Annotated in this window: 53 protein-coding genes (1 of these 53 running past the window's edge); 15 read left to right on the forward strand and 38 right to left on the reverse strand. The window is 71.0% G+C overall.

Going from position 1 to position 57,671, the window contains the following annotated elements; translation table 11 throughout:
* Positions 1-67: 67 nt before the first annotated feature.
* From NCG93_RS10000 to coaBC, 4 genes are all read right to left on the reverse strand, one after another.
* Positions 68-2,221 (reverse strand): DEAD/DEAH box helicase, encoded by a 2,154-nt coding sequence (locus NCG93_RS10000; RefSeq protein WP_194413925.1) that lies wholly within the window; start codon positions 2,219-2,221, stop codon positions 68-70.
* 262 nt (positions 2,222-2,483) lie between these two features.
* Positions 2,484-3,128 carry a hypothetical protein gene (locus NCG93_RS10005; protein WP_194413926.1) on the reverse strand — a complete coding sequence of 215 codons (645 nt, stop codon included), beginning with the start codon at positions 3,126-3,128 and terminating at the stop codon, positions 2,484-2,486.
* 109 nt (positions 3,129-3,237) lie between these two features.
* Positions 3,238-4,134 carry a glycerophosphodiester phosphodiesterase gene (locus NCG93_RS10010; RefSeq protein WP_194413927.1) on the reverse strand — a complete coding sequence of 299 codons (897 nt, stop codon included), beginning with the start codon at positions 4,132-4,134 and terminating at the stop codon, positions 3,238-3,240.
* Between the two features lie 79 nt (positions 4,135-4,213).
* Positions 4,214-5,449 (reverse strand): bifunctional phosphopantothenoylcysteine decarboxylase/phosphopantothenate--cysteine ligase CoaBC, encoded by a 1,236-nt coding sequence (gene coaBC / locus NCG93_RS10015; protein ID WP_194413928.1) that lies wholly within the window; start codon positions 5,447-5,449, stop codon positions 4,214-4,216.
* A gap of 69 nt (positions 5,450-5,518) precedes the next feature.
* Here coaBC and NCG93_RS10020 point away from each other — a divergent pair, with 69 nt between their 5' ends.
* Positions 5,519-6,235 carry an NRDE family protein gene (locus NCG93_RS10020; RefSeq protein ID WP_194413929.1) on the forward strand — a complete coding sequence of 239 codons (717 nt, stop codon included), beginning with the start codon at positions 5,519-5,521 and terminating at the stop codon, positions 6,233-6,235.
* A 240-nt stretch (positions 6,236-6,475) separates the two neighbouring features.
* Here NCG93_RS10020 and NCG93_RS10025 read toward each other — a convergent pair whose 3' ends face one another.
* From NCG93_RS10025 to NCG93_RS10075, 11 genes are all read right to left on the reverse strand, one after another.
* Positions 6,476-7,339 carry an aldehyde dehydrogenase family protein gene (locus tag NCG93_RS10025; protein WP_194413930.1) on the reverse strand — a complete coding sequence of 288 codons (864 nt, stop codon included), beginning with the start codon at positions 7,337-7,339 and terminating at the stop codon, positions 6,476-6,478.
* A complete protein-coding gene (locus NCG93_RS10030; protein WP_241741830.1) occupies positions 7,336-8,859 on the reverse strand; it encodes an aldehyde dehydrogenase family protein in 1,524 nt (507 codons plus the stop codon). The genes NCG93_RS10025 and NCG93_RS10030 overlap by 4 nt, the downstream gene beginning before the upstream one ends.
* A 37-nt stretch (positions 8,860-8,896) precedes the next feature.
* The gene (deoC, locus tag NCG93_RS10035) at positions 8,897-9,904 is read right to left on the reverse strand and encodes a deoxyribose-phosphate aldolase (RefSeq protein ID WP_194413931.1); all 1,008 of its coding nucleotides are present in this window, start codon (positions 9,902-9,904) and stop codon (positions 8,897-8,899) included.
* A 57-nt stretch (positions 9,905-9,961) separates the two neighbouring features.
* On the reverse strand, positions 9,962-10,903 hold the full coding sequence (locus NCG93_RS10040; RefSeq protein ID WP_194413932.1) for a sugar-binding transcriptional regulator: 942 nt from the start codon (positions 10,901-10,903) through the stop codon (positions 9,962-9,964).
* Between the two features lie 116 nt (positions 10,904-11,019).
* Positions 11,020-11,400: a hypothetical protein gene (locus tag NCG93_RS10045; protein ID WP_194413933.1), complete on the reverse strand. Its 381-nt coding sequence runs from the start codon at positions 11,398-11,400 to the stop codon at positions 11,020-11,022.
* A gap of 64 nt (positions 11,401-11,464) precedes the next feature.
* Positions 11,465-12,250: a hypothetical protein gene (locus tag NCG93_RS10050; protein WP_194413934.1), complete on the reverse strand. Its 786-nt coding sequence runs from the start codon at positions 12,248-12,250 to the stop codon at positions 11,465-11,467.
* Complete coding sequence (locus NCG93_RS10055; protein WP_194413935.1) at positions 12,247-13,218, reverse strand: bifunctional riboflavin kinase/FAD synthetase; 972 nt, start codon at positions 13,216-13,218, stop codon at positions 12,247-12,249. Before NCG93_RS10055 ends, NCG93_RS10050 begins: the two co-directional genes overlap by 4 nt.
* A complete protein-coding gene (locus NCG93_RS10060; RefSeq protein WP_194413936.1) occupies positions 13,215-13,658 on the reverse strand; it encodes a hypothetical protein in 444 nt (147 codons plus the stop codon). Before NCG93_RS10060 ends, NCG93_RS10055 begins: the two co-directional genes overlap by 4 nt.
* A gap of 119 nt (positions 13,659-13,777) precedes the next feature.
* On the reverse strand, positions 13,778-14,146 hold the full coding sequence (locus tag NCG93_RS10065; protein ID WP_194413937.1) for a hypothetical protein: 369 nt from the start codon (positions 14,144-14,146) through the stop codon (positions 13,778-13,780).
* Complete coding sequence (gene truB, locus NCG93_RS10070; protein WP_194413938.1) at positions 14,143-15,105, reverse strand: tRNA pseudouridine(55) synthase TruB; 963 nt, start codon at positions 15,103-15,105, stop codon at positions 14,143-14,145. The genes NCG93_RS10065 and truB overlap by 4 nt, the downstream gene beginning before the upstream one ends.
* Positions 15,105-15,785, reverse strand: coding sequence for a nucleoside/nucleotide kinase family protein (locus tag NCG93_RS10075; RefSeq protein ID WP_194413939.1), 681 nt, complete (start codon positions 15,783-15,785; stop codon positions 15,105-15,107). Before NCG93_RS10075 ends, truB begins: the two co-directional genes overlap by 1 nt.
* A 122-nt stretch (positions 15,786-15,907) precedes the next feature.
* On the opposite strand from NCG93_RS10075, the gene NCG93_RS10080 reads away from it, so the two are divergent.
* A complete protein-coding gene (locus tag NCG93_RS10080) occupies positions 15,908-16,813 on the forward strand; it encodes an HhH-GPD family protein (RefSeq protein WP_194414904.1) in 906 nt (301 codons plus the stop codon).
* A 72-nt stretch (positions 16,814-16,885) separates the two neighbouring features.
* Here the strand turns inward: NCG93_RS10080 and rbfA are convergent, their stop codons facing one another.
* From rbfA to NCG93_RS10105, 5 genes are all read right to left on the reverse strand, one after another.
* Complete coding sequence (gene rbfA / locus NCG93_RS10085; RefSeq protein ID WP_194413940.1) at positions 16,886-17,320, reverse strand: 30S ribosome-binding factor RbfA; 435 nt, start codon at positions 17,318-17,320, stop codon at positions 16,886-16,888.
* Between the two features lie 64 nt (positions 17,321-17,384).
* Entirely contained in the window at positions 17,385-20,219 is a 2,835-nt protein-coding gene (gene infB, locus NCG93_RS10090) for a translation initiation factor IF-2 (protein ID WP_252787504.1), read from the reverse strand.
* A 91-nt stretch (positions 20,220-20,310) separates the two neighbouring features.
* Positions 20,311-20,565, reverse strand: coding sequence for a YlxR family protein (locus tag NCG93_RS10095; RefSeq protein ID WP_194413941.1), 255 nt, complete (start codon positions 20,563-20,565; stop codon positions 20,311-20,313).
* 73 nt (positions 20,566-20,638) lie between these two features.
* The gene (nusA, locus tag NCG93_RS10100) at positions 20,639-21,628 is read right to left on the reverse strand and encodes a transcription termination factor NusA (RefSeq protein ID WP_194413942.1); all 990 of its coding nucleotides are present in this window, start codon (positions 21,626-21,628) and stop codon (positions 20,639-20,641) included.
* 112 nt (positions 21,629-21,740) lie between these two features.
* A complete protein-coding gene (locus NCG93_RS10105) occupies positions 21,741-23,639 on the reverse strand; it encodes a lipase family protein (RefSeq protein WP_241741832.1) in 1,899 nt (632 codons plus the stop codon).
* Positions 23,640-23,807: 168 nt separating this feature from the next.
* Here NCG93_RS10105 and NCG93_RS10110 point away from each other — a divergent pair, with 168 nt between their 5' ends.
* Entirely contained in the window at positions 23,808-24,626 is an 819-nt protein-coding gene (locus NCG93_RS10110) for a DUF1206 domain-containing protein (RefSeq protein WP_252787505.1), read from the forward strand.
* Positions 24,627-24,747: 121 nt separating this feature from the next.
* A complete protein-coding gene (locus tag NCG93_RS10115) occupies positions 24,748-25,269 on the forward strand; it encodes a pyridoxamine 5'-phosphate oxidase family protein (RefSeq protein ID WP_194413944.1) in 522 nt (173 codons plus the stop codon).
* A gap of 96 nt (positions 25,270-25,365) precedes the next feature.
* Here the strand turns inward: NCG93_RS10115 and NCG93_RS10120 are convergent, their stop codons facing one another.
* The 4 genes from NCG93_RS10120 to NCG93_RS10135 all read right to left on the reverse strand — a co-directional run bounded on the left by NCG93_RS10120 (position 25,366) and on the right by NCG93_RS10135 (position 29,686).
* Entirely contained in the window at positions 25,366-26,409 is a 1,044-nt protein-coding gene (locus tag NCG93_RS10120) for an LOG family protein (RefSeq protein ID WP_194413945.1), read from the reverse strand.
* A gap of 110 nt (positions 26,410-26,519) precedes the next feature.
* Positions 26,520-28,319 (reverse strand): proline--tRNA ligase, encoded by a 1,800-nt coding sequence (locus NCG93_RS10125; RefSeq protein WP_194413946.1) that lies wholly within the window; start codon positions 28,317-28,319, stop codon positions 26,520-26,522.
* 79 nt (positions 28,320-28,398) lie between these two features.
* Positions 28,399-28,938 carry a pyridoxamine 5'-phosphate oxidase family protein gene (locus tag NCG93_RS10130; RefSeq protein WP_194413947.1) on the reverse strand — a complete coding sequence of 180 codons (540 nt, stop codon included), beginning with the start codon at positions 28,936-28,938 and terminating at the stop codon, positions 28,399-28,401.
* Positions 28,939-29,086: 148 nt separating this feature from the next.
* Positions 29,087-29,686: a TetR/AcrR family transcriptional regulator gene (locus NCG93_RS10135; RefSeq protein WP_194413948.1), complete on the reverse strand. Its 600-nt coding sequence runs from the start codon at positions 29,684-29,686 to the stop codon at positions 29,087-29,089.
* Positions 29,687-29,799: 113 nt separating this feature from the next.
* On the opposite strand from NCG93_RS10135, the gene NCG93_RS10140 reads away from it, so the two are divergent.
* Complete coding sequence (locus NCG93_RS10140; RefSeq protein WP_194413949.1) at positions 29,800-30,069, forward strand: putative antibiotic biosynthesis monooxygenase; 270 nt, start codon at positions 29,800-29,802, stop codon at positions 30,067-30,069.
* 10 nt (positions 30,070-30,079) lie between these two features.
* Here NCG93_RS10140 and NCG93_RS10145 read toward each other — a convergent pair whose 3' ends face one another.
* Both NCG93_RS10145 and NCG93_RS10150 read right to left on the reverse strand, forming a co-directional pair.
* Positions 30,080-31,282, reverse strand: a complete 1,203-nt coding sequence (locus NCG93_RS10145) for a benzoate/H(+) symporter BenE family transporter (protein ID WP_194413950.1) — start codon at positions 31,280-31,282, stop codon at positions 30,080-30,082.
* Complete coding sequence (locus NCG93_RS10150) at positions 31,279-32,025, reverse strand: metallophosphoesterase family protein (RefSeq protein WP_194413951.1); 747 nt, start codon at positions 32,023-32,025, stop codon at positions 31,279-31,281. The genes NCG93_RS10145 and NCG93_RS10150 overlap by 4 nt, the downstream gene beginning before the upstream one ends.
* Before the next feature lie 118 nt (positions 32,026-32,143).
* Here NCG93_RS10150 and NCG93_RS10155 point away from each other — a divergent pair, with 118 nt between their 5' ends.
* Positions 32,144-32,602, forward strand: a complete 459-nt coding sequence (locus tag NCG93_RS10155; RefSeq protein WP_252787506.1) for an NUDIX hydrolase — start codon at positions 32,144-32,146, stop codon at positions 32,600-32,602.
* A 15-nt stretch (positions 32,603-32,617) separates the two neighbouring features.
* On the opposite strand, the gene NCG93_RS10160 is transcribed toward NCG93_RS10155, so the two are convergent.
* Together NCG93_RS10160 and ispG are read right to left on the reverse strand one after the other, a co-directional pair.
* A complete protein-coding gene (locus NCG93_RS10160; RefSeq protein ID WP_194413953.1) occupies positions 32,618-33,499 on the reverse strand; it encodes a phosphotransferase in 882 nt (293 codons plus the stop codon).
* The gene (ispG, locus tag NCG93_RS10165) at positions 33,499-34,650 is read right to left on the reverse strand and encodes a flavodoxin-dependent (E)-4-hydroxy-3-methylbut-2-enyl-diphosphate synthase (protein ID WP_194413954.1); all 1,152 of its coding nucleotides are present in this window, start codon (positions 34,648-34,650) and stop codon (positions 33,499-33,501) included. The genes NCG93_RS10160 and ispG overlap by 1 nt, the downstream gene beginning before the upstream one ends.
* Before the next feature lie 137 nt (positions 34,651-34,787).
* Between ispG and NCG93_RS10170 the strand changes: the two genes are divergently transcribed.
* Both NCG93_RS10170 and NCG93_RS10175 read left to right on the forward strand, forming a co-directional pair.
* A complete protein-coding gene (locus NCG93_RS10170) occupies positions 34,788-36,023 on the forward strand; it encodes a low temperature requirement protein A (RefSeq protein ID WP_194413955.1) in 1,236 nt (411 codons plus the stop codon).
* A 175-nt stretch (positions 36,024-36,198) separates the two neighbouring features.
* On the forward strand, positions 36,199-38,145 hold the full coding sequence (locus NCG93_RS10175; protein WP_194413956.1) for an anthranilate synthase family protein: 1,947 nt from the start codon (positions 36,199-36,201) through the stop codon (positions 38,143-38,145).
* Positions 38,146-38,296: 151 nt separating this feature from the next.
* Here the strand turns inward: NCG93_RS10175 and NCG93_RS10180 are convergent, their stop codons facing one another.
* The 3 genes from NCG93_RS10180 to NCG93_RS10190 all read right to left on the reverse strand — a co-directional run bounded on the left by NCG93_RS10180 (position 38,297) and on the right by NCG93_RS10190 (position 41,301).
* A complete protein-coding gene (locus NCG93_RS10180; protein WP_194414907.1) occupies positions 38,297-39,526 on the reverse strand; it encodes an RNA polymerase sigma factor in 1,230 nt (409 codons plus the stop codon).
* A complete protein-coding gene (locus NCG93_RS10185; RefSeq protein WP_194413957.1) occupies positions 39,526-39,891 on the reverse strand; it encodes a YciI family protein in 366 nt (121 codons plus the stop codon). The genes NCG93_RS10180 and NCG93_RS10185 overlap by 1 nt, the downstream gene beginning before the upstream one ends.
* Before the next feature lie 114 nt (positions 39,892-40,005).
* Positions 40,006-41,301, reverse strand: a complete 1,296-nt coding sequence (locus tag NCG93_RS10190) for a M50 family metallopeptidase (protein WP_194413958.1) — start codon at positions 41,299-41,301, stop codon at positions 40,006-40,008.
* Between the two features lie 93 nt (positions 41,302-41,394).
* Between NCG93_RS10190 and NCG93_RS10195 the strand changes: the two genes are divergently transcribed.
* The 3 genes from NCG93_RS10195 (at position 41,395) to NCG93_RS10205 (ending at position 44,672) form a co-directional block, all read left to right on the forward strand.
* Positions 41,395-41,958, forward strand: coding sequence for a hypothetical protein (locus NCG93_RS10195; protein WP_194413959.1), 564 nt, complete (start codon positions 41,395-41,397; stop codon positions 41,956-41,958).
* Positions 41,959-42,093: 135 nt separating this feature from the next.
* Positions 42,094-42,819 (forward strand): YcnI family protein, encoded by a 726-nt coding sequence (locus tag NCG93_RS10200; protein ID WP_194413960.1) that lies wholly within the window; start codon positions 42,094-42,096, stop codon positions 42,817-42,819.
* A 185-nt stretch (positions 42,820-43,004) separates the two neighbouring features.
* A complete protein-coding gene (locus NCG93_RS10205) occupies positions 43,005-44,672 on the forward strand; it encodes a Mur ligase family protein (protein WP_194413961.1) in 1,668 nt (555 codons plus the stop codon).
* 98 nt (positions 44,673-44,770) lie between these two features.
* Here NCG93_RS10205 and dxr read toward each other — a convergent pair whose 3' ends face one another.
* Positions 44,771-45,856 (reverse strand): 1-deoxy-D-xylulose-5-phosphate reductoisomerase, encoded by a 1,086-nt coding sequence (dxr, locus tag NCG93_RS10210; RefSeq protein ID WP_194413962.1) that lies wholly within the window; start codon positions 45,854-45,856, stop codon positions 44,771-44,773.
* Positions 45,857-45,893: 37 nt separating this feature from the next.
* On the reverse strand, positions 45,894-46,859 hold the full coding sequence (locus NCG93_RS10215) for an FKBP-type peptidyl-prolyl cis-trans isomerase (protein WP_194413963.1): 966 nt from the start codon (positions 46,857-46,859) through the stop codon (positions 45,894-45,896).
* Between the two features lie 95 nt (positions 46,860-46,954).
* Between NCG93_RS10215 and NCG93_RS10220 the strand changes: the two genes are divergently transcribed.
* Positions 46,955-47,782, forward strand: coding sequence for a lysophospholipid acyltransferase family protein (locus NCG93_RS10220; protein ID WP_372495971.1), 828 nt, complete (start codon positions 46,955-46,957; stop codon positions 47,780-47,782).
* 24 nt (positions 47,783-47,806) lie between these two features.
* On the opposite strand, the gene NCG93_RS10225 is transcribed toward NCG93_RS10220, so the two are convergent.
* Entirely contained in the window at positions 47,807-48,283 is a 477-nt protein-coding gene (locus NCG93_RS10225; protein ID WP_194413965.1) for an OsmC family protein, read from the reverse strand.
* A gap of 52 nt (positions 48,284-48,335) precedes the next feature.
* On the opposite strand from NCG93_RS10225, the gene NCG93_RS10230 reads away from it, so the two are divergent.
* From NCG93_RS10230 to NCG93_RS10240, 3 genes are all read left to right on the forward strand, one after another.
* Positions 48,336-49,325 (forward strand): asparaginase, encoded by a 990-nt coding sequence (locus tag NCG93_RS10230; protein ID WP_194413966.1) that lies wholly within the window; start codon positions 48,336-48,338, stop codon positions 49,323-49,325.
* 56 nt (positions 49,326-49,381) lie between these two features.
* Positions 49,382-50,497, forward strand: coding sequence for an alanine dehydrogenase (gene ald / locus NCG93_RS10235; RefSeq protein WP_194413967.1), 1,116 nt, complete (start codon positions 49,382-49,384; stop codon positions 50,495-50,497).
* Positions 50,498-50,589: 92 nt separating this feature from the next.
* Positions 50,590-50,970, forward strand: coding sequence for a DUF5655 domain-containing protein (locus NCG93_RS10240; protein WP_194413968.1), 381 nt, complete (start codon positions 50,590-50,592; stop codon positions 50,968-50,970).
* Positions 50,971-51,068: 98 nt separating this feature from the next.
* On the opposite strand, the gene NCG93_RS10245 is transcribed toward NCG93_RS10240, so the two are convergent.
* From NCG93_RS10245 to NCG93_RS10260, 4 genes are all read right to left on the reverse strand, one after another.
* Positions 51,069-52,634 carry an APC family permease gene (locus tag NCG93_RS10245; RefSeq protein ID WP_194413969.1) on the reverse strand — a complete coding sequence of 522 codons (1,566 nt, stop codon included), beginning with the start codon at positions 52,632-52,634 and terminating at the stop codon, positions 51,069-51,071.
* A 9-nt stretch (positions 52,635-52,643) separates the two neighbouring features.
* A complete protein-coding gene (locus tag NCG93_RS10250) occupies positions 52,644-55,214 on the reverse strand; it encodes an FtsK/SpoIIIE domain-containing protein (protein ID WP_194413970.1) in 2,571 nt (856 codons plus the stop codon).
* Positions 55,215-55,579: 365 nt separating this feature from the next.
* Entirely contained in the window at positions 55,580-56,422 is an 843-nt protein-coding gene (locus NCG93_RS10255) for a PP2C family protein-serine/threonine phosphatase (RefSeq protein WP_194413971.1), read from the reverse strand.
* A 63-nt stretch (positions 56,423-56,485) separates the two neighbouring features.
* Positions 56,486-57,671, reverse strand: the 3' portion of a protein-coding gene (locus NCG93_RS10260) for an ABC transporter ATP-binding protein (protein WP_194413972.1). The gene runs 866 nt beyond the window's last position; 1,186 of the gene's 2,052 nt are visible here — the last part of the coding sequence; its start codon lies beyond the right edge, outside the window; the stop codon is at positions 56,486-56,488.

Consider the following 57,671-nt stretch of genomic DNA (forward strand, 5'->3'; position numbering starts at 1 on the left):
ATCGCTCGGGTCCGCACCGACGACGAAGGGCGGCGCGAACCCGCGCCGCCCTTCCCCGGTATGCGGACTACGCCCCGCCGAGCGCCTGCCGCAGCACGTGCATGAGCGCCGACAGCTGAACCGAGTCGCTCGACTGCGGGTCGACGGCCTCACCGTCGAGCGCCCGCGCCGCGAGCCCCTGCTTCGAGTCGATCAGCTCGGCGATCTTCGTGTCGATCGTGTGCGCCGCGATGATGCGCCACGCCGTGACCGGCTCGTCCTGACCGATGCGGTGCACGCGGTCGATGGCCTGCGTCTGCTCGGCCGCGGTCCAGGAGAGCTCGGCGAGCACGACGTTCGACGATGCCTGCATGTTCACGCCGACGCCTGCAGCGGTGAGCGAGCAGACCGCGATGCCGACGTCGGGATCGTTGTTGAACGCGTCGATCGCGCCCTGGCGCGCGACAGACGTCTGATCGCCGCGCAGCGACACGGTCTTGAGCCCTGCCGCGGCGAAGTGCGCCTCGGCGGCATCCATGACGTCGATGTGCTTGGCGAAGAACACGACCTTGCCGACGGAGCGCTGCAGCTGCACCGCGTAGTCGGCTGCGAGCACGGCCTTGGCCTGACCGATCTTGCGCACCATCGTGAAGACGTTCTCGGATCCCGTGCCGGCGGCCTTGGACTCCTCGAGCTCGTTCTGCGCCACCAGGCGCACGATGTCGTCGTCGATGTGGCCGGGACCGTGGCCGCGGTCGCCGCGGGCCTCGATGATGCGGCGGTAGCGGGCGGCGAGCCGCTCGCCGAGCTCGCGCTCGGCCTGACGGATCGAGCGGCCGAATTCGTCGTCGAGCTGCACGGGCAGGTCGGCGATCAGCTTGTCGGGCAGATCGGCGGCGACATCCTTCTTCTTGCGCCGCACGATCCCCATCGAGATGACGGCGTCGCGCGCCTCGGGGTAGAACGCCTTGTCGGCCGGCGTCAGGCCGGTCTCGTCGAGCTTCTCCATGAGCTCCGAACCCGGCTTCTCGCCGTTGGTCCAGCCCAGGAAGCGCCAGATCGCGTCGAAGTCCTCGACGTCGTTGATGAGCGGCGTGCCGGTGAGGGCCAGCAGGAGCGGATCGCGCACCTGCTCGCGGATGCGCGTCGCCAGGGCGAGCACGTTCTGCGATCGCTGCGACGTGAGGTTCTTGATGAAGTGCGCCTCGTCGACGACCATGCCCTTGAGCCCGATCGAGCTGAGCCACGAGAGGTGGCGGTCGAGGATCTCGTAGTTGACGATGAACACGTCGGCGAACGCGTCGATGTCTTCGCCGTCGCCCTGGATCACCGTCGCGCGACGGTGCGGCGTCCAGCGCTCGACCTCGCGGGCCCAGTTCATCTTCACGACGTTGGGAACGACGGCCAGCAGCGGGTACGCGTTGGCGACGGATGCCGCGAGCACCGACTCCGCGGTCTTGCCGAGGCCCGGCTCATCGGCGAGGAGGAAGGTGCGGTGTCCCGCACGCACGGACTCGAGGAACCGTGACTGGTGGGGCATCACCTCGAGACCCCGGGGCGACAGGCGGTCGAACTCGGGCACGGGCGGAAGCTCCATGGTGGCGCTGCCGCCGCCGGCGCCGGTCTCGAACGCCTTGTACAGCGGGCCCATGAGCTCCCAGCTGTCCAGACGGCGACGAGGCGTCTCTTTGGACGGACGCGCCGACAGGTCGGGCGCGAGGAAGGGGTTCGCCTCGCGGCGCGCCACCACCTGCTGCGGCACCACCTGGCGCTCGACGAGCGCGGCAGGAACGACGGGCGTCGCGACCGGCGCGACGTCGGTGATAATCAGCTCGTCCGGTGCGAGCTCGGCGCCCGACTCGAGCAGCCAGTCCCGCCGCATGCGACGCGCGACCGGCGAGGCGGCCTGATCGACCTCGAGCAGCTGGATGAGCGACGTGTCGCGGGCGGCCGTCTTCGCGAGGATGGTGGCGACGCCGTCGAGCCGCTTCAGCAGCTCTGCGCGCGCGGCATCCGTCAGCTCAGTGTCGCCCTTCACCCGGGCGCGCTCCTCGCGCACCAGGAACGCGATGACCTGGAACTTGACGCGGTTGGTCGGCCCGAGCTTCCCGCGCTGGGCCTTTGCCTCGACCTCGCGCACCTTGCGGGCGAGGATCGGGATGATGGGCGCCTCGTCGTCGCGACGTGCGGACGAGGTCTTGCGGCGACGCTGCGCCGTCTGGGCGGGTGCCGTGGTCGGCATGCTCCTCCTGAGCGTGAGTGCCGGTTCGGGACCGGCGAGGATCGGATGACACCGATGGTTCTGCGTGCTCCCGCGGGCGGCGCGAACGCCGTCGCGAACGCGGGATCGGGGACATTGCGCCGACGGTCGCGGGCACTCGCTTCTGCGAGCTGCGACATCGTCAGCGGTTCTTCCCTCCGGCCATTCTATGCGACGAGCGCCCTGTCGAGGGAAGCGGGCCCGCCGAAGGGATGCAGATTCGAGACACAGACGCCCGCGGGGGTTACCCGAAGAGCGTTGCGACCACGTCCTCGGTATAGCCGTCGGGCGCGAAGTTGATCCAGGCCGTCGTCACCACCGCGCCGTCGCCGACGTAGTGCGTCTCGCCGCGGGTGTACTCCTTGTCGTCGAGCGTGACGCCCTTCTGCTCGATCCGGCACACGGTGCCGTCGCCGAGCGCCTCGCAGCCGAAGCCGGCCGCCGGGAGGGCCGTGAGGATCGCGGCGGCCTGATCGTCGTCGATCACCGTGACGTTCGTCGCGAGGCCGTACTCGCTCGGCTGGCCCCACGAGCAGCGCAGCGTCGGAGCGCCGCCATGGATGATCTCGAGCAGGTCGGCGTTCTCGGTCGACAGCATCGTGACGCCGGGGTCGTTCAGCGGCGGGTTGGCCGACTGGAGACTCGCGAGCATGGCGTCGGAGTAGATCTCCTCGCACGCCGTGGGGAGCTCGAAGTCGGCCTGCGGCTTCTGGGTCTCGATCGGCGAGACGGAAGGGGACGGGGTCGTGTCCTTCATCGTGATCGACGGGCTGCTCGAGGGCGTCGCCGCCGGCTCCGGACGGCATCCGCTGACGACGACCACGAGCGCGATCAGCGCGACGCACCCGACCGCGACCCGCTTCGCCCGGCTCTGCTGGACCGTTCCCACGTCACCCGTCCTCTCGCGCCGCCACGGGACGCCGCGATATGAACCCTAACGAGAGGGATGACGGGATGCCGCGGGCCACGCCGCGGCTGCCGCGTCACGCCGGAGCAGCTCAAGGCCCGGCGTAGGCGCTCTGCCATTCCGAAAGCGTGTGAGGATCGTCGGTCACGATCCCGTCGACGCCGAGCGCGGTGACGGCATCCCACTGCGTGTCGCTGTTGAGCGTGTACACAACCACACGGGCGCCGGCCGCATGCAGCTCGTCCACAATCCCCGGGCGCGCCAGCACCGCCTTGCGGCTGACCACCACGCCGCGGGCGCCCGACTCGGCGACAGCGCTGACGACGTCCGACGGCAGTTGCTTGAGGATGAGCAGGCGCGAGAGCACGTCCGACTCGGCCGCGGCGAGCGCCAGGGTGCGCGCGTCGAAGCTCGCGAACACCACCCGGGATTCCAGCGCGCGTGCGGCGACCTCGGCCACCGCCGCGTCGACGGCCGCGGCATCCCATCCGCCCTTCAGCTCGACGATCGCGCGCCCATCGGCCGCGAGCAGCGCATCGAGGAACTCGGTGAACGTCGGCACCGGGGTTCCGGCATAGGCGGGATCGAACCACGATCCGGCATCGAGGGCGCGCACATCGGCGAGGGCCAGCGAGGCGAGTCGCCCGTGGCCGTCGGTGGTGCGGTCGACGGTCTTGTCGTGCATCAGCACCGGGTGCCGGTCCGCGGTCAGCGCGACGTCGACCTCGACGTAGTCGAATCCCGCGTCGAGGGCGGCGGTGATGGCGGGGAGCGTGTTCTCGGGCGCCGTGGCCGCCCCGCCGCGATGGCTTGCGATGAATGCGGCGTCGCCAGGCGTTCTCTCGTCACCCATCAGCTCACGCGAACTGACGCGCGCGGGTGTCGCGCCGAGGACGGCGATGACGATGCTCGCGATGGCGAGCACGCACATGACGGACAGGGCGTGGATCCGGTCGCGCGAGCGATCGGATGCCGCGGAGTAGGGCATCGGGCATGTCCTCCGAGGTCGTGCACCACGTCATCGTCGACGTGGTGCGGACCACTCTACATGCGCCGTTACTGTTTCGTTACTTAGGATTCGCGCTGGTTCGCCTCACGGCGACGACCGCGTCCCAGAGCGCCTCGGCGACGTCGGCCTTGCTCCCGCGGCGCGCCGCGACGACCTCGCCGTCAGCGTCGATGACGGTGACAGCGTTGTCGGCGGTCTCGAATCCCTTGGCCCATCCGACCTCGTTCACCGCCAGGAGGTCGGTGCCCTTGCGCGCGGCTTTGCGGCGCCCTCGGTCGAGCAGCGTCTCGCCCTCGCCCGGCGTCTCGGCCGCGAAGCCGACGATCGTCTGGCCGCGGCGGCGACGGCGCACGAGGCCGGCCAGGATGTCGTCGTTCTCGATCAGGTCGAGCGTGATCCCGCCGGCCGGCGCCGCCTCCTTGGAGCGCTTGAGCGGCGACACCTCTGCCACCCGGTAGTCGGCGACGGCAGCCGCCATGACGATGACGTCGGCCCCATCGGCCTGTGCCTCGACGGCGGCGGCGAGCTCCGTCGCGGTTCCCGCGCGCACGACCCGCACCGAAGGGAGAGCGGATGCCGCATCCAGCACGCCGTCGTCGACATGCGCCGCGACGAGCACCACGTCGGCGCCGCGGTCGGCGGCCACCAGCGCCACCGCCACCCCCTGGCGGCCGCTCGAGCGGTTGCCGATGAACCGCACGGGGTCGATGGGTTCACGCGTGCCGCCGGCGCTCACCACGACCCGGAGTCCGTCGAGGTCGCCGGTTCTCCCCCCGGCCGCCGCGAGTGCAGTGGAGAGGATCGCCTCGGGCTCCGACATCCGTCCGGGTCCGCTGTCGCCACCGGTCAGCTCGCCGCTCTCGGGACCGACCACGATGACGCCGCGCTCGCGCAGGGTCGCCATGTTGTGGGCGGTCGCGGGGTGCCGCCACATCTCGGTGTGCATCGCGGGGGCTACGACGACCGGTGCCGTGGTGGCGAGTAGGGTCGTTCCGAGGAGGTCGTCCGCGAGTCCTGCGGTCATCTTCGCCAGGGTGTTCGCCGTCGCGGGCGCCACGATCACGAGGTCGGCCGCCTGGCCGAGCGCGACGTGTCGGACCCGCGCGACATCATCGTGGACGGAGGTCGTCACGGGGTGGCGGCTGATCGACTCCCACGTCGGCAGCCCGACGAAGCGGAGGGCGTCGTCCGTGGGGACGACATGCACCTCGTGCCCCGCCTTGACCAGCAGGCGCACGAGCTGCACCGTCTTGTAGGCGGCGATGCCACCGGTGACCCCGACCACGACGAACACCCTCCGATCTTGGCACGCCCGCTCGACTCCCCGGCCCCACGGCCGGATGACACCCCCGAGGAGACCCTCATGTGCACCGTCGTGATCCGCGTTCCGGCGTCTGCCGACGAACCCACGCGCGTGCTCGCGATCCGCGACGAGGACCCGGAGCGGCCGTGGAATCCGCTCGGCCGGTGGTGGCCCGAACCGCACGACGGCGTCGTCGGTGTCCGCGACGTGCGCGCCGGCGGCGCATGGCTGGCGGCCGACCCTGCAGCCGGCCGGCTCGCCGTGCTCCTCAACCGCGCTGACGAGTCGACGCGACCCGAGTCCGAGCTGGTGTCCCGGGGCGGCATCGTGCTCGACTCCGTCGCAGGGCGCTCACCGGAGGGTGAGCCGCCGACGCACGGCTTCAACCTCGTCGAGGTCGAGGGCGCGCACGCACGCGTGCTCACGTGGGACGGCGCGGCACTGCGCACGGTCGAACTCCCGCCCGGCACGCACATGATCGCCCACGACGACGTCGACGACGGCGGAACGCCGCGCATCGCCCGGTGGCTCGGCGCGTTCCGCGCGGCCGAGCCCGCGAGTGAAGGACGCTGGTGGATGCCGTGGGCCGACGTGCTCGAGCGGTCGGCCGAGCTCGCCCCCACCGACGACGGTGCGATCATCCGCGACAACCGCCCCCATGGCTACCCGACGCTGTCCCTCCTGGCCTGCGTGGCATCGGTGTCGGCCCACGATGTGGACGTCCACTACGGCGAGCTCGCACATCCCGGCGAGTGGGGCGGGCTCGAGCTGGAGTAGCGCACGGGGCGGGCCGAGGTCTGCGCCGCGTCCGAGGCGTTTCGTCTCGGTCGCTGGCGCTCGCTCAACGACCGGTTCCCCACGCCCCGGTGGTCCCGTTCCCGGTCGTTGAGCGAGCGAGGAACGAGCGAGACGAAACGCCCTGCCCGGTCGTTGAGCGAGCGAGGAACGAGCGAGACGAAACGCCCCGAGCTCCGCACGCGGCGGCTCGAGGCGCTTCGTCCGGCTCTCCGCCTCGTGCTAGACGAGGCTCTTGGGGTGCCACACCGTCTTCGTCTCGGTGAACGCGGTGATGCGCGAGAGGCTGGGGGCCGCGGCATCCGTCCCGTTCTCGGGAGGAAGCACGCGCGTCAGCGTGTCGGCCGCCGCGATCTGCAGGTCGATCCAGTCGAGCTCGCCGGCGCCGACGAGGTCGAGCGCATGCACATCGGGGTGGGATGCCAGCCACGGTGCGATCTCGGCGGGTGAGCCGGTCAGCACGTTGACCACTCCCCCGGGCACGTCGCTGGTCGCCAGCACCTCGGCGAGCGAGATCGCCGAAAGCGGATAACGCTGCGACGCGACGACGACGACGGCGTTGCCGGTCACGAGCGCCGGCGCGATCGCCGAGACGAGACCCACGAGCGCCGTGTCCTGCGGGGCGACGACCCCGACGACTCCCGTCGGCTCGGGCACCGAGATGTTGAAGTACGGCCCGGCCACGGGATTGCCGTTGCCGGCGACCTGCGCGAACTTGTCGCACCAGCCGGCGTACCAGACCCAGCGGTCGATCGACTCGTCGACCTCGGCGGCGGCCACGGATGCCGAGACACCCGTCTGCTGCACGATCTCGTCCACGAACTGCGCGCGACGGCCTTCGAGGATCTCGGCAACCCGGTAGAGGACCTGGCCGCGGTTGTAGGCCGTCGCCCCCGACCACCCCTTGACGGCGCCGCGGGCCGAGACGACGGCATCCCGCGCGTCCTTGCGAGACGCGAGTGCCGCATTCGCGAGGAACTCGCCCTTCGGGGTCGCGACCTCGTAGGTGCGGCCCGACTCGCTGCGCGGGAAAGCGCCGCCGATGTAGAGCTTGTACGTCTTCGGCACGGTCAGTCGCTTGCTCATGCGGAGACCTCCTTCTTCGAGCGGGCGGGTTCGCGTTTCGTCTCGCTCGTTCCTCGCTCGCTCAACGACCGGGGGGATACGGATGCCGCACCCTTGAGGTAGGCGGTCAGGCCGTGGCGGCCGCCTTCGCGACCGTAGCCCGACTCCTTGTAACCGCCGAACGGCGACGACGGGTCGAACCGGTTGAACGTGTTCGCCCACACCACGCCGGCCCGCAGGCGGTCGGCGACGGCGAGGATGCGCGAGCCCTTGTCGGTCCAGATGCCGGCGGAGAGACCGTACGGCGTGTTGTTCGCCTTCTCGATCGCCTCCGCGGGGGTGCGGAATGTCAGCACCGACAGCACCGGGCCGAAGATCTCGTCACGGGCGATGCGATGACTCGCCTGCACGTTGGTGAAGATCGTCGGGGCGAACCAGAACCCGTTCTCGGGGATGACACACGGCGCGCTCCAGCGCTCGGCGCCCTCGTCCTCGCCGACCTTGCTGAGCTCGCGGATGCGATCCAGCTGCTCGCGCGAGTTGATCGCACCGATGTCGGTGTTCTTGTCGAGCGGGTCGCCGAGGCGCAGCGTCGACAGGCGGGACTTCAGGCGGTCCACGACCTCGTCGTGGACCGACTCCTGCACCAGCAGACGGCTGCCGGCGCAGCAGACGTGACCCTGGTTGAAGAAGATGCCGTTGACGATGCCCTCGATCGCCTGATCGATCGGCGCGTCTTCGAACACGATGTTCGCGGCCTTGCCGCCGAGCTCGAGCGTCAGCTTCTTGTCGGTGCCCGCGACCGCCTTCGCGATCTCGCGCCCGACCGCGGTCGAACCCGTGAATGCGACCTTGTTCACATCGGGATGCCGCACCAGCGCCGCGCCGGTCGCACCCGCACCCGTCACGATGTTGACGACGCCCGGCGGCAGGTCCGCCTGCTGCAGGATCTCCGCGAAGATGAGCGCCGACAGCGGAGTCGTCTCGGCGGGCTTCAGGACGACGGTGTTGCCCGCGGCGAGCGCGGGAGCGATCTTCCACGCCAGCATGAGCAGCGGGAAGTTCCACGGGATGATCTGACCGGCGACACCGAGGGCGCGCGGGTCGGCACCCAGGCCGGCGTAGTCGAGCTTGTCGGCCCACCCGGCGTAGTAGAAGAACCACGCGGCGACGAGTGGCACGTCGACGTCGCGGCTCTCCTTGATCGGCTTGCCGTTGTCGAGGCTCTCGGCGACGGCGAGCTCCCGCGCGCGCTCCTGGACGAGCCGCGCGATCCGGAACAGGTACTTGCCGCGGTCGCGGCCGCTCATCTTCGACCACGTCCGGTCGTAGGCGCGCCGCGCCGCGGCGACGGCGGCGTCGACATCGTCGTCGCTCGCCGAGGCGATCGTGGCGATGTGCTGCTCGTCCGCGGGCGAGATCGTCGCGAAGGGCTCGCCGGATCCGGCGCGGAAGTCGCCGTCGATGAACAGCCCGTACTCGGGCTTGAGGGACAGGATGGCGCGCGACTCGGGGGCGGGCGCGTATTCGAGGAAACTCATGCGGGCATCTCTTTCGGTTGCTGAGCCTGTCGAAGCATCAGTCGATGGTCACGTAGTCGGCACCGGAGTAGTGGCCGGTCTTCAGCTTCTGGCGCTGCAGCAGCACGTCGTTGAGCAGGCTCGACGCGCCGTAGCGGAACAGATGCGGCTGCAGCCACTCCTCGCCGACGGTCTCGGCGACCGTGACGAGGTATTTGATGGCGTCCTTCGACGTGCGGATGCCGCCGGCCGGCTTCACGCCGACCTTCTCGCCGGTCGCACGGTGCCAGTCACGCACGACCTCCAGCATGAGGAGCGTGACCGGCAGCGTCGCCGCGGGCTGCACCTTGCCTGTCGAGGTCTTGATGAAGTCGCCGCCAGCGAGGATCGCGAGCCAGGACGCGCGCTTGATGTTGTCGTAGGTGTTGAGCTCGCCCGTCTCGAGGATCACCTTGAGCGACGCGTAGCTGCCGTCCTCGCGACGGCACGCCTGCTTCACCCGCGCGATCTGGTCGAAGACGAGACCGTAGCGCCCTGCGAGGAAGGCACCGCGGTCGATCACCATGTCGATCTCGTCGGCTCCGTGCGCCACCGCGTCGGCGGTGTCGGCCAGCTTGACATCGAGAGACGCCCGGCCGCTCGGGAACGCGGTGGCGACAGCGGCCACACTCACTCCGCCATCATCGGGGTCGCCGTGGGCCGAGCCGAGCGCCTCGACGGCGTACGGGACCATGTCGCCGTACACGCAGACGGCGGCCACGCGCGGGCACGTCGGGTCCGAGGCATCCGGGTTCAATGCCTTCGCCACGAGCGAGCGCACCTTGCCGGGCGTGTCGGCGCCTTCGAGCGTCGTGAGGTCGATGAGCTCGATGATCTTGTCGAGGGCCCACGCCTTGGACGTGGTCTTGATCGATCGCGTGCCCAGCGCTGCTGCTCGCTGCTCGAGACCGACGGCGTCCACGCCGGGGAGACCGTGCAGATATCGCCGCAGCGTGGTGTCGTCGGGCTGCCCGCCGAGCAGCTCGACGGCCCGCTCGGGGAGCGTCACGATGGAGGTGCCTGACATGTCCTGACCTGGCTTTCGTATGTGGGTGGGATGGTGAGACGGATGCCGCGGGCGATGTCACCCGTCGAGCAGATGATTTGCCGTGGATTCGTCGGTGACGAGCACCGAGCACAGTCCTGAGGCGACCACCGCTGCGGCGATCTCTCGTTTGGACTCGCCTGCGATGACGGCGATCGCGACGTCGGCGGCGCGGAGCTCGTCGAGGGAGATGCCCACCGTGCGGGCGTCCAGGTCGTGATCGACGATGCGTCCGTCCGCGCCGATGTAGCGCCCCAGCACGTCGCCGACGGCGCCGGCGGCTACCAGGCGGTCGATGTCGGCCGGAGTCAGATAGCCACTGTCGACGTGGACCGAGCGGTGATCGGCGGCGCCGGCGCTGAAGAGGTACGCGGCCGCGGAGCGCGCCGTCTCGAGGACGCGTGCGACCATGCGGTCCGCCTCGATGGCCTCCCTGGTCGCACGGTGCTCCAGGATCGCAGGGCTGGGCAACAGAGCCGCAGCGCCACCGCCCTTCTGGGCGATGCTCACGGCGGTGGCCGCCGCCGTGCCGGGCCGTTGACTCATGCTGACGCCGCCGTTGATCTGTACGACGTCGGTGCCGGATGACCAGCCGTCGCGAAGGTGGTGGGCGATGTCGGACAGTGTGCGCCCCCAGCTGACGCCGAGCACACGCGGGCTGGGCCGGAGGGCGGTGAGATAGTCGGCCGCCGCCTGCGCCACGCGCTGCTGGAGCTCGTCCTCGTTGCGCACGCCGGCGCGTGAGACGACGACCGCGGCGACGTCGCGCTCGTCGTGGAGCCGGCGCTCGAACTGCGGACGGCGCGCTCGCGAGTGCAGGATCTCGATGCGGACGAAGCCCTCCTCCTTGGCCTGCGTGAGGAGGCGGCCCACCTTCCACCGCGTGATCTGCAGGGTCCGGCCGATCTCCTCCTGCGTGAGGTTCTCCTCGTAGTAGAGCTCGGCGGCTCGGATCGAGAGAAGTTCGTCGACGGCGTCCACGATCCTCCCTTCGTCGTCCACTCCAGGCTGACACACGTGTGCGACCGTCGCCAACATCTGAACGAATCTTGCTCAGATGAGCAGGGCCGAATGGTCGCTCGTGGGATCCGCTGGCCTCAGCCACCCGGTTCGCCGGGACCCGATGCCGCGGTGGTCGCCTTCGTCTGCCGCAGCATCACGACCACCCCGATGCCGACGACGACGACGAAGGCGATGGACAGCGTCGTGAACGCGAACCAGTTGCCGTCGAGCACCAGGACGATCGCCGCCGACACCACCGCGATCGCCGCGGCGATCAGCTTCGAGGCGAACTTCATCCCGATGCCCGGGGTGAGTCGGCCGGCGGGTGAACCGCCGCGCGCGAGGATCAGATCGGCGAACGCGTCGAGCGTCGCCAGCAACGAGGCCGAGAACGCGACCGCGCATCCGAGCGCGCCCCAGAGATTCGGACCGTCGGAAGCCGCTGCGTCGGCGGCCATGAGGACCAGCGCGTGCACGCCTCGATCGTAGGCCGCGCACGCGCGCCGGTCTACGGCAGCAGAGCGAGGCGGCCGGCGCGCACTACCGCGGCGGGGGCTCGTACGCCGGAGGCGGCTCGTACACGGGAGGAGGCTCGAACGACGCCGACCGCAGGAGATCGTCGACCAGCTCGTCGGGCGTGACGCCGCGCCGTCCCGCCTCGGCGCGCAGCAACGCGAGCGACGCCGGAGACACCGTGGCATCGTGCGGCTCGCCGCGCGGGTCAGCCGGGCGTTCGCGCAGGAGCAGCGACAGCACGGGGAGGACGATCGCACCCAGCGCGGCGAGGATCGAGACGATGCCGAGTACGCGGGAGTAGAGCTCCCCACCGTACTCGTCGGTCCAGATCGGAGCGACGACCATCACGAAGACGATCGCGAACAGCGCGAGCGTCACGATGAGTCCGACACGGATCGTCGTGCGGCGCCGGTCCGCCAGCAGAAGGAGCAGTGAGGCGAACGAGAAGGCGACGGATGCCGCCACCGCCGTCCACAGCGCATCCCAGAACCCCTCCGCCTCCCAGGTCGGTTGGCCCCACAGCGCGACGAGCGCCAGCACGGCACCGACGACCGACACGCCGGCGCCGACGTACCCGAACGCCTGCAGCCGCCGCCCCACGAGCGAGGCGCAGCACAGCACGGCCACACTGAAGGCCCCGACGACGGACGTGGTGCTGAGCACCCTCCACGCGGTGGGACCGAGCTCGGCGCCGAGCAGCACCACGATCCCGCTGATGGCGGCGGCGCTGAACGAGATGACGATGACGGCGACGATGATGCGGCGAGCGAGCGACACGGGTGTGCGCGTGCGGCCCGCCGTATCCGTCATGTCAGCTCCCCACGCACCTTTGCGACGTCGGCGGTCATCGTCTGGATGAGCGGCTCGACCCCCTCGAACGCGACCATACCGCGAATCCGCGACACGAACTCGATCTCCACGATGTGGCCGTACAGGTCGAGATCCGTCTCGTCGAGCACGTAGGCCTCGACCTGGCGCACATCGATGTCGTCGAACGTCGGATTCGTGCCGATACTGATCGCGGCCGGATAGCGCACACTGCTGCGCGGCGCGGACGCCCCGGTGTGCGGCATCCCCTCGTCGACCAGCCAACCGGCGTACACACCTTCGGCGGGGACGAACCCTTCGAGGTCGGGCGCCAGGTTCGCCGTTGGGAATCCGAGCTGGCGTCCGCGCTTGAGCCCGTGCACGACCTCGCCGCGGACGGCGTGAGGGCGCCCGAGCAGGCGCGTCGCGCCGGCGACGTCCCCGGCGTCCAGGAGCTCCCGCACCCACGTCGACGACACGCGGCGCCCGGCGTCGATCGCGCGGACGTCGTCCACGACATCGACCTCGAAGCCGAACTCGGCACCCAGCTCGCGCAGCAGCTCCGGGTTGCCCGCACCTCCACGGCCGAAACGGAAGTCGGCGCCGACCATCACGATCCGCACGCCCAGCGCGCCGACGAGCACATGCTCGACGAACTCGCGGGCACCCAGGTCGGCCAGCTCGCGGTCGAACCTGAGCATCAGCGTCGCGTCGACCCCCGCATCGGCGAGCAGGCGCAGCTTCTGGTCGACGCCGACCAGGCTGTCGGGGCACAGCTCGGGGCGCAGCAGCGCGAGCGGGTTGCGGTCGAACGTGACGGCGACGACGCGCGCACCGGAGGCCTCGGCATCCACTCGTGCCCGGTCGATGACCGCACGGTGTCCCGAGTGCACGCCGTCGAACTTGCCGATCGCGACCACCGACGGGCCGAAGCCCGCAGGCACCTCACGCGGGTCGCGGAAGACGATCACGACGCCACCGCCACAGGGCTCGTCGCGGTCGTCTGCGCGGCGGGGCGATGAGTCGCCAGCCACCAGAGACCCAGGAACGGCAGCACCAGCGGCACGAACAGGTAGCCCATCCCGTACCAGGACCACACCGTCGGGTGGGCGAACAGCTCGGGCATCACGAAGCTCAGCGTGCCCACGATCAGCACGCCGACGAGCTCGAAGGCGATCGCCACCCACGCCACCACGTACCACCCGCGGCGCCCGGCGAACACCAGGGCGAGGGTCGCCACGATGTACACCAGCGCCGAAAGCGCCGAGAGCGTGTAGGCGAGCGGCGCCTCGTCGAAACGCTCGACGATCTGCACGAAGGAGCGACCGGTGGCACCGAGCGCCATGATCGCGTACACGATCACAAGCACGCGGCCGATGCCGGTCATGCGGGGGCGGGCGGAAGTCGACATAACCAGACGAGTTTAGTTCGTGCCGCGGGGGCCGGTTCCGCCACGACGCCCCACGGCGGCATTCCGCATCGGCGATCCCGACACGGACCCGGACCCGGGCCCGCGTCGCCTTGCGCGCATCAGGTGAGCTGAACGGTCCAGATCACCTGCATGCGCCAGATCATCACCGCGATCGACAAGGCCGCGATCCCCATGATCACCGTGCTCCAGCGGCTGCGTTCCAGCAGGGCCCACGCGACTGCTCCGACGGGCAGCAGCACGGCGGACACGAGGTAGACCCAGAACTCCAGGAGGCTCCCCGACGGCGGGTTGCCGGCGAAGGGCGCGACGATCGCGATGACGACCTGCGCGAGCAGCAGCAGCTCGACCAGCGCGAGTGCGCCGACCGTCCAGTCGCTCGGCCGACGCCCGGCAAGTCCGGCGATGAGGCAGAACAGCCCCGCCGCGACGGCGACGACGACCTGGACGATCGTGAACCACAGGATCACCGCGCGGCATCCTCGGGCATATTCATCGTGCTCTTGACGTCGTCCCCCCGCCGGTCGACGATCCCGACGAGCCGACCGTCGGGGTCGATCGCCGCCGCCGGCGCCGTGGAGATGCGACCGGCGGCTCCGAGCAGCCGCTTGCCGTGGCGCAGGTCCCGCGCTTCGTCGGCGGTCACCTCCACGCGGCCCAGCACAGCACTGGCCGCCGTTGCGGGGTCCACCATCGTCGCGGCGGCGAGGTCCTCGACGCCGGGCGCACCGGCGACATCGAAGGGGCCGATGCGGGTGCGCCGCAGCGCCGTGAGGTGTCCCCCGACACCGAGGGCTGCGCCGAGGTCACGGGCGAGAGAGCGGATGTAGGTGCCGCTCGAGCAGTCGACCACGACATCGAGATCGATGACGCCCGGCGGAACGGGTCCGGCGGACCCCGCCGCACCCGCGGCGATGTCGCTCACGCCGGGATCCGCCATCGCGGAGCCGGAAGGGCGCCGTTCCGCGAGCACCTCGAACCGCGACACCGTGACCTCGCGGGCCTTCAGCTGCACGTCCTCCCCCGCCCGCGCCAGGTCGTACGCGCGGCGCCCGTCGACCTTGATCGCGGAGTAGGTGCTGGGCACCTGCGAGATGCGTCCGGTCAGCACCGCGATGCCGGCAGCGATCGCGTCGGACTCGAGGAACGAGGCATCGGTCGCCCCTGTCTCCTGGCCGTCGGCGTCGTCGGTGTCGGTCGCGACGCCGAGTCGGATCGTCGCCTCGTAGGTCTTGTCGAGCCCGACGATGAAGGTGAGCAGGCGGGTCGCGCCCTCGACGCCGAGGACGAGCAGCCCGGTGGCCATCGGGTCGAGCGTGCCGGCGTGGCCGATCTTGCGTGTGCCCCGCGCGCGGCGGGCGCGGGCCACGACGTCGTGCGAGGTGATGCCGCCGGGCTTGTCGACGAGCAGGATTCCGGACGCCGCCATCAGCTGCGCCCCACGATGCGGGGGTGTGCGAGATCGGAGTTGTCGACGATGACGGATGCCGCCTCCCGAGGACGAGCCTCGCGCAGGTAGATCTCCTGCCCCTTCCGGTACCGCGCATTCGCCTCGGCCTCGGGATCGGGGTCGGACCCGTCTCGGAGCGCCAAGCGGGCGTACGACGTCTCGAAAGGCACGTCGAGCCAGACGGACCAGTCCCAGAGGTCCTGCAGCTCGGGCCGGTGCAGGAAGATCCCATCGACGACGAGGACCGCGTCCAGCGGTGCGGTCACCCACTGCGACTCGACGGGCGCATCACGGGCGACGTCGAAGGCCGCGAGCTGGAAGCCCGTGGTACCGCCGGTCTGCGCCCCATCGCGGAAGGGGTCGAGCAGCACGCGCCGGAAGGTCGCGTAGTCGTACGAGTCGCGGTAGAAGCCTTCGGGGCTTCGGCGCCCGCGCAGGTAGCGCTGCGCACGCGGGCGGTGGAAGCCGTCGATGCTCGCGCGGAAGACGGCATCCCCGGTCTCGGCGAAGACCTCTGCGAGGCCGTCGGCGAACACCGTCTTGCCGGCCCCGTCGAGCCCGTCGACCGCGACGACGACGCGCCCGGCGCGGTAGCGCCGACGCACCCTCTCGCGCAGCTCGCGCCACAGCGTCGTGGTCGGCGTGACGGGAAGGCGCATGCATCCAGCCTAGGTGCCGCGACCGCTCGCCCCGCGCCGCGGAGATCTCCCCTTTCGCGCTTCCGTGACGCGCGAAAGAGGAGACTTCCGCACGTACGCTGGAGCGCATGCCCGAGCTCGCGATGCCCTCCGATCTCGCGGAGCCGCCAGGACTGGCGAGCTCGCGCGATCTCGTCGGTCCGCTCGTGGAGTGGTACCGAGCTAACGCGCGGGACCTGCCGTGGCGGCGGCCCGGGTTCGGGGCCTGGGGCGTGCTGGTCAGCGAGTTCATGCTGCAGCAGACGCCCGTCGCGCGGGTGATCCCCCACCTCGAGGCATGGCTCGAGCGGTGGCCGACCCCGGCGGACCTGGCGGCCGCGCCGCCCGCCGACGCGGTCCGTCAGTGGGCGAACCTCGGCTATCCGCGGCGGGCGCTGTGGCTGCATCGCGCCGCCGTGGAGATCCGCGACCGCCACGGCGGGATCGTGCCGAGCGACGTCGACGCGCTCCTGGCACTGACCGGCATCGGCGACTACACCGCGCGCGCGGTGGCCGTCTTCGCCTACGGCGACCGGCATCCCGTCGTCGACACGAACACGCGACGAGTGCTGGCACGCGCGATCGACGGCAGGGCGCAGCCGGGCCCGCCCTCGCGGAGGGACCTCGAGGCGATGGCGGCGATCCTCCCCCACGACCGCGAGATGGCCGCCGTGGTGAACGCCGCGGCGATGGAGCTGGGCGCCACCGTGTGCATCGCACGCGTGCCGCGCTGCGACGCATGCCCGCTGCGCGGCCGCTGCGCCTGGCGGGCGGCCGGGTATCCCGACACCGGTGACGACCGCCGCAAGCAGGCGCGCTACGAGGGCAGCGACCGGCAGGCGCGGGGCGCGGTGCTGAAGACGCTGCGGGATGCCGCGACCCACGCCCTGCCCCTGGCCGAGGTCGTCGCCGATTGGCCCGACGCCCTCCAGCGCGACCGCGCCATCGACTCGCTGATCGCCGACGGGCTGGTCGAAGTCTCGGACGGACTCCTGCACCTGCCGCTCTGAGGCGGTCCGCCCCTCAGACGACGAACGCCGCGACTGGCGGACCGGTCGCGGCGTGTCGATGGGATCGAGGACTCAGTCCTCGTCGTCGAGCTCGCGCGGTTTGACGTAGGGGTCGGCGTCGCCGGCGTAGGTCGCCGACGAGGCGAGACCCGCCACGGCGGCATCGCGCTCCTGCGCTTCGCGCAGCAGATCGGCGATGTGCCCCGCGTTCTCGGGGATGGCGTCGGGGATGAACTCGAGCGACGGGGTGAGGCGCACGTTGAGGTGCTTGCCCACCTCCGAGCGCAGCATCCCGGTCGCCGACTTCAGCGCCGCAGCGGATCCTTCACGCTCCTCGGGCGAACCCAGCACCGTGTAGAACACCGACGCGTGCTGGAGGTCGCCGGTCACGCGCACATCCGTGATGGTGACGAATCCGAGCCGCGGGTCGCGGAGGCCCTTCTCGAGCCTCTCCGCGAGGATCACGCGGATTCGATCGCCCAGCCGGGCCTGACGTTCGCTGGCCATGGTTGCTCCTTGAGGAAGTGATTCCGGATGCCTCGAGCGAGGCATCCGGAATCAGGACGCGGACTCAGCCGCGCGGCTTCTCGATCATCTCGGTGGTCTCGATCTCGTCGCCCACCTGGATGTCGTTGTACTTGCCGAGGCCGATACCGGCTTCGAAGTCCGTGCGGACCTCGGTGACGTCGTCCTTGAACCGGCGCAGCGACTCGATGGCCAGGCCATCGGCCAGGACCACGCCGTCGCGGATGACGCGCGCCTTGGCGTTGCGCGTGATCGTGCCCGAGCGGACGATGACACCGGCGATGTTGCCGAACTTCGAGGAGCGGAACACCTCGCGGATCTCGGCGACACCCGACTGGACCTCTTCGTACTCCGGCTTGAGCAGGCCCTTGAGCGACTGCTCGACGTCGTCGATCGCGTTGTAGATGACCGAGTAGAACCGGACATCCACACCCTCACGGGCGGCGCGCTCGCGCGCCTTCGTGTCGGGACGGACGTTGAAGCCGATGACGATCGCGTTGTCGATCGTCGCGAGGTTGATGTCGGACTCGGTGATCGCACCCACACCGCGGTGGATGATCCGCAGCTGGACGGAGTCGTCCACCTCGATCTTGAGCAGCGATTCCTCGAGCGCCTCGACGGCACCCGACACGTCGCCCTTGATGATGAGGTTGAGCGACTCGACCTTGCCCTCTTCGAGAGCGCGGGTGAAGTCCTCGAGCGAGATGCGCTTGCGAGCCTTCGCCAGCTGGGCGTTGCGCTCGGCCGCCTCACGCTTCTCAGCGATCTGGCGGGCCGTGCGGTCCTCCTCGGTCACGATGAACGTGTCGCCGGCGCGCGGCACCGAGTTCAGACCCTGCACCTGCACGGGACGCGACGGGAAGGCCTCCTCGACCGGGTCGCCGTTCTCGTCGGCCATCGCACGCACGCGGCCGTAGGCGGTGCCGGCGACGATCGCGTCGCCGACGCGCAGCGTTCCGGACTGGATGAGCACCGTGGCGACCGAACCGCGACCCTTGTCGAGCTTCGCTTCGATCGCGACACCGCGCGCGTCCTTGTTCGGGTTGGCCGTGAGGTCCAGTCCGGCGTCAGCCGTGAGCAGGACCGCGTCGAGCAGCTCCTGGATGCCGGTGTTCTGGCGAGCAGAGACATCCACGAACATGACGTCGCCGCCGTACTCCTCGGCCACCAGCCCGTACTCGGTGAGCTGCTGGCGCACCTTGGCCGGGTTGGCGTCGGGCTTGTCGACCTTGTTCACCGCGACCACGATCGGCACGTTGGCCGCCTGGGCGTGGTTGAGCGCCTCCACCGTCTGCGGCATGATGCCGTCGTCGGCGGCGACCACCAGGATCGCGAGGTCGGTCACCTGCGCACCGCGGGCACGCATGGCGGTGAACGCCTCGTGACCCGGGGTGTCGATGAAGGTGATCGCACGCTCGATGCCGTCGTGCTCGGTCCAGACCTGGTACGCACCGATGTGCTGCGTGATGCCGCCGGCCTCGCCCGCGACCACGTTGGTCTGGCGGATGGCGTCGAGCAGTCGCGTCTTACCGTGGTCGACGTGACCCATGACGGTCACGACGGGAGGCCGGATCTCGAGGTCTTCCTCGTTCTCCGCCTCCAGCTCGGCCTCGAGGTCGAGACCGAAGCCCTCGAGGAGCTCCTTGTCCTCGTCCTCGGGCGAGACCATCTGGATCTTGTAACCGAGCTCGGCGCCGAGCACCTCGAAGGTGGCCTCGTCGAGCGACTCGGTCGCGGTCGCCATCTCACCCAGGTTGAACAGGATGGTGACGAGCGTGCCGGGCTGCACGGTGTAGCCGCGCAGTGCCTCGAGCTTGTCGGCGAAGTCGGCGATCGATGCGCCACGGCGCAGGCGGATGATCTCGCCGTTGCCCTTCGAGACGTTGACGCCGCCGACGACCGGCGCCGACCGCATCTCGAATTCCTGCCGCTTCGCCCGACGCGACTTGCGCTGCTTCGACTTGCCGCCACCCTTGCCGAAGGCGCCGGCGGTGCCACCGCCGGGGCCGCGGCCACGACCGCCGCCACCGCCGGGACGACCGGCGAAGCCGCCCGCGGGCGCTCCACCGGGAGCACCACCGGGACGCTGGAAGCCACCGCCGCCGGCGCCACCGGGACGACCGGGGCCGCCGGGACGCTGCTGGAACGGGGCACCGGGACGACCGCCGCCACCGGGGCGACCCGCACCACCCGGACGCGGGGCGCCGGGCCGAGGAGCACCCGGGCGCGGAGCCTGGGGGCGCGGGATGTTGCCGGGGCTCGGGCGCTGGCCCATGCCCTGGGCCGACGCGAACGGGTTGTTACCCGGACGCGGGCCGGCAGGACGCTGGCCCATGCCCTGCGACGACGCGAAGGGGTTGTTGCCGGGACGGGGCGTGCCGCCGGGACGCGGAGCCTGTGATCCCGGGGCCGCCGGGGCCGCAGGAGCAGCCGGCGTTGCGGCGGCGGGGCCGGGCTTGGGGCCACGGGGAGCGGCGGGCGCCGCGGGAGCCTGTGCCTCCGGCGCCGCGGGAGCGGGCGACGGCGCGGCAGCCTTGGCAGCGGGAGCGGCCGCGGCGGGCGCGGCAGCGGGTGCCGCGGGGGCGGCCGCAGGGCGCGCCGGACCGGGCTTGACCGCGGGACCGGGCTTCACGGCGGATGCACCGGGCTTGGCGCCGGCGGCGGGCGACGCCGCTGCGGGCTTCGCCGCGGGGGCCGCGTCAGCCGTCTTGCTCATGCCGTCGGCTTCGAGTGCAGCGCGGAGCTTCCGCGCTACGGGGGGTTCGATGGTGGACGAGGGGCTCTTGACGTATTCGCCGAGCGCCTTCAGCTTCTCGAGCGCGACCTTGCTGTCGACGCCGAGCTCGGAAGCGATCTCGTGCACGCGTGGTTTGGCAGCCACAAATTCTCCTGTCTGGGTCCACCCAGACAGGGCAGACCGTTAATCGCGGACGGGTCTCATTTCGAGCCGTTCACTTTGTTTCCATAGCCGTTCAGCCTTTTGTTCGCTGTAGGTACTGGTCGATGGTCTGCGTGTCAAGCGGGCCTGACACACGCAATGCTCGTACGAAGGCACGGCGCCGGAGTGCGGCATCCATGCACTCCGGTGTCTCGTGCACCCACGCGCCTCGTCCGGGCATCGATGCGCGCTCGTCGAGGACGAGGACGGAATCGATGGACACCACCCTGAGGAGAGTGGACCGGGGAGCACGCGTGCGGCATCCGACGCACGTTCGTACAGGTTCCATTCTACACCCCGGGGCCTGATGCCCCGGACCCCCTTCGCCTGCCACCGGGGCGATATGCCCCAGATTCCTCGTCTCAGCTCTCCTCGAGGATGCTGTCGGGCTGGATGTCGATCTTCGCGCCGGTGAGCTTGGCGGCCAGGCGGGCGTTCTGGCCCTCCTTGCCGATCGCCAGCGACAGCTGGTAGTCCGGCACGAGGGCGCGCACGGCCTTGTTCGAGGCATCCAGGATGAAGCTGGAGGTCACCTTCGCGGGCGACAGCGCGTTCGCGACGAACTTCGCCAGTTCGGGGTCGTAATCGACGATGTCGATCTTCTCCCCGCCGAGCTCCTCGGTGACGGCGCGCACGCGCCGGCCGAGCTCGCCGATGCAGGCGCCCTTGGCGTTGATGGACGGGTCGTTCGCCTTGACGGCGATCTTTGTGCGGTGGCCGGCTTCGCGCGCCAGTGAGACGATCTCGACGAGCCCTGCGGGGATCTCGGGAACCTCGAGCGCGAACAGCTTGCGCACGAGACCGGGGTGCGTGCGTGACACCGTGATCTGCGGTCCCTTGGTGCCCTTGGCCACCGACGTCACGTACACGCGCAGGCGGGCGCCGTGGGCGTAGTCCTCGCTGGGGACCTGCTCCTCGGGGGGCAGGATGGCCTCGACCGAGCCGAGATCCACGTGCACCATGCGGGGGTTCGGGCCCTGCTGCACGATGCCGGCGACGATGTCGCCCTCCTTGCCGCGGAACTCCCCCAGCACGGCGTCGTCGGCGATGTCGCGCAGACGCTGGCTGATGACCTGCTTCGCGGCGAACGCGGCGATGCGGCCGAAGTCCTCCGGCGTCGACTCCTCTTCGCCGATGACCGCGCCTTCGTCGTCGAGGACGGGGATGAACACGGCAACGTGACCGGTCTTGCGGTCCAGTTCCGAGCGCGCGCCGTCCGGCAGCTCGCCGGTGGGCGAGGTGTGCTTGGCGTAGGCGGTCAGGATCGCCTGTTCGATGATGCGCACGAGCTCGTCGAAGGGGATCTCCTTCTCGCGCTCGACAGTTCGCAGCAGTCCGAGATCGATGTCCACAATGGCCTCCGTATTCAGCTCTCACCGGCGCGTCGACGCACGCCGGAACCCTCCAACATTACCGGATGCCGCGGCCCGCGGTTCCGGACCCGGCGAGGGCCCGCGACCAGTGTCAGTCGGGGCAGTCGTCGACGTGGGTGTCGGCGTGACGGAACCGCGCGTCGGTCCACGAGATGAGCACCGGGATGAAGTGCGATCCCGGCAGCAGGGTGCGCAGGTGGTCGTAGCCGCGGTACTCCAGGACGCGCACCTGGTTGCCCTCGGCGCACAGTCGCTGCACGAACTCGTGCTGGAGGTGCGCCGGAATGACCTCGTCCTCGTCGCCCCAGGCGATCAGGATGGGCTGGTCCCACGGACCGGTCGGCGTGTTGTCCTCGAGACGTCGGCCGAGCGCGCCGGCCGTGAGGTCGCCGACGAACAGCGGGCGGTCCTCCGAGACGCCCAGCGCCGTCGCCACCGACACCATCACGCCCGGCTCCGTCGGGCAGCGCTGCGTCATCTCACGGACGATCGCCTCGGACCCCGGCGCGATGTAATCGGTGAGATCGATGTCGTCGTACGTGTCGGCATACGGCACGAGCACCCATGAGATGAGGATCGACAGCAGCGCGTTCGCATCGCCGCTGGTCAGCTCTTCCGCGAGCTCCAGCGGCTGGCCCGCCGGCGCCAGCAGCGCCGTGCCGCGCACGTCGATGTCCGGCGCGTAGTCACCGGCGATCTGCGATGTCCACAGGGCAGCGTGACCGCCCTGCGAGTGGCCCCACACCACGGTGCGGCGCGACAGGTTGAGCCCGTCGATCTCGCCGGCGGCCAGGATGGCGTCGAGGGAGGACCGCGCCTCGCCGCGGCCGATCAGATACGGGAACACCCCCGGCGCCCCCTGACCCGCGTAGTCCGACGCCACGACGACCCACCCGCGCGCGACGGCCTCATCGAGGCCGGGGATCGCCCACTTGGTGGCGGAGGCGTCGCGCAGGCTGGGCGCGCACCCGCGCGCCACGCCGGTCGTCCCGTGGTTCCACGACACCACCGGCCGCGGACCGGGGGGCGCCTCGTGCGGCACGATCACGAGCGCGCTCGCCACCGCCGGCTGCCCGTTGGCGTCGCGGGTCGTGTAGAGGATGCGTCGCACGTCGGCACCGGGCGGCTTCTGCCCCGAGAAGTCGTCGATGCGGATCAGGCGGCCGTGCTCGTACGGCACGACGGCCGGCGGATCGTAGAACGCGTCGACGACCTGGGCGCCGTCCTCGAACCACGAGTTCGCCCACCAGCCGCCGGCGGCGAGCGCGATCAGCAGTGCCGACAGTGCATAGCGCCCGGCGGCCAGCCACGCCGCGCGCACACGGCCACGGCGGCCCGCGGCGGCCGAGGCGGAGGGCGAGACGGATGCCGCGGCATCCGTCTCGGCACGGTCAGGCGCCGGCTCGCCCGTCGCGGGGACCGAGCCCCGGCCTTCGACGAGCGCTCGCACCGCGCGGACGAGCATCGACGCGCCGAAGACCACCGTTCGCACCCCGAAGACGACGGCGACCACGAGCACCGTCACATCCGGCCATGCGTACGACAGGATGGCGAACGCGATCTGCGCGCCGCCCCAGACGCCGGCCAGCACGCGCTGGCTGACGCTGCCGCGCCGCAGCGCATCGTAGATCGACGCCAGGCCGCCGAGCACGAGCAGCACCGCGATGATCCCGGGCAGCAGCTCCAGAGTGCGACCGAGACCCAGGAGGATCGCCAGGCCGAGCGCGATCCAGACGGCCCCGAATCCGATGCGGGACCACAGGGCGGTCTCCGGAGCGGAGAGCATCCGTGCGACGCCGGAGAAGATGGCGCTGAGTCCGACGTAGACCGTCAGCAGCACCAGGGAGGTGAGGGGCCGGGTGACGATCAGGAGCCCGACCAGGAGTGAGAGCGCGCCGACCACGACGAGCACCACTGGCGGTGCCCCGCGCACGAGGCGCGGCACCACGCTCCAGCCGTACACGGGGGTTCGACGGCCCTCGCGGATCATCCGCCCCATCATAGGTGCGGGTGCCGGTGGGCGCCTCCGCACGCGGACGGCGAGCCGCATGCCTCGACGGGTCCGCACCGCCCCGCGGGCCGCTCGCCGCATGCGTATGCCCCGCGCAGTCCGCGTCAAGCCCCTCCGGCCGGTGAGCGTACGGTCTAGCGTGAGGACGTGAAAGCGAACGCCAAGCACCTGGCCCGCGAAGCGGAGTCGAGTGCGGTCTTCGAGGCGATGGCTCGTGCGGGATACGTCGCCAACGGCGTCATCCACATCCTCATCGGGATCATCGTCATCGTGCTGGCATCGGGCGGCCGGGGCGAGGGCGACCAGGCGGGCGCGATGAAGGCCGTGGCCGGTGCGCCGGCGGGCTTCGTCGTGCTGTGGCTCATCGCGATCGGCCTGTGGGCGCTGGGCGTGTGGCGTGCCGCGGAAGGACTCCTCGCGCGCGACCGGTCCGGCGACGCCAAGGGCGCCGCGCGCAAGTGGGGCCGGCGGCTGGCGGAGTGGGGGCAGGCCGTCGTCTTCCTCGCATTGGGCGCAATCTCGGCGGCTGTCGCGATGGGCGCACGCCCGAACGCCGAGGAGACGGCTGAGGACGCCAGCCGGGGCCTGCTGCACACGCCCGGCGGCGGCATCCTGCTCGGGCTCATCGGTCTCGGGATCGGGATCGGCGGCGTATCGTTCGTCGTGATGGGGATCATGCGGAGCTTCCGCACACGCATGCGGATCCCGGACGGCAAGCGCGGGCGGACGCTGACCACACTCGGCGTCGTCGGCTTCGTCGCGAAGGGCGTGGCGCTGACGATCGTCGGGGTGCTGCTCCTCGTCTCCGCGGTCGGCACCGACGCCGAGACGGCGGGCGGGCTGGACGGCGCGGTCGACGCGATGCTCGCCGTACCGCTCGGACCGGCGCTCGCCTATGTGGTCGGCGTCGGCTTCCTCGCGTACGGGGTCTTCACCATCGCCCGCGCGCGCTTCGCGCGCATGTGAGACGGCACTCCCGCGACCTGGGCCACGCGGGACCTGCGGGGCTGTTCCGAGCGCGCTGGGGCGCGGCATCCGTCCTGTCAATGCCCTGGAGCAGATCCGCGAGATCGCCGAGTCTGGGGGCATGACACATACAGAAGAGGATCTGGTCACCGGCCCCGAGGCGATCGCCCGGGTCAAGGAACTGGTCGAGGACATCGACTTCACGATGCTCACCACCCGGGATGCCGCGGGCAATCTCGTGAGCCGCCCGATGAGCACGCGGCAGATGGACGACGCGGGCGACATCTGGTTCTTCACCCTCGCCGGGACGGGCAAGGTCGCGGAGGCCCAGGCCGACCCGCAGCACGACGTGGGCCTGTCGTACCTCGATTCGAAGGGGCACCGCTACGTCTCGGTCGCGGGGCGCGCCGAGGTCGTGCGCGACGAGGCGAAGATGAAGGAGCTCTACTCCCCCAGCCTCGACATCTGGTTCGAGGACGGACTCGACACCCCCGGCATCGTGCTGCTGCGCGTCACCCCGGTCGAGTGCGAGTTCTGGGAGCCCCGCCACGGCAAGCTCGTCGCCGCAGCCGGAATGCTGAAGGCGCTCGTGACGAAGGACACGCCCGACGACACCATGTCGCACGGCAAGGTCACCTGCTGACCACGGCGGCGGATGCCGCGCCGCCGGACATACGGCGGCGCGGCGGGGACAGCTCAGAACGACGCACCCCTCCCGCACTGCCCACAGCGGGCCCTCTCAGGCGGCCGGCGCGGACTCGAGCGCGTTGACGGCCCCGATCAGCCGGTACAGCTCGCCCACGCGGAACTGGTTCAGCCGCAGCACCAGTCGCGGCAGCTCCACGCGATCGTCGTCCTCACGCTCGATCGTGAGCGCGCCGCGGCGTTCGATGCGTCCCTCGACGAGAAGGGCGCCGAACTCGGCGTTCAACGCCGACACCTCGGCATCCGTCGGCTCGTTCTTCAGCCGCAGCACCAGGCGTTTGCCGACCCACCGCAGCGAATCGTAGTTCCGGTAGAAGCCGGTCAACGCGGCCACGGCGGACTCGATCGAGTCGGTCACCACGACGCGATCGAAATCGCCCGGTGAGATGACTCCCGAGGGCAGCAGATGGTCGTCGACGAACCGGCGGAGTCCCGACCAGAACGTCCCGCCCGGGGCATCCAGGAGCACGATCGGCGTCGGATCGGCCTTGCCCGTCTGCTGGAGGGTGAGCAGTTCGAACATCTCGTCCAGCGTCCCGAAGCCGCCGGGAACGCACACGAAGCCCTTGGACTCCTTCACCAGCATGAGCTTGCGCGTGAAGAAGTACTTCATGGTGACATTCCGCGCGTTCTCGCCGACGAGCGCGTTGGGCTTCTCTTCGAACGGGAGCCGGATCGAGACGCCGAGCGAGTTGCGCACGCCTGCACCCTCGGCCGCCGCCTGCATGATGCCGGGACCGGCACCCGTGACGACCATCCAGCCGTGTTCGGCGAGCGCCGCCGCCACGTCCGACGCCTGCCGGTACAGGGCGTCCTCGGGGAGCGTGCGCGCAGAGCCGAAGATCGTGACCTTCGGCACGTCCTCGTAGGGCGCGAACAGCTGGAACGCCGCGCGCATCTCGGTGAGCGCCGAGCTCGCGATCTTCAGATCGAGTCGGTCGGCGCCGTCGATCCCCAGACCGATCCCGGTCGCGAGGATCCGTGCGATCAGATCGGTGTTCTCGCTGATCCCGGCGTCGGCGAGGATCCGGCGGATGTCCTCGGTCACTTCGGGCGGCACCGCGGCGCTCTGGTTCATGCCTCCACGTTGCCACGTCCGGCCCGGATCCGGGCCGACCCGAGCGGAGCCCGGCTCAGCCGACTCCCGCAGAACGCCCGGCTCGGCCCGACCTCCGCGCGCTCCGACGTTCAGCGCACCGTCAGGCGCGCCACCGCATCCGCGCGGGACACGGTCTCGCGCTCGCCGGTGCGGCGGTCCCAGAGCTCGACCTGGCCCTCGGCGGCGCCACGGCCGACGATGACGATCTTCGGCACTCCGACGAGCTCGGCATCGCCGAACTTGACGCCGGGCGAGACCTTGGGGCGGTCGTCGTAGAGCACGTCGAGGCCGGATGCCTCGAGCTCATCCGACAGCTGCGCCGCGACGTCGAACATGACGGCCTCGCGGCCGGCTGCGACGACGTGCACGTCGAACGGCGACACCGACGCCGGCCAGATGAGACCCTTCTCGTCGTTGTTGAGCTCGGCGATGATCGCGAGGATGCGCGTGACGCCGATGCCGTACGAGCCCATCGTGACGGTCACGAGCTTGCCGTTTTCGTCGAGCACCTTGAGGCCGAGCGCGTCGGCGTACTTGCGGCCGAGCTGGAAGACGTGGCCGATCTCCATGCCGCGGGCGAGCTCGACCGGACCCGAGCCGTCGGGTGCCGGGTCGCCTGCGCGCACGGTGGCGACCTCGACGAAGCCGTCGCCGACGAAGTCCCGGCCGGCGACCAGGGTGTGCACGTGCTTCTGGTCGATGTTCGCGCCGGTGATCCATGCGGTGCCGTCGACGACCCGGGGGTCGAGCAGGTAGCGGATGCCGGTAGCCGACTCCTCGCCGAGCACCGCCCCAGTCTCGGACCACGGACCGATGTAGCCCTTCACGAGGAGCGGGTTCTTCTCGAAGTCCTCCGGCGTCGCGGGCTCCACCTCGGCCGGAGCGAACACCACCTCGACGCGCTTGTCGTCGATGTCGCGGTCGCCGGGAACACCGATGATCACGAGTTCGCGCGTGCCGTCGAGGTGCTTCAGCGCCACCACGACGTTCTTCAGCGTGTGAGCCGCCGTCCAGCCGGTCGCACCATGGGTCGCGGGCCCGCTGATCCCCGACGCGGGCGCGTCGAGGTGCGCATTGGCGTGGTCGACCAGCGTCTGGATCGTCGGCGTGTTGGGCGAGTCGAAGACGACCGGCTCCCCGAGCCCGTCGAAGGGGATCGCGTCGGGAACCACGGTCGTGAACGCCTCGACGTTGGCCGCGTAGCCGCCGGCCGAGCGCACGAAGGTGTCTTCGCCCACCGTCGTCGGGTGCAGGAACTCTTCGGAGCGCGAACCGCCCATGGCTCCGGCATCCGCCTGCACGATGACGTATTCGAGACCCAGCCGCTGGAAGATGCGCTCGTAGGCACCGCGCTGCGCCATGTAGGAAGCGTCCAGCCCGGCGTCGGACGCGTCGAACGAGTAGGCGTCCTTCATCGTGAACTCGCGCCCGCGCAGGAGGCCTGCGCGGGGGCGGGCCTCGTCGCGGTACTTGTCCTGGATCTGGTAGATCGTCAGCGGCAGATCCTTGTAAGACGAGTAGAGGTCCTTCACGAGCAGCGTGAAGGCCTCTTCGTGCGTGGGGGCGAGCAGGTAGTCGGCGCCCTTGCGGTCCTGCAGGCGGAAGATGCCGTCGCCGTACTCCTCCCAGCGGCCGGTCACCTCGTAGGGCTCGCGCGGCATGAGCGCCGGGAAGTGGACCTCCTGAGCACCCGCGGCGCTCATCTCCTCGCGGATGATCCGCTCGAGCCGCCCCTTGACCCGCAGGCCCAGCGGCAGCCACGCGAAGATACCCGGCGCCTGGCGCCGGATGTAGCCGGCGCGCACGAGCAGCCGGTGGCTCGTGACCTCCGCATCGGCGGGGTCTTCACGGAGCGTGCGGAGGAAGAAATGCGACAGACGGGTGACCACGAGGGTCAAGTCTAGGGCGAGCGGATGCCGCGCCTCGCGGCGGTCGGCCCGGAGCAGGCGTCCGCACGCCGGGCTGATGTCAGAGCGCCGGCAGCCCGTCGAGCGAGACCGCGTTCTTCTGGGCCCGGTAGACGTCGAGGCCGTCGGGTCCCTTCTTCTCGGCCCACGGCCGGATGATGTCGCGATCTGCGACGAAGTCCATCTGCGGCACGCCCCACCCGCACGAGTCCGAGACGCGTTCGACATCGACGACGATCACGGCCCGCGCGCCGAGGTGCCCGGGGTGCGCGGCATCCATCCGGTCGAACAGGTCGTCTCGCGGAACCACCACCCGCCCACGGCCGTGCAGCCGCACGATCCGCGGCCTCGCGTCGAATGAGCAGAACATGAGCGTGATGCGCCCGTTCTCGCGCAGATGCGCGATCGTCTCGGCGCCGCTGCCGGTGAGATCGAGCCACGCGACGGTGTTCTCGTCGAGGACGCTCAGGGTATCGAGTCCGCGCGGCGACACATTCACCCGCCCCTCGGCGCCGAGCGGCGCGGTGGCGACGAAGAAGAGGTGCTGCGCGGCGATCCACTCCTGCAGCGATGCGTCGATGCCGTCGAAGACCTTGCCCATGGTCCGAGTCTGGCACCCGGAGCGGCGTCGCCCGAAACGCGAGCCGCGCCGCGGGACGGCGACCGCGTGCGAACGCTGCACTTTCCTGCGACCGCGCCGTCGGGCGACGCCGCGCGTGCAGGAAAGTGCAGCTCTCGTGTTGCGCGGGTCAGCGGGCCGCGGCTGCGACTGATTCCGCCGCGGCGGTCACGGTCGCGACGATGGCCGCCCGCCGTGCCGCGATGCGCGCCTCGCGGTCGCCGGCATCGGGGACGATGAGCGCATCGAGCTGCGGCAGCACCGGCCACGCGTTCACCAGGGTGACCAGCGTGAGCAGCAGCTCCCCCGCCTCGACCCGGCCGAGCCCGGGCAGCATCCGCTGCATGCGCGTCACCTTCTCGGCGTGGAACGCCGCGCGCGCCGGGCTGTCGGCTGCCGCGGTGCCGCGCTCCAGCCCTTCCCAGTACACGAGTCTCGGGATCTCGCCGTGCGCCATGTGGTGGTCGAACAATCGCGCGGCGTAGTCTCCGACGGCGGCCGGGCCGGTGCCCTCCGCGTCGACGGCCTGCAGGGCGGCCTGCAACGCCTCCGACAGCACTGTCGCGAACAGCTCGTCCTTCTTGCCGAAGTACTGGTAGATGCGCTCCTTGTTGACCCCCGCGGCGGCGGCGATGCGGTCGACGCGCGCGCCGGCGAGGCCATGCTCGCTGAACTCCGCGGTGGCGGCGTCGAGGAGCAGCCTCTTGGTGCGTTCCGTGTCCCAGGCCATGAGACCATCGTACGCAGGATCCAACTGGATGGTTGCGGAATATCCCGACGAGTGATTCACTTGCAACCAACCAGTTGCAACCATTCGGTTGGATTGAGAGAAGGATGCCGCACATGACCGCTTCGACCGCTCCCACACCCACGCTGCCCCAGGCGTCCGCACCCGCACCTTCCGTCCACGTCCGCGCGGTGATCACCTGGCTGGCGATCTTCCCGCTGGTGTCGGTCGGCATGCTGCTGCTCGCCCCCATCTCGGAGTCGTGGCATCCGATCCTGCGCGCCCTCGTCCTGACCGCTGTCGTGGTCCCGCTCGCCGTCTACGCCGTCGTGCCGCGTCTCCTGCGCGTCTACGGGGCGCTCGCTCGACGCCGCGCCGCGCGCTGAGCGGCGGCCGTCACACCCGGCGTCTGCCGAGGTGCAGCACCTCGCGCACCACGAGCCCTGCGACCAGAGCCCAGAACGCCGCGCTGACGCCTGCGATCGCCACGCCCGACGCGGCGACGAGGAACGTCACCACGGCCGGCAGACGCTCCCCCGGGTCGTCGATCGCCTGCTGCACGGCCGAGCCGAAGGCGCCGAACAGCGCGATGCCGGCGACGGCCGGGATGACGGCCTCGGGCGCCACCACCACCAGCGCGACGAGTGCCGCCGACAGACCGCCCAGCACGATGCCGCTGGCGCCCGTCGATACCCCGGCGACCCAGCGCCGCTTCGGGTCCGGGTCGGCGTCGGGGGCCGCGGCGAGGGCGGCGCTGATCGCGGCGAGGTTGATCGCGTGCCCGCCCGCCGTCGCGCCGATCGCCGTGCCGACGCCGGTGACGAGCATCGCTGGCCGCCACGGGACCTCGTAGCCGAAGCTGCGCATGATCGCCACGCCCGGCACGTTCTGCGACGCCATCGTCACCAGGAAGAGCGGCAGCGCGAGACCCACCACCGCCCCGAAGGTCAGGGTGGGGGCGGTGAACGCGAGCCGCGGCACCAGCAGCGCCGGATCGATCGTCGCCCCGGTGAGCACCATGTCCACGCCCACGACGGCGGCCGCGGCGACGAAGGCCAGCGGCACCGCCCACCGCGGCGCGACGCGCACGAACACGAGCCACGTGAGCACGACGGGGACGACGCCCCACGGGTTCGCGGCGAGCCCGGTGACCGGCGCGAGACACAGCGGCAGCAGCACGCCGGCGAGCATCGCCTGCGCGATCGAGGGCGGGATGCGAGCGATGAGCCGGCCGAGCTGCGGCCAGAGGGCCGTCAGCAGGATGAGCGCCGCCGTGACGAGGAACGCTCCGACCGCGGCGGGCCACCCGCCCTCGACGGCGCCAGTCGCGGCGAGCACCGCGGCGCCGGGCGTCGACCAGGCGACGGTGATCGGCATCCGATATCGCCACGCGAGCAGGATCGCCGACGCACCCATCGTGAGGCAGAGCACGAGGAGCCCGCTGGCCGCCTGGGCACGAGAGGCGCCCACCGCGTCGAGGCCGGTCAGGACGACGGCGAACGAGCTCGTGACCCCAACGAGCGCCGTCACGATTCCGGCGACGATGGGGCGTGACAGCGGTGCCGTCTCGGTCGGCGCGGGGACGGACGACGCGCTCACGACACCTGCCTCCCGCGGTAGACCGCCGTCCGAAGCTCGATCTCCCAGACGTCGCTGCGAGGCATCCCGACCCGGTGGGCCACGGCGACCTCGGCGTCGACGTCGTACGGGACGCGCACGAAGCGCACCTCGAACGGCGCCGGGGTCGGCGCGTCGAGCATGCCCTCGAGGATCACGTAGCTCGGGGTCGGCTCGTCCAGCGGGTTGCCGACACTGCCGGCGTTGAAGAGCGTGCGGCCGTCGCGCGACTCGAGGTAGGTGTCGTGGATGTCGCCGTAGCCGACGACGGTCGGCTCCGGGCCGTCGCCGGTCATCGCGGTGGCACGGAACATGCCGTCGAACTCCTCGTCGGTGTGGTGGAACCGCACGCGCGTGTGCGGGCTCTCAGCCGACGCGTGGAACAGCCGGATGCGCCGGCCGCTCATCACGAGGTCGTGGCTCAGCGGAAGCCGGCCGAGCCATTGCCGCTGTCCGGCGGAGAGCTCGTCACGCCACCACCGCATGTCTTCGGGCTGGTCATCGCCGAGGGCGCCGATGAAGTCGTCCCAGTTGCCGCGGACGTTGACCGCGCACGCCTCACGGACACGCTCCGTGACGGCTGCGCCGCGCGGACCCTTGCCGATGTTGTCGCCGAGATTGATGATCGGACGGATGCCGCGGCCTGCGATGTCGTCGAGCACCGCCTCCAGGGCGGTCAGGTTGCCGTGGACGTCGGAGATGACGGCGATCCGGTCGAGGGGCACCTTCGGATCATGCCACGGCTCGCCGCTGCGATCACGTCGCGCTGCTCTCCCGTCGCGGCAGCGTCGACGCTCGTCGCGCCATCACCACGGCACGACGCGGGAGGTAGGTTCGTTCCTCGTGGCCCGCTTCTCCGTCGTCCCCTCGTCGTACGTCTATCTCCGCCGCGACGGAGCGGTGCTGCTGCAGCTGCGGCAGAACACGGGGTACATGGACGGATGCTGGGCCGCCGGCGCCGCGGGCCACGTCGAGCTCGGAGAGACCGCTGTCGCCGCCGCCGTCCGCGAGCTCATCGAGGAGCTCGGGCTGACGGTCGAGCCGGACGCCCTCTCACCGTTCGCGGTGATGCAGCGCACCGACGGCACGGACAACCCGATCGAGCAGCGGGTCGACTGGTTCTTCGTCTGCGATGCCTGGGACGGGGAGCCGCAGATCCTGGAACCTCTCAAATGCGCCCAGCTGCGGTGGTTCGACCTCGACCAGCTGCCGGCCGACATGCCTGCCTACGAACGCGAGGCGCTGGTGGCGCTGCGGGACGACCGGACGGCGACGCTGCTGTCGCACGGCTTCGCCGATTAGCTCGGCGAGCCTGCGTCAGGCCTCGTACTCGGCCAACGCCTCGGCGATCATGCGGTGGCCCTGCGCTTCGAACTCGGCGTCGCCCACCTGGTGAGCCCAGCAGGCGGTGCCGATCGCTTCGCGCAATCGCAGCTGCAGCCAGTGCGACCGGCCCGAACCTCGCTCAGACACATCGGAGCCGAGCCGCGGATCGCCGCCGTAGCCCTCGAAGAACGCCGTCTCGCAGTCGGGACTCTCACGCCATTCCTGGGCCGCCAGTCGCACGAAGTCGGTCGCGGCCGGGCGGAACGCGAACCGGCCGAAGTCGATCACCCGCACCGTATCGCCGTCGACGAGCCAATTGCGCGGCTGCCAGTCGCCGTGTGTCGGAACGAGATCCACCTCCACCGGCGGCAGCGCGTCGAGCGCGAGACGCAGCCGAGCCTCCACCGCAGGGGAGATGGCGTGCGGCGAGTCCAACCAGCGCAGCGCGCGGGCGGTGGCCGCGGCATCCGTGCCTTCCGACGGCCGTGCCGCCTGCGCGTGGAAGCGGCGCAGCAGGTCCCCGGCGCGGCGGTGGACCTCCGGGTCCACTCCCGCCGGCGTCCGGTACGCGAGCGCGCCCGGCAGCCACTCGAGCACGATCACGCGCGCCGCCGGGTCGGCGTGGAGCAGACGCGCCGCCGAGCCGCTCTGCTGCCACACGGAGACGAAGCCGCCCGCGTGCGCAGCGAGCTCGCGACCGAGATGGTGGTCGCCGTCGCCGGCCGCCTTGACGATCAGCTCGCGACCGGCGTGCCGCATCCGCAGCACGACCGTCTCCACCAGGTTCCAGCTGAGGTCGGCGACGAGCTCGGCCCCCGGCAGCCAGGCGTCGACACGTGCGCGCTGCGGGGCCGAGAGGCGGCCCGGACCCATCAGGACGTGACGACCTGCGCGGTGCCGATCGCGGCGTCCGGCCCCATCTCGGCGGCGAGGCGGTTCGCCTCCTCGATGAGGGTGGCGACGATGTCCGCTTCGGGGACGGTCTTGATGACCTGGCCCTTCACGAAGATCTGTCCCTTGCCGTTTCCCGAGGCGACGCCGAGGTCGGCCTCACGGGCCTCACCCGGGCCGTTGACGACGCAGCCCATGACCGCGACGCGCAACGGCACCGTCATGTCCTTCAGCCCTTCGGTGACGTTGTCGGCGAGCGTGTAGACGTCGACCTGGGCGCGGCCGCAGGACGGGCAGGACACGATCTCGAGCTTGCGCTCCCGCAGGTTCAGGGACTGCAGGATCTGATGGCCGACCTTGACCTCTTCGGCCGGCGGCGCCGACAGCGACACGCGAATGGTGTCGCCGATGCCCTCGGCGAGCAGGATGCCGAAGGCGGTCGCCGACTTGATCGTGCCTTGGAACGCGGGCCCCGCCTCGGTGACGCCGAGGTGCAGGGGCCAGTCGCCGCGCTCGGCGAGCAGCCGGTAGGCCTTGACCATCACGATCGGGTCGTTGTGCTTGACCGAGATCTTGAAGTCGTGGAAGTCGTGCTCCTCGAACAGGGACGCCTCCCACACGGCACTTTCGACGAGGGCCTCGGGCGTCGCCTTGCCGTACTTCTCGAGCAGACGCCTGTCGAGGGAGCCGGCGTTGACGCCGATGCGGAGCGACACCCCCGCCGCCTTCGCGGCGGCGGCGATCGCACCGACCTGGTCGTCGAACTTGCGGATGTTGCCCGGGTTCACGCGCACCGCGCCGCAGCCGGCGTCGATCGCCTGGAACACGTACTTGGGCTGGAAGTGGATGTCGGCGATCACCGGGATCTGGCTCTTCGCCGCGATGATGTGCAGCACGTCGGCGTCGTCCTGCGACGGCACGGCGACGCGCACGATCTCGCAGCCCGACGCGGTGAGCTCGGCGATCTGCTGCAGCGTGGCGTTGATGTTGGTGGTCGGCGTCGTGGTCATCGACTGCACGCTGACCGGAGCATCGCCGCCGACCAGCACCTTGCCCACCTTGATCTGGCGGGTCTTGCGACGGGGGGCGAGCGTTTCGGGGACCTTGGGCATCCCGAGATTGACGGCTGGCACGCCCCCAGCCTACGCGGCGACGCGCACGCCGGGCCCGGTGTCGCCGGGAGCGGCCTGCCGAAGTGCTGAGCGGATGCCGCGACCCGCGGCATCCGCTCGCGTACGAGTGCGTCCCGCGCACGGTGTATCTTCCCGGCATGAGCCTGAGCCACCACCTCGGACGCATGACCGGCAGGGACCCCAACGAGGCCCACCGGACAGCGACCCCTCTGGAACTGCTGTTCGACCTGACCTTCGTCGTCGCCTTCAGCCAGATCTCGTCGCAGATGGCGCACTACCTCGAGCTCGGGCACGTCGCATCGGCGCTCACCGGATTCGCGTTCGCGACATTCGCGGTCACCTGGGCGTGGATCAACTACAGCTGGCTGGCGTCGGCATACGACACGGACGACATCTACTTCCGCGTCTCGACACTGATCGTGATGGTGGGGGTGCTCATCGTCGCGCTCGGCGTGCCTGACGTGTTCCACTCCATCGGCGAGGGCGACCATCTGAACATCACCGTCATGGTCGTCGGCTACGTCGTCATGCGCGTCGCGACCATCGCCCTGTGGATCCGCGCCGCCGTCCAGGACGAGGCGCGCCGCAAGACGTGCGTCGCGTACATCGTCAATGTCTCGATCGCGCAGCTCGGGTGGATCGCGCTCATCTTCATCCACCTGCCCGTCGGCGTGACGCTGGTGTTCACGACACTGCTGATGCTGTTCGAATTGGCCGGCCCGCTGTTCGCCGAGAAGCGCTTCGGGCCCACGCCGTGGCACCCGCATCACATCGCCGAGCGCTACGGACTCCTCGTCATCATCACGCTCGGCGAGGTCATCCTCGGCACGATCCTCGCGATCTCGGCCGTCGTTCAGGATGACGTGTGGTCGTTGGAGGCCGCACTGATCGCCTTCGGCGGCACCGCCCTCGCGTTCGGCATGTGGTGGAACTACTTCGCCATCCCGTTCGGGGAGGTGCTGGAACGCCATCGCTGGCGCGGCTTCCCGTGGGGATACCTGCACCTCTTCGTCTTCGGCTCCCTGATCGCCGTGGGGGCGGGGCTCCACGTCGCCGCCAACGTCATCTCGCACGCGGCGCACGTCGACGAGACCTTCGCGGTGCTCAGCATCGCGATCCCGGTGCTCGTCTATGAGACCTTCCTGTTCGGCATCTACGCGCTCACCGTGATGCAGTTCGACCCGTTCCACATCTGGCTCTACCTCGGGTCGGTCGCCGCGCTCGCCGCGAGCGTCATCGCGGTCACGCTCGGGGCCTCGCTCGGGGTGGCGCTGCTGTTCATCGCGTGTGCGCCCGCGGTCGTGGTGGTCGGATACGAGACGGTCGGCTGGCGTCACGGCGCCCAGATGCTGGAGCGCGCGCGACAGACGTGACGTCGCTCCGCGGCCGACGGGGGCCACGAGCGGTGTGGTAGGTTCGGCGCATGTCCGCACGCCTCACCTGGTGGCTCACCGCATAGGCGGTGGGTTTCGCGCGACCCAGACCGCCCTCGGGGCGGTCTTCTTTTTCGTAAGGGATGCCTCCCCCCACGACGAAAGAACCACAGCCATGACCGGGCCCGCCCACCCCTCGCTCCGCGAGATCGCCGACCGCGGCATCCCCTTCGCCCTCATCGCCCGCGACGACACGACGGTCGAACTGCTGACCGGCGACGTGGTCGATGTCGACCTGCTCGCGGACATCCCCCTGACCGACGCCGCGGGAACACCGCGCGAGGTGCTCGCGCTGGTGCCGTTCCGGCAGGTGCGCGAGCGCGGCTTCGAGTGCCACGATGACGGCGCGCCGCTGCGCTGCCTCATCGTCGCCGAGCGGACGGCGCTCCCCCGCGACGAAGCGCTGGCACAGCTGCCGGCCGAGCCGGTCGCGCTGCAGGACGCCGGCTTCGACATCGCCGACGAGGAGTACGCCGGCATCGTGCGGCGGGTGATCGCCGATGAGATCGGCCGAGGCGAAGGCGCGAACTTCGTCATCCGCCGCGACTTCACCGCGGGTGTGTCGACGGATGCCGCCACCGCCGCCCTGACGTGGTTCCGGGCGCTCCTCGAGCACGAGCGCGGCGCGTACTGGACCTTCGCGATCGTCACACCGGGCCACGTCGCCGTCGGCGCGAGCCCCGAAGCACACGTCAGTGCGCGGGACGGCGTCGTGACGATGAACCCGATCTCGGGCACGTTCCGTCACCCCGCCGGGGGCGCGACCGCCGAGACGCTCACCGAGTTCCTCCGCTCGACGAAGGAGACGGAGGAGCTGTTCATGGTCGTCGACGAGGAGCTCAAGATGATGAGCGCCGTCTGCTCCGACGGCGGCCGCATCACGGGTCCGCACCTCAAGGAGATGTCGCGGCTGACCCACACCGAATATGTCCTGCGCGGGCGCAGCCGGCTGGATCCGCGCGACATCCTCCGCGAGACGATGTTCGCGCCGACCGTCACCGGCTCGCCGATGCAGAACGCCTGCACCGTCATCACCCGGCACGAGACCACCCCGCGGGGCTATTACTCGGGCGTTGCCGCGCTGTTCACCCCGCGTCTGACCCTCGCGGCCGGCGAGGCGACGCACGACCTCGATGCGCCGATCCTGATCCGGACCGCGTACCTGCAGGACGGCCGGCTGCGCGTCCCCGTCGGGGCCACGCTCGTGCGCCACTCGGACCCCTACGGCGAGGTCGGCGAGACGCACGGAAAGGCCGCGGGCGTGCTCGGCGCCATCGGCGCCGTGCCCCGTGACGCCGTGGCGGAGGCTGCCGTCGTCGTCCCCGCGCCCGACGGCGACGTCATCGATGAGGACGCCCCCGCCCCCGCGCCCCGCCGACTCGCGGACGATCCGGCGATCGCCGAGCTGCTGGCCTCGCGCAACGGGCGCCTCGCCGAGTTCTGGCTCAACCCGCAGGGCTCGGACGGGCCCGCGCCGTACGCCGGCCGGTCGGCGCTCGTCGTGGACGCCGAGGATCGCTTCACCACGATGCTCGCCCATCAACTGCGCCATCTCGGGCTCGACGTGCGGATCGCACCGTGGGACGAGGTGACCGACGCGCAGATCGATGACGCCGAACTGCTGGTATCCGGGCCCGGGCCCGGCGACCCGCGCGACGAGTCGAGCCCCCGCATCCGCCGCATGCGGGAAGTGGTCGCGCGACGCCGCGAGAGCGGCCGGCCGATCCTCGCCGTGTGCCTGAGCCACCAGATCCTCGCCGACACCTTCGGCGTCGACCTCGCCCCGCTGGACGCGCCGCACCAGGGACTGCAGAAGTCCGTCGACGTGTTCGGGATGCCGGCATCCATCGGCTTCTACAACACCTTCACGGCCCGCGTCCCGGCAGGTACCACCCGCGCCGGCGAGGCCGAGATCGCCGCCGACGCGTCGGGCGATGTCTACGCACTGCGCGGTCCTGGTTTCGCGTCGGTGCAGGGGCACCTGGAATCGATCCTGTCGCGCGACGGCATGACCACGCTGCAGCGCCTGGTCGAGCAGGCCCTGGCGCCGGTCACCGCCTGAGCGCCGCATCCCACCTCAACCTCTTCTTGGGGTTCGGGTTCGGGTTCGGGTGTCGGGTTTGGGGCGCGCGGCGAACGTTCGGGGCGCAACGCGCGCGCCCCGTGTGCGCGGCGTGCGCCCCGAACCCGAGAACGCGGACGGATGCTGCGGCTCACCGTCCCGCGCGGGCCGCGAGAAGGCGCCGCTCGGCCTCGTTCGCCGTGAGCTCGAGCGCGTGGAGGTCCGCGGCGATCGCCTCCTCGTCCCGGCCCAGGTCCCGCAGCAGTGATGCCCGGACGGCATGCCACAGGTGCGAACGGGCCAGCGGATCCGCGAGCCCGTCGACCTCGGCGAGCGCGACCGCTGCCCCCTCTACACGTGCCAGAGCGACGGCGCGGTTGAGTCGCACCACGGGCGACCTGTCGTACGCGAGCAGCATGTCGTAGAGGGTGAGCACCTGCAGCCAGTCGGTCGACTTCGCGTCCGCGGCATCCGCATGGCACGCAGCGATCGCCGCGTGCAGCTGCCAGCGTCCGGGACGGCGCAGTCGCGCAGCGCGCTCCAGGGAGACCCGGGCCGCGCCGAGAAGCTCGGCGTCCCATCGAGACCTGTCCTGGTCGGCGAGCAGGACGAGCTCGCCCTCCACGGAGCGCGCCGACTCGCGTGCGCGGTGGAACTGCAGGAGGGCGAGGAGTCCCTGCGCCTCCGCAGCGTGCGGCAGCGCCTCGGCGACCACCCGGGCGATCCAGAGTGCGTCGTCGGCGAGGTCTCGGTCGGCCTCGGCATTCGCTCCCGCCATGAAGTGGGCCTCGCTGTACATCACGGAGACGACCGTCAGCACGAGGTCGAGGCGTGCCGCGGCATCCGCTCCTTCGGGAACCCGCAGCGGGATGCCGCTCTCGGCGATCTTGCGCTTGGCGCGCGAGATGCGCTGGCCCGCGGCCGGCTCTGTGGAGAACGTCGCGCGGGCGATCTGCGCCGTCGTGAGTCCGCACACCGCGCGGAGCGTGAGCGCGAGCTGCGCGTCGGGCGCGAGCGCCGGGTGGCAGCAGCCGAACAGCAGCGGCAGGCGCTCGTCGGCCGGTGCCCCTCCGATGCTCGCCACCGGCGTGAGCAGCGCGACCTTGTCACGCAGCACGCGTTCCCGCCGCACGCGGTCGAGCGCATTGTGCCGCGCCGCCTGCATCAGCCAGGCGCCGGGCTTCGGCGGGATCCCGCGCGCACGCCATTCACGCAGCGCCTCCTCGACCGCCTCCGCGACGGCCTCCTCGGCGACGCCGAAGCTGCCGAACGACACCGTGAGCGCCGCCGTGATGCGCGCGGACTCCTCGCGCACCACGGCGGCCAGCAGCCGATCGGATGCCGCCGCGCCCGGAGCAGACGGAGTGGCCGGTGCAGTCATCACTCGAACTGGCTGTAGTCCGTCACCATCGGGCGGATCTCCACGGCGATGCCCGGCAGCTCCATGGAGGGCCACGTCTTGACCAGGGCGATGGCGTCGTCGAGGTCGGGGACGTCGATGACGCTGAACCCGCCCACGACCTCCTTGGCCTCCGAGAAGGGACCGTCGACGACCACCGGGCCCTCCGGGGCGGACTTCACCGTCGTCGCCGTCGAGACCGGCAGCAGCTCGGCGCCGCCGTCGGAGATCTTGTCGGCGTTCGTGCCGAACCACTCGTAGATCCGGCCGTACACCTCCTGGCGGCGTTCCTCCGGCACCGCGTCGTCGAGCTCGGGTGTCGAGGTGAACATGATCACGTACTTCACGGTCGTCGTCCTTTCGTCAGTGGAACCGTTGCATCCCTACAGCGAACGGACAAGGCCGTTTTCGACACGACCGACGAAGAATCCTGGCGGAGCGCGGCGACAGCCGCCCACGGCTCAGATCAGCGAGACCGGGTTGAAGATGTCGGCGAGGATGAGCACGCCGCCCATCACCAGCAGCGCGATGAACACGGCGAACGTGATCGGCACGAGCCTGGTCGCATCGACCGGCTTCGGCGGAGGGCGGTGGAAGAGCTTCGCCCACGCCCGTTTCAGACCGTCCCACAGCGCGACGGCGACATGACCGCCGTCCAGCGGCAGCAGCGGGATGAGGTTGAAGACGAAGAGGGCGATGTTGAGCGACGCCAGCAGCGAGAGGAACCCGGCGACCCGGTTCAGGATCGGCGAATCCGCCGCGGCGACCTCGCCCGAGAGCCGTCCGGCTCCCACGATGCTGAGGGGGCCGTTCGGGTCGCGCTCGGCGCCCGTGACCAGATCGACGCCGGTCTGCCAGACCTTCGCCGGGAGCTGCCAGATGATCCCGGCGACCGCGCCGACGTTCTGGACGGCCATCTCGGGTCCCGCCCAGATCGGCTGCCTGACATAGTCGACCGCGGGGCCGACGCCGACGAAGCCGACCTCCTCGGTCGTGGTCGTGCCGTCAGCCGCGGTCACCTCGGTGTCGATCGTCGCGGGCGTGACCTGGATGCTCTGCTCCGTGCCGTCGCGCTCGACGACGAACGTCAGCTGCTCGCCGGGCGAGGACCGGATGATGGCGGTGGCCTCGTCGAAGTCGGCGACCGGCTGCCCGTCGATCGAGACGATCGTGTCGCCGGCTTCGATCCCCGCCGCTTGGGCAGGGGCCGCGGGAGCCGACTCGGCGCACTCCGTCGACGTCGTGGTCGGGACGCACTCCGACAGGCGGGCGACGGTCGTCGTGGCCGTCTGCACGCCGATGCCGGTGAGGAGGATCGCGAACAGCACCATCGCGAACAGGAGGTTCATCACCGGTCCGCCGAGCATCACCACGATGCGCTTCCAGACGGGCAGGCGGTAGAAGACGTGCGCATCGTCGTCGCCGTGCAGCGTCTCGTCGTTGGCCTCGCGGGCGTCCTGCACCATCGTGGCGAAGAAGCCGCCCCCGGCCCGACCGTCACGGCTCGCAGCCTCGGGTGAGGGCGGATACATGCCGGCCATGGAGATGTAGCCCCCGAGGGGGATGGCCTTGAACCCGTACTCCGTCCCGCGGATGCGACGCGACCACAGCGTGGGCCCGAATCCGATCATGTACTGGCCGACGCGGACGCCGAACTTCTTCGCGGGCCAGAGGTGTCCGAGCTCGTGCAGTGCGATCGACACGGCGAGGCCCACGACCATGAGCGCGACACCGATGACGAACGCGAGGATCTCCACACGCCCACGGTACCCGCGCGATGCTTTGAGTTGGGTGTGACGGCGGGCGAGGAAGGCGGCGCTCCTCCCCTAGGCTCGATGCGAGGAGGAGCCGTGACCCCACGCCACGTGCGCGCGCTGCGCGGCACCGCCGCGGCATGGATCGCGACGGTCGTCGCGGCCACGGCTCACACCCTCGCGGGCGGCGGAGCGCCGACTCCTGCACTCGTCGCCGCCGTGGGGATCCTGGCGTCCCCCTTCGCCGTGGTCCTCGTCGGACGCCGTCTGGCTGCGTGGCGGATGGCCGTCACCGTGCTCGCGAGCCAGGCACTCTTCCACGTGGCGTTCGCCGTCACCGCCGACGCCGATCCCGCGGCCCTCCACGGGCACCACGTGACGCACCTGGGTGGCCAGCTGAGCGCCGTCGTGCTCCCCGACGCGCCCATGCTCGCCGCCCACGCGCTGGCCGCACTCGCCACGGTCGCCGGGCTGCACAGCGGAGAGCGGATGCTGCGCGCCCTGGGCCGCGGCATCCGTTCGGTCTTCGCGCGCAGCCACGCCATCGCCCCGCGTGCTTCGCGTCCGCGCGTCGTCGTGCCGTCGTCGCGCCCGTCGCTGGGTGCGCTGCGCATCGTCCTCTCCGACGCCTCCCGGCGAGGACCCCCCGCCTTCGTCTGAGCGGCGCCACCGGCGCCGCGCCCGTCGCCGGCCGCGCCCCTGCGCGCGCCGGATCCTCTCGCGTACGCGCGCCCGCGGCGTACCGCCGATCGGCCGTCCGCGCCGATCACCCCGACGACAGACGAAAGCACACCCATGAACACGCTCACCCGCAAGAACTCCCTCAGCCGCCTCGTGATCGGCGCCACCGCCGGCCTCGCCCTCGCCCTCGCCGCGCCGCTCGCCGCGTCGGCCCACGTCCACGTGGATCCCGAGAGCGCATCCGCCGGCGGCACCGAGACGCTCACGTTCTCGTTCTCGCACGGCTGCGACGGATCCCCCACGACCGCCCTCGCCGTCGACATCCCCGACGGCGTCGGCAACGCGACGCCCGTCGTGCAGGGCGGCTGGACCATCACGCGCGAGCTCGGCGCCGACGGCGTGCCGACGCGCGTCGTGTACACACCCGACGCGCCCGTCGAGGACGGACTCAAGGCGACCGTCTCGATGGACGTGCTGTTCACCGAGGCGACCGCCGGCACGACGCTCGCCTTCCCCGTCACCCAGACGTGCGCCGCAGGCGAGACGGCGTGGACGCAGATCGCCGAGGACGGCGAAGACCCGCACGACCTCGACGCGCCGGCGCCGCTCGTCGAGGTGGGCGCGGTCGCGGACGACGCCGACGCCGGTCACGACGCCGGCGCCGGTCACGATGCCGACGCGGCGGGCGCGGACCAGGACGCCGATGCCTCCTCGGATGCGGCGGACGCGGCATCCGTCACATCCACCGATCCGGTCGCACGCTGGCTCGCCGCCGGTGGACTCGTGGCGGGCCTCGCGGCGCTGGTGATCGTGCTCGTGCGCGGTCGCCGCAAGGCCTGACCGGACCGCGCCCGCGCGGCGCCACGCCGTCGCCCGCGGGCGTTTGCCTGGGTCGCTGAGCGAGCGAGGAAGGAGCGGGACGAAACGTCGCCGAACGTCCCGGCGACGTTTCGTCCCGCCGCCCCCGTCAGCGCCTCGATCCGCCGCCGACCGGGGCCCGGGCGCCGTGCGAAGATGGATGCGCCATGCCGACCGACGCGCCTTCGAACCTGCCCCCGGTACTCCGCCCCGACGCGCCGCCGACCCACTCCCTCGCGGACCTCGCGGCGCGCTTCGCCGTCGATGTCCGCGGTGACGTCGCCGCCGCCCCCACGCTCACGGGCATCACCCTCGCCACCGCCGATCTGCGCCCGGGCGACGTCTTCGTCGCCGTGCAGGGCGTCAACCGCCACGGCGCCGAGTTCGCCACGACGGCCGCCGAGAAGGGCGCAGTGGCGGTGGTGACGGATGCCGCCGGAGCCGACGTCGCGGCAGCGAGCGGGCTCCCCGTGGTGCTGGTCGACGATCCCCGTGCACTCCTGGGCGAGCTGTCGGCCTGGGTCTACAGCACCGGCCGCGACGACCAGCTGCCGATCCTCTTCGGCACGACCGGGACCAATGGCAAGACGAGCGTCTCGCACCTCCTCGAGGGGATCCTCGGCCAGCTCGGCGCCGTGACCGGCCTGTCATCGACCGCCGAGCGCCACATCGCCGGCCAGATCGTGGTGTCGCGGTTGACGACGCCCGAGGCGTACGAGATGCACGCGCTCCTCGCCCTGATGCGCGAGCGCGGCGTCGAGGCCGTCGCCGTCGAAGTGAGCGCGCAGGCACTGAGCCGCCGTCGCGTGGACGGCATCGTGTTCGACGTCGCCGGATTCACGAACCTCACGCACGACCACCTCGACGACTACGCCGACATGCGCGAGTACTTCGAGGCGAAGCTACCGCTGTTCCGTCCCGACCGCGCGCGTCGCGCCGTGGTCTGCGTCGACTCCGAGCCCGGCGTCGAGGTGGTCGCGCGCAGCGAGGTGCCGACCGTCACGGTGGGCACGCCCGTCCTCGCCTCGGACCCGGATGCCGCAGCCGCCGCCGACTGGGTCGTCGACATCCTCGACGAACGCCAAGTCGGCACCGAGTTCCGCCTCACCGCCCGCGACGGGCGCACGCTGACGACCCTCGTGCCGGTGATCGGACGCCACATGGCCGCCAACGCCGGCCTCGCGATCGTCATGATCCTCGAGGGCGGCTACGCGTGGGAGCGCCTGGTCGGGGCCCTCGACGGCGGACGGATCGACGCCTATCTGCCCGGTCGCACCGAGCTCGTCTCCGGCGAGACGGGACCGGCCGTCTACGTGGACTTCGGCCATTCCCCCGACGCGTTCGAGAAGACGCTCGCGGCAGTGCGCCGGGTGACGCCAGGAAAGGTCGTCATGCTCTTCGGCGCCGACGGCGACCGCGACGCCACGAAGCGGCACGACATGGGGCGCACCGGCGTCGAGGGCAGCGACATCCTCGTCGTCACCGACCACCACCCCCGCCACGAGGACCCCGACTCGATCCGGGCGACCCTCGTCGAGGGCGCACGCCGGGCGCGTCCGGACGCCGAGATCCACGAGTTCTCCCCACCCGAGCGCGCGATCATCGAGGCCGTCGCGCTGGTGGGCGACGGCGACGCGATCCTGTGGGCCGGTCCCGGGCACCAGGACTACCGCGACATCCGCGGCGTCCGCACGCCCTACTCGGCCCGCGAACTCGCCCGTCGTGCCCTGCGCGAGGCGGGCTGGCCGGTGCCCGAGCCGCACTGGCCGGTGCCCTACCCGGAGCATGAGACCCCGGCATCCGATCCCCTGCGCCCGGTGTACCCCGAGGCCTGAGACATCTCGTCCCGCTGCGCTCGCTCAACGACCGGGCATCGACTCGTGTCGCTGAGCGTGCGAGGAACGAGCGAGACGAACGTGCCGGACGGCGCTGATCAGGATGCCGCGGCGATCGCCTTCGCGGCGGTGCGGCGCGCCCACTCCTCGGCGTCGGCGAGCGCTTCGCGGGTGAGCCTGTCGGGTGCCTCGTGCGCGTCGACCACCCGCGCGATCGTTTCGACGATCCCGAGGAAGCTGAGCCGTCCCTCGTGGAAGGCGTCCACTGCCTCTTCGTTGGCGGCGTTGAACACCGCCGGGTAGGTGCCCCCGGCGCGGCCCACCTGCTTGGCGAGGCGCACCGCGGGGAACGCGGCGTCGTCGAGCGGTTCGAACGTCCACGCGGTCGCGGTCGTCCAGTCGAGCGGCCGGCCGACGCCGGCCACGCGGCTCGGCCAGTCGAGCCCGAGCGAGATCGGCAGGCGCATGTCGGGCGGGGAGGCCTGTGCGATGGTCGACCCGTCGACGAACTCGACCATCGAGTGCACGATCGACTGCGGGTGCACCACGACGTCGATCTCGGCGTACGGCACACCGAAGAGCAGGTGCGCCTCGATCACCTCGAGGCCCTTGTTGACCAGTGTCGCCGAGTTCGTCGTGACCACCCGTCCCATGTCCCAGGTCGGATGTGCGAGCGCCTCGGCCGGCGTGACGGACTCGAGCGACGCACGGCTGCGCCCGCGGAACGGCCCACCGGACGCCGTCAGCACGAGGCGGCGCACCTCGTCGCGCTCGCCCGATCGCAGCGCCTGCGCGATGGCCGAGTGCTCCGAATCCACCGGCACGATCTGACCGGGACGCGCGCGCGCCGTGACGAGATCGCCGCCGACGATCAGCGACTCCTTGTTCGCGAGCGCCAGCGTTCGACCGGTCTCGAGGGCCGCGAGCGTCGGCCCGAGCCCGACGGAGCCGGTGATGCCGTTCAGCACGACGTCGGCTTCGACATCGCGCACGAGCTGCTCGGCCTCGATCGCGCCGAGACCCGTGCTCTCGACGCGGAACTCGGCGGCCTGCGCCTCGAGCCCGGCGCGGTCGGAGCCGGCGGCGAGTCCCACCACCTCGAATCGCCGCGGATGGGCCCGCACGACGTCGAGCGCCTGCGTGCCGATGGAGCCGGTCGAGCCGAGGATCAGGACGCGCCGCATCCGGCCAGCCTAGCGGCGGGCCGGATGCGACCGCGTGCTACTCGGCGGCAGCGGCGCGCTGCACGCCCAGGATGTCCACGACGAAGATCAGCGGCGAGTTGGCCGGGATCGAGCCCTGCTCCTGGTCGCCGTATCCCTCTGCAGCCGGAATGACGGCGAGCATCTGGGAGCCGACGGTCTGCCCCTCGAGCGCCTTCTGGAAGCCCTGGACGACGCCGGTGGTCTGGAACGACGTCGGCTGGCCGCGGCTCCAGCTGGAGTCGAACTCGGTGCCGTCGGGCAGCACACCCAGGTACTGGACGAAGACGGTGTCGCCCGGGTTCACGGTCGGGCCGTCGCCCTTCTTCAGAACGGCGAGCTGAGTCGTGTCGGGGGCGGTGAAGTCATCGGCGATCGTGACGGACGGCTTGCCGTCGCTGTCGAGCTCGACCTCCGGCATGCCCGCCACGGGGTCCTGGTCCTCACCGGTGGCGACCAGGGAAAGCTGGTCGACCGACTGGGCCACGACGACGGCGTTGGACGCACCCTCGCCGAGCATCGAGCCCGGGATGGTGAACGCCGTGGCCGAACCGAGCGGCGTGCACAGGACACTGCTGCCGAAGATGCTGCTGCCGTCGACCACGATCGGCACCAGGCCGGAATCGTCCGGTGCGGTGGTCGCCGAGTCGAGCAGGACCTCGCCCGTGGTCGGGTCGACGACGAGGTACTGGCCGGAGACGAGCTGCCCGATGGCGAGGTCCTCGCCGTCGGCCTGCTCCGAGATCGTGCGCTGCAGATCCGCGAATTCGAGATCGGCGGGCACCTGCGCGGCGAGCGAGGGGGCGCTGCCGGTCACGGTGATGGCGTCGGAGTCGGCGCCGGGCTGCGGGTCGAGACCGCACTCCGAGGCGGCCGACGAGGACGGGCTGGGGGTGGCGTCCGGCTCGCCCGAGCCGGCGCAGCCGGCGAGCAGGAGGGCCGACATCGCGGCGACGGACAGGGCGGCGAGCGGGCGAATGCGCACGGAACAACCTCGAGACATGGAAGGGAAGCCTCCATCTTTTCGCATCTTTGCTCCGTTCGCGCTGAATGTTCGCTATGTCGGTCCGAGAAACCCCCATGCCGGAACCGGAATGCGATCGGATGTACCCTCTACGGGTGACTTCCGACCTCGTACCCGGCGCCGACGACACCGCCGGCGATACGGCGGAAGCTTCCGGATCCCTTCCCGTCCCGGCGCGCCGGATGGGCATCACCTACGCCCTGGGTCGCCAGATCATCCGGCCTCTCGCACGCCTCCTCTACCGCCCGCGCGTCGAGGGCCGGGCCAACGTCCCGAAGTCCGGCCCGGTCATCTTCGCGAGCAATCATCTGTCGTTCATCGACTCGATCGCGATCCCCGTGGCAGCACCGCGGCCGGTGCACTTCCTCGCGAAGGCGAGCTACTTCGAGGGCGGGGCATCCCGCTGGTTCTTCACCGCCATCGGCGCGATCCCCGTGCAGCGCGGCGCAGGACAGGCCGCGCTCGACGCGCTCGACCAGCAGCGCACGCTGCTCGAAGAGGGAAGCGCCGTCGCGCTGTACCCCGAGGGCACCCGCTCACTCGACGGCCGTCTCTACAAGGGGCGGACGGGGGTGGCGTTCCTCGCACTGCAGACCGGCGCGCCCGTCGTACCCGTCGGGCTCATCGGCACCGACGACGTCATGCCCGTCGGCGCGAAGATGCCCTCGCTCACGCATCGCATCACCGTCAGGTTCGGCGAACCCCTCGACCTTGCGCACCACGGTCCGGCATCGTCGGGCAAGGCCCGTCGGCTTGCGACCGACGAGATCATGGCCGCGATCCACGCCCTGTCGGGTCAGGAGCTCGCGAACGCCTACAACGAGGTTCCGGCGCAGAACCCGATCGACCGCATCAAGCAGGTCCTCCCCCACGAGCGCCGCTGACGACCGCCCCCGTGCGGGGTTCTCTCAGGACGACGCGACCACGATCGTGGGCTCGTGCCGCACCGGGAAGTTGACCGAGTTCGCGATGAAGCACCACTCGGCCGCCTGCGCGTGCGCGGCGGTTGCGGCATCCGTCATCGAGGCATCCGCGACGGTCACGCGCGGCCGCAGCACGACCTCCCGGAACGCGCCGCCGCCGCGCCCGTCTTCGACCATGAGACCGGATGCCTCGTCTTCGTAGCCCACGACCACCACGCCGGCCTGTACACACGCGTGGAGGTACGACAGCAGGTGGCACTCGCTGAGGGCGGCGACGAGCATGTCCTCGGGGTTCCAGCGGGACGGATCGCCGCGGAAGGGCTTGTCGGCCGAGGCCGCGAGAGCGGGCTTTCCGTCGATCTCGATCGTCACGGCACGGTCGTAGTCCCGGTAGCCGGAGGTGCCGGTGCCGCGGTCACCGGTCCACGTCGACCGAACGGCGTATCGGTGCTCACCCCACATGCGGACAGTCTGTCATGCGGGCGCACCGCGACCGCGGCGGTAGGCTGTCGGGGTGCCGCAGACCTTCGCCGCAGCCGACGCCGTCGAACTCGCCGTTGTCGAACGCAGCGGATTCATCGAGTCCCGACACGCGGGCATCGCCATCGTGCTGGCCGCCGACGGCACCATCGCCGAGAAGCTCGGGGATCCGTCGGCACTGATCCTCCCCCGTTCGAGCCTCAAGCCGCTCCAGGCGCTGGCGTGCCTGACGGCGGGCGCGCCGCTGGAGGGCGAGCGGCTGGGGCTCGCGACCGCGAGCCATGCGGGCACCGACCGTCATGTCGCCGTCGTCCGCGACATCCTCTCGCTCGCTCAGCTCGGCGAGGAGGACCTCGGCTGCCCGGCGGCCTGGCCCAGCGACACCACCACCCGGGACGAGATGGTGCGCGAGCTCGGTCAGCCGGCGCGCATCCGCATGAACTGCTCCGGCAAGCACGCGACCATGCTGCTCACCAGCGTCGTCAACGGGTGGGAGCCGGAGGGCTACCTGGCGCCGGATCACCCGGTGCAGATCCTCATCCGCGAGACGATCGAGCGCCTCATCGGTGAGAAGATCGCCGCGACCGCCGTCGACGGCTGCGGCGCTCCCGTCTACGCCATGACCCTGTTCGGCCTCGCCCGGGCGATCCACCGCATCGGCAACTCGTCGACGACCTCGCCCTTCGCGCTGCACCGCAGTGCCGGCGCGCTGGTCGATGCCGTACGCGCGAACCCCTGGACCATCGACGGCCCCGGCCGCGCCGACACGATCGCCATCGAACGCCTCGGCGTCTTCGCCAAGGGCGGCGCCGAGGGCGTCATGGTCATGGCGGCGGCCAACGGCACCACGGTGGCGCTCAAGATGCTGGACGGCAGCGGTCGCGCGGCGACCGCGGTCGCGCTGCGACTGCTGGAGCGCCACGGCGCGCTCGCATCGTCCGACGTCGCCGACACCATCTCGCGACTTCCCCTCGCCGTCACCGGCGGCGGGCAGGATGTCGGGGCCATCCGCCCCGCCTTCTAGAGGCGCTCCCACAAGGAGCCCGAGCGCTCCAACGGCGGAGCGGAAAGGATCACACGATGCGGATCAGTGTCCCCACCGAGGTGAAGAACAACGAGTACCGGGTCGCCCTCACTCCCGCAGGAGTGCACGACCTGGTCGCGTCGGGCCACGAGGTGTTCGTGCAGCGCGGCGCCGGCGAGGGCTCCTCGATGCCCGATGCGGAGTACGAGGCGGCCGGAGCGGTGCTGCTGGACGACGCCGCCGACGTGTGGGCACGGGCGGAGCTGCTCCTGAAGGTCAAGGAGCCGATCTCGAGCGAGTACGGCTATTTCCGCGACGACCTCGTCCTGTTCACCTACCTCCACCTCGCCGCGGACCGGCCGCTGACGGAGCGGCTGGTGGCGGACGGCGTCACGGCCATCGCCTATGAGACCGTCCAGCTCTCCGGCGGGGGCCTCCCCCTTCTTGCGCCCATGAGCGAGGTCGCCGGCCGGCTCGCGCCGACCGTCGGCGCGGCGACGCTGATGCGATCCGCAGGCGGTCTCGGCCTTCTCATGTCGGGCGTTCCGGGCACGCGGCCGGCAGCGGTGACGGTGATCGGCGGAGGCGTCGCGGGCGCGAACGCGGCAGTGATCGCGGTCGGCATGGGTGCCGACGTGACAGTCTTCGACACCAACGTGCAGCGGCTCCGGTACCTCGACGATCATTTCCAGGGACGGGTGAAGACGGCGGCCTCGAACCCGCTCGACCTCGACCGCGCCGTCGTCTCGTCGGATCTCGTCATCGGATCCGTGCTCATCCCCGGCGCGAAAGCTCCGAAGCTCGTCACGAACGACATGGTGGCGCGCATGCGTCCGGGCTCGGTGCTCGTCGACATCGCCGTGGACCAGGGCGGCTGCTTCGAAGACACGCACGCCACCACGCACGCCGACCCGACGTTCCCGGTGCACGGCAGCATCTTCTATTGCGTCGCCAACATGCCCGGCGCGGTGCCCAACACGTCGACCTCGGCGCTGACGAACGCGACGCTCCCCTACATCCGCCAGATCGTCCGGCGCGGGTGGCGGGAAGCGCTTCGCTCGGACCCCGCGCTGGCGGCCGGCCTCAACACCGTGGGTGGGCGCATCGTGAACGCCGGTGTCGCGACGGCGCACGACTTCGAGCTCTCACCGCTGGACGCCGCGCTGGCCTGAGCCCTGTGACCGACCCCCGGGTGCCCCGCACCCGGGGGTTCGGCATGCGCGCCCGCAGTGCGGATGTCGGAGCGGCGCGCCACACTGGGGCGATGACCGAACAGCACGAATGGACGGTGGAAGACCATCTGCGCGGCGCGGAGCCCGAGGCCGTGCGGCTGTGGCACGCCGTCGACGAGCTCATCCGCTCGTTCGGCGCGGTGACGCATGCGGTGTCCAAGACGACGGTGACCTTCCGCGGGCCGCGCCGAGGCTTCGCGGGTGCCCGGCCGGTGCGGCAGGGGGTGCGCGGGTACTTCGACCTCATGCGCGAGCTGCCGCCCGACTCCAGGATCCTCGGCGTCTCACCCTACGGGCCGCGCCTGTTCGTGCATCAGTTCCGTCTCACCGACGAGGGCCGGTTCGATGAGACGTTCGCGTCGTGGCTGCGGGAGGCCTACGAGGTGGGTTGCGGGGCGCACCTCCGGCCCTGAGACTGCCGGACCGTCAATCGACCCCCGGCGGCACGACCTGCTTCACCGCACCGGCCGGATGCCGCGGCGGAGTCGGCCGCGGCGGAGTCGGCCGAAGCTCAGGCGAGGCCGCCGTCGATCGACCGGGAGAAGTCGGCCGGGTCCTCCGGAACGAGCACCTCCGTGTCACGGTTGAGGCTCTCGCCGCGGAAGAAGGTCTTCGCTCGCGGGAAGGCGAACCAGAGGAACATCAGGAGCACGCCGAACGCAAGGGAGCCGATACCCAGGACGAAGGTGCCGCCGATGCCGAGGAGCACGGTGTAGCCGTAGTCGACGTCGTACATGTCGATCGCCGACTGGACGAAGGCGTACGTCAGCATCAGTGCGCCCAGCAGGGGGAAGAGGAACCGGTAGAAGAAGTTCCGCGCCGAGGTGAAGAGGTCGCGGCGGAAGTACCAGACGCAGGCGAAGCCGGTGATGGCGTAGTAGAACGCGATGGCGAGACCCAGCGAGAGGATCGAGTCCTGCAGGATGTTGTCGCTGATCAGGGTCATGCCGATGTAGTAGACCGACGCGACGATGCCCATGACCAGCGTGGAGAAGGACGGCGTCTTGTAGCGCGGGTGCACCGAGGCGAACCTCCGCGGGAGGGCCTTGTACGCCGCCATCGCCAGCGTTCCCCGTGCCGTGGGCAGGATCGTGGTCTGCGTGGAAGAGATCGCCGAGATCATGACGGCGACGACGAGCACCCAGCCGAGGGGGCCCAGCAGTCCGTCCTTGATCGCCAGGAAGAAGTCGTCGGCGTTCGCCTCGTTGCCGAGGCCCGTGCCGTCGCTGCCCAGACCCGCGTACATCATCGCAGCGACGGTGACTCCCACGTATGTCACCAGCAGGATGACGGTGGTCAGCAGAGCCGCCCGTCCGGGGATGCGCTTGGGATCCTTGGTCTCCTCGTTCAGGGCGAGGCAGGTGTCCCAGCCCCAGTAGATGAAGAGCGCGAGCAGGATGGACTCGACGAACCCGCCCCACTCCGTGAACGCCAACGGGTTGAACCACGACCAGTCGAACGGAGTCGGGTCGGGAGCGCTGCCCGCGAAGAACTGCCACAGCGCGGCGACGACGAAGATCGCCAGGGCCAGATACTGGATGCCGAGCAGGATGTTCTGGATCCGCTCGCCGATCTCGACGCCGCGCCAGCTGACCCACGTCATCGCGGCGATGAACACGACGCCGGTCGCCGTCACCAGGGGGACGTTGTCGGAGAGCAGCGCGTCCTCCGGATTGCCGACGAACCCGTCGATGAGCGCCCAGAAGTAGATGCCGGCGATCTGCGCCAGGTTCGCGAGCACGACCATGCCGGCGACGGCGACGCCCCATCCGCCCATCCATCCCACCCATGGCCCGAACGCCTTGGTGCCCCACGTGAACGTGGTGCCGCAGTCGGGCACCGCGTTGTTCAGCTCGCGGTACGCGAACGCGATGAAGAGCATCGGGATGAACGCGATGACGAACGCGATGGGCGCCTGGGCACCGACCGCGAGGACGACGAACCCGAGGGTCGCCACCAGGGAGTACACCGGGGCGGTGGACGCGAGGCCGATGACGGTGGAGCCCCAGAGGCCCAGCGTGCCGGCGGCGAGCCCTTTGCCCTCGGGCCGTTGCAGATCGATCGGGGTTGTAGCCACAGTGTGACGTTAAGCGCTGGGAGATGAGCCGGTCAACACGGTCCCCCGACGGTTCGGCTGGACATCGTCGATGGGAAGGACAATGCGGACGGGGTCCGCGCCGGAGGAGATGAGCCAGGCGCGCCCCGCTCCCGGCTCGCAGTACGGCGGTACGCCGCGGAATCCCGCCACGACGCGAAGCTCCGCGGCGCACGATGTGTCGATGACCAGATCGTGGTCACCGCGCACATCAGCCAGTAGACGCCAGTGACGCTGCCAGTCGTCCGGTTCCCCCACGACGACCACACAGCCCTCGGCCGCAGGCGCGGGATGGGCCACGTAGTCGTCCACCTCGACCACCCGCACGCCCTGCTCCTGCCAGGCGGCGTGCGCCCGGCGCCCCGTGGGCGACCGGCGCGCGACCACACCGGTGAGCCGTGCCGTCGGCATCCAGGCCTCTTCCACGGCTTCGGTCTCGGGCAGCGCGGTCGGCGCGGCCGCGATCTGCACCGCTCGGCCGTCCAGGCGGCCACGCCCGGGCGGGGCGGAAGGATCGAAGCCCGACGGATCGCCGCCGGCAGCCGCGTGGTCGACGCGCGACGGGTAGGGAAGGATCAGCCGCCGCGGGAACAGCTCGGCGACGCGCGACACCGCGCCGGTGAGCCGATGGGCTCCCGCGACGACGAGCACGCCGGCGCCGCCCGCGCGGCGCACGAGCTCCTCGACGCGCTCGAGCACCACATGCGCGTACTCGGCCGGCAGGCGCAGCGCCACCGCGTCGAGGTCGTCGATCAGCACGGCCGAGCCCGCCGGAGGAAGTCGGTCGTGCAGAGATGACAAGGCGTCCCACAGGCGTTCCGGGTGCGCCGGTACGCGGACGACCATCTCCCGCGACTGGGTCGCGATCACCTCGAGCGCGTTGGAGACACCGGAACCCGGCCCGCCGAGCACGAGCAGTCCGCGATCGGCCGGAGTGACGAGTGCCACCGGCTGGCGTTGACGCTCCGGCTCGTCCGCCAGGCCGAGAAGCACGCCTCCCGCGGGGAGGACGTCCGGCGCCTCCGACGCGTGGGCCGCGAGTTCGTCGACCGTCAGCAGGGCGGGGAGGGCCGGCAGCCACGGGCGCGACGGAGGACGGCGACCGGTGCGCAGGGCGGCCACGGCGACGTCCTCGGGGGTCGACAGCGCGATCCGCACCTGCTGCGGCGCGGCGTCGCCCGCGCGGCGCACGAACGCGGTCCCCCGCCCCGCTGTCCCGCCGGGCAGACGCGCGGCGTCGTCGGTGCCGAGGAGCGCACGGCTGTCGGCGGGGTCTGTGACGCGGAGGCTGACGCGCAATGGACAGTTCGCGAGCAGGTTGTCCCTGACGACGCCCGCCGACCGCTGGGTGCCGAGGATGAGGTGGATGCCGAGGGCACGGCCACGTGCGGCCATGTCGGCGAAGAGCGCATGCAGCTCAGGATGGTCGGCCAGCAGTGCGGCGAACTCGTCGACGACCACGACCAACCGGGGAAGGCGCACACGCGGATCGAGGATGTCGCGAGCGCCGGCCGCCGCGACAGTGGCCTCGCGGCGTCGCAGTTCGGCACGGAGGCTCTCCATCGCCCGTCGCGCGCCCGAGCCGTCCAGGTCGGTGATCACGCCGGTGACGTGCGGCACCCCCGCGAGCCCGTCGAACGCCGTCCCGCCCTTGAAGTCCGCCAGCAGGAACGTCACTTCGTCAGTGGTGCGGGTCGCGCAGAGCGCCAGGATCCACGTGATCAGCAGCTCGCTCTTGCCGGAGCCGGTCACGCCCGCCACCACGGCGTGAGGGCCGTCGGCGACCAGGTCGACGATGGCCGTCACCCCGCCCGCCACCCCGATCGCCGCGGGCAGTCCGCGCATCGTCGCTGGCACGGCTGCGAGCAGCGGTGCCAGCGCCAGAGGCTCGCCGCCTTCCCGCAGCAGGCCGAGGCTGCGTTCGGCGCGGCCGGTCAGCTCACGCGCGATCTCATCGGCCTGCGCCCGCCCGACCGCCTCGGCCCGCACGGGCACCGTGTCGCCGGCGTGCTCCATGCGGGCGACGCCGGGCGCGTCGACCGTCAGAACGGCCTCGCACCGCGGCGGCAGCGGTTCGCCGGGGTGGCACCGCGCGATCACGACGTCCGCCTCACCGGGCACCAGTTCGCCGGGGCCGATGACGGCGAGCGCCGTGCCGCTCCGGGCCGCGAAGTGCGGCAGTGCCTCCACCCATTCCAGCGTCGGGCCGACCGGGCCGACGATGCGCAGATCACCGGGGGCCAGTGCCAGGCACAGCTGCAGCGCGAGCGCCCGCTGCACGCCCGCCCCGAGCGTGTCGCCGCCGACCACCGCGATGCCGGACGTCAGCGGCACGGTGACCGGGGCACCGGCGACCCGGGCTGCGCGGCGGCGCAGCTCGATGGCCTCGGGATCTCCGTCGCCGCCGGTCACGCGCACGATGCTCTGTCGCTCCCCCTCGCCGACCACGATCGACGCGACCCGGCCGCCGCGCCAGATGTCGCCGTCGCGCGAGACGAGGCGGGCGACATCGGGATGCCGCGCCCAAAGCTGTGCACGCTCGCCCGCGTGACGCGCGGCCACCGCGGTTGCGACATCATCGCGGGCCCGCGCGGCGTCAGCCGCCGCCGTCTGCCGTCCTTCCGCGCCGCTCGGCGCGCATCCAGCACGGTCGCCGCGGCGATCACCGGACCCAGGAGTGCGAACCACAACGAGAACACCGAACCGGTGACGAGCCAGAGTGCCACGGCGCCGACGACGGGGACGATCGCGGCCACCAGGGGCAGTGGTGGCCGCGTCGGCGGACGCCATGCGGCGGGAAGCGTCAGTGGCTCGTCGTCGGAGGCCACCGGGTCGACGATCGGGGAAGCGGTCGAGCGCATAGGCCAAGTCCACCGCCCCGGACGCGGGCTCGGACGGCCGAATGAAGGATCTGTGGATCCGCCGGCTCATTCCCCAGCTGGGGAGGAACCGTGATCGACTGTCGAATCGTCGTCTGCCGCCGAACCGTCCTCAGCGACCGTCGCCGGCCGGCCGACGTCCAGCACGATCACCGTGATATTGTCGCGTCCGCCGTTCTCGAGCGCCGCCTCGAGCATCGCGGCCGCCGCGTCGGCGGGATCGGAGTTCTCGTCGAGGAAGTGGCGGATGCCGTAATCCGTGAGCTCCTTCGTCAGCCCGTCCGAGCAGATGACGAACCTGTCCCCCTCGATCACGTCGAGCCGGACGTAGTCGGGCGTGACGCCCTCGCTGGGTCCCACGGCCCGCGTGATGACGTTGCCGTACGGGTGGTTCTCGGCCTCTTCGGGGCTGAGACGGCCGGCAGCGACCAGCTCCTGCACGACCGAGTGGTCGGTCGTGATCTGCACGATCGCGCCGTCGCGCACCAGATAGACGCGGGAGTCGCCGATGTTCAGCGTGACCCAGTGCGGCGCATCCCCCGTGGTGTCGAGGAAGACACCTGTCACCGTGGTGCCGGTGCCGTCATCGGTGGCCTCGGGGTGGGACGCGATGTCCTTCACGGCCCGCGCCAGCGCCTTCTCGATCGTTTTCGTCGACACGTGGCCGCTGTCGGCGACCGCGCGGAGACGCTCGATGGTGCTGGCACTGGCGATCTCGCCGCCGACGTGGCCGCCCATGCCGTCCGCCACGACGAAGAGTGGGTACGAGGCGAACATCGCGTCCTGGTTGACCTCACGCCGCCGACCGGTGTCGGTCAGTGCGGCCCACGAGAGCTCCAGTACGCCACCGGGCACCGGGACGGCGAGAGACTCGGTGGAAACCTCGGGCACGCCGTGTCCTCCCCGTACGATGCACACGGGCCCTACGCCCCTGCGTCCTCACATACTAGTGGGTTACTCCACGGCGTCCTCGGACTCGGCGAGGGTCTCCACGACGATCTGCGCCGTCGTCGGCGGCGGGGCGAGCGGCACGGTGGTCACCGACACCAGGTCCTCGTCCTCAGCCGCGCCCTCGAACTGGGCGTTGTAGAGCCTCGAGTACGCGCCATTCACCTTCAGGAGCTCGTTGTGGGAGCCCTGCTCGACAATGGCGCCGTTCTCCATCACCAGGATGAGATCGGCGTCCCGGATCGTCGACAGCCGGTGAGCGATCACGAAGGCCGTCCGGTCCTCGCGCAGCCGCGACATCGCCCGCTGGATCAGCAGCTCGGTGCGGGTGTCGACCGAGGACGTCGCCTCGTCGAGGATCAGGATGCGCGGGTCGGCGAGGAACGCGCGCGCGATGGTGATGAGCTGCCGCTCTCCGACGCTGAGGTTCGTCGCCTCGTCGTCGAGCATCGTGTCGTAGCCTTCGGGCAGCGCGTGCACGAAGCGGTCGACATAGGCGGCCGTCGCCGCGGCGACGATCTCCTCCTCCGAGGCGTCCGGGCGTCCGTAGGCGATGTTCTCGCGGATGGAGCCCGAGAAGAGCCACGTGTCCTGGAGCACCATGCCGGTGCGTGCACGCAGGTCGTCGCGCGTCATGTGCCGGGTGTCGACGCCGTCCAGCGTGATGGTTCCGGAATCGACGTCGTAGAACCGCATGATGAGGTTCACGAGCGTCGTCTTGCCCGCACCGGTCGGGCCGACGATCGCGACGGTGCTTCCGGGCCGTGCGGCGAGCGTCAGGCCCTCGATGAGCGGCTTGTCGGCGACGTAGCGGAACGAGACGTCCGTGAACTCCAGCCGGCTGGCCGACTCCGGCGCGGTCTCGGCCGGGTCGTCATCGGGCGTCTGCTCGTCCTCGTCGAGCAGCTCGAACACCCGCTCGGCGCTCGCCACGCCGGACTGCAGCAGATTCGCCATCGAGCCGAGCTGGCTGAGCGGCTGGGTGAACTGGCGCGAGTACTGGATGAACGCCTGGACGTCGCCGATGGACATGAGACCGGCTGCGACCTGCAGTCCGCCGACGACGGCGATGGCCACGTACACCAGGTTGCCGACGAACATCATCGCGGGCATGATCACGCCCGAGAGGAACTGGGCGCCGAAGCTGGTGCGATACAGCTCGTCGTTCTCGGTGCGGAAGTCCGCCTCGACC

The sequence above is a fragment of the Microbacterium yannicii genome (assembly GCF_024055635.1).
Classification (GTDB): Bacteria; Actinomycetota; Actinomycetes; order Actinomycetales; family Microbacteriaceae; genus Microbacterium; species Microbacterium yannicii.

What these genes read in the sequence shown, in the direction of transcription:
- NCG93_RS10140 (WP_194413949.1), top strand. Translation starts at nt 29,800, where the DNA reads ATGACCGCTTCGACCGCTCCCACACCCACGCTGCCCCAGGCGTCCGCA.
- NCG93_RS10000 (WP_194413925.1), bottom strand. Translation starts at nt 2,221, where the DNA reads ATGCCGACCACGGCACCCGCCCAGACGGCGCAGCGTCGCCGCAAGACC.
- NCG93_RS10115 (WP_194413944.1), top strand. Translation starts at nt 24,748, where the DNA reads ATGACACATACAGAAGAGGATCTGGTCACCGGCCCCGAGGCGATCGCC.
- NCG93_RS10225 (WP_194413965.1), bottom strand. Translation starts at nt 48,283, where the DNA reads ATGTGGGGTGAGCACCGATACGCCGTTCGGTCGACGTGGACCGGTGAC.
- NCG93_RS10120 (WP_194413945.1), bottom strand. Translation starts at nt 26,409, where the DNA reads ATGAACCAGAGCGCCGCGGTGCCGCCCGAAGTGACCGAGGACATCCGC.
- truB (WP_194413938.1), bottom strand. Translation starts at nt 15,105, where the DNA reads ATGGCGGCGTCCGGAATCCTGCTCGTCGACAAGCCCGGCGGCATCACC.
- NCG93_RS10240 (WP_194413968.1), top strand. Translation starts at nt 50,590, where the DNA reads ATGACCGAACAGCACGAATGGACGGTGGAAGACCATCTGCGCGGCGCG.
- NCG93_RS10075 (WP_194413939.1), bottom strand. Translation starts at nt 15,785, where the DNA reads ATGCGCCTTCCCGTCACGCCGACCACGACGCTGTGGCGCGAGCTGCGC.
- NCG93_RS10060 (WP_194413936.1), bottom strand. Translation starts at nt 13,658, where the DNA reads ATGTCGACTTCCGCCCGCCCCCGCATGACCGGCATCGGCCGCGTGCTT.
- NCG93_RS10205 (WP_194413961.1), top strand. Translation starts at nt 43,005, where the DNA reads ATGCCGACCGACGCGCCTTCGAACCTGCCCCCGGTACTCCGCCCCGAC.
- rbfA (WP_194413940.1), bottom strand. Translation starts at nt 17,320, where the DNA reads ATGGCCAGCGAACGTCAGGCCCGGCTGGGCGATCGAATCCGCGTGATC.
- NCG93_RS10020 (WP_194413929.1), top strand. Translation starts at nt 5,519, where the DNA reads ATGTGCACCGTCGTGATCCGCGTTCCGGCGTCTGCCGACGAACCCACG.
- NCG93_RS10135 (WP_194413948.1), bottom strand. Translation starts at nt 29,686, where the DNA reads ATGGCCTGGGACACGGAACGCACCAAGAGGCTGCTCCTCGACGCCGCC.
- NCG93_RS10030 (WP_241741830.1), bottom strand. Translation starts at nt 8,859, where the DNA reads ATGAGTTTCCTCGAATACGCGCCCGCCCCCGAGTCGCGCGCCATCCTG.
- NCG93_RS10160 (WP_194413953.1), bottom strand. Translation starts at nt 33,499, where the DNA reads ATGGGTCCGGGCCGCCTCTCGGCCCCGCAGCGCGCACGTGTCGACGCC.
- NCG93_RS10050 (WP_194413934.1), bottom strand. Translation starts at nt 12,250, where the DNA reads ATGACGGATACGGCGGGCCGCACGCGCACACCCGTGTCGCTCGCTCGC.
- ald (WP_194413967.1), top strand. Translation starts at nt 49,382, where the DNA reads ATGCGGATCAGTGTCCCCACCGAGGTGAAGAACAACGAGTACCGGGTC.
- dxr (WP_194413962.1), bottom strand. Translation starts at nt 45,856, where the DNA reads ATGCGGCGCGTCCTGATCCTCGGCTCGACCGGCTCCATCGGCACGCAG.
- NCG93_RS10130 (WP_194413947.1), bottom strand. Translation starts at nt 28,938, where the DNA reads ATGGGCAAGGTCTTCGACGGCATCGACGCATCGCTGCAGGAGTGGATC.
- NCG93_RS10175 (WP_194413956.1), top strand. Translation starts at nt 36,199, where the DNA reads ATGACCGGGCCCGCCCACCCCTCGCTCCGCGAGATCGCCGACCGCGGC.
- NCG93_RS10095 (WP_194413941.1), bottom strand. Translation starts at nt 20,565, where the DNA reads ATGGAACCTGTACGAACGTGCGTCGGATGCCGCACGCGTGCTCCCCGG.
- NCG93_RS10080 (WP_194414904.1), top strand. Translation starts at nt 15,908, where the DNA reads ATGCCCTCCGATCTCGCGGAGCCGCCAGGACTGGCGAGCTCGCGCGAT.
- deoC (WP_194413931.1), bottom strand. Translation starts at nt 9,904, where the DNA reads ATGTCAGGCACCTCCATCGTGACGCTCCCCGAGCGGGCCGTCGAGCTG.
- NCG93_RS10105 (WP_241741832.1), bottom strand. Translation starts at nt 23,639, where the DNA reads ATGATCCGCGAGGGCCGTCGAACCCCCGTGTACGGCTGGAGCGTGGTG.
- NCG93_RS10170 (WP_194413955.1), top strand. Translation starts at nt 34,788, where the DNA reads ATGAGCCTGAGCCACCACCTCGGACGCATGACCGGCAGGGACCCCAAC.
- NCG93_RS10220 (WP_372495971.1), top strand. Translation starts at nt 46,955, where the DNA reads ATGCCGGAACCGGAATGCGATCGGATGTACCCTCTACGGGTGACTTCC.
- NCG93_RS10180 (WP_194414907.1), bottom strand. Translation starts at nt 39,526, where the DNA reads ATGACTGCACCGGCCACTCCGTCTGCTCCGGGCGCGGCGGCATCCGAT.
- NCG93_RS10010 (WP_194413927.1), bottom strand. Translation starts at nt 4,134, where the DNA reads ATGCCCTACTCCGCGGCATCCGATCGCTCGCGCGACCGGATCCACGCC.
- NCG93_RS10200 (WP_194413960.1), top strand. Translation starts at nt 42,094, where the DNA reads ATGAACACGCTCACCCGCAAGAACTCCCTCAGCCGCCTCGTGATCGGC.
- NCG93_RS10025 (WP_194413930.1), bottom strand. Translation starts at nt 7,339, where the DNA reads ATGAGCAAGCGACTGACCGTGCCGAAGACGTACAAGCTCTACATCGGC.